This is a genomic window from Gluconobacter roseus, from assembly GCF_046058915.1.
Lineage (GTDB): Bacteria > Pseudomonadota > Alphaproteobacteria > Acetobacterales > Acetobacteraceae > Gluconobacter > Gluconobacter roseus_A.
This window is the reverse complement of the sequence record NZ_CP175538.1, coordinates 1,143,655-1,198,658: the sequence shown is the minus strand read 5'-3', so window position 1 is coordinate 1,198,658 and position 55,004 is coordinate 1,143,655. Positions and strand designations below refer to the sequence as shown.

General features: G+C 60.9%; 54 protein-coding genes and 1 tRNA gene (2 of these 55 only partly in view). 30 read left to right on the top strand and 25 right to left on the bottom strand.

Annotation, left to right across the window (positions count from 1 at the left end; all coding sequences use genetic code 11):
* On the bottom strand, nt 1-723 hold the 5' portion of the coding sequence (locus ACJ2A4_RS05600) for an SDR family oxidoreductase (protein WP_408873952.1). The gene continues 120 nt to the left of window position 1, outside the view; the window shows 723 of its 843 coding nt (coding positions 1-723); it begins with the start codon at nt 721-723; the stop codon falls past the left edge of the window.
* Between the two features lie 126 nt (nt 724-849).
* Here ACJ2A4_RS05600 and ACJ2A4_RS05595 point away from each other — a divergent pair, with 126 nt between their 5' ends.
* Complete coding sequence (locus tag ACJ2A4_RS05595; protein ID WP_408873951.1) at nt 850-1,455, top strand: CatB-related O-acetyltransferase; 606 nt, start codon at nt 850-852, stop codon at nt 1,453-1,455.
* Between the two features lie 156 nt (nt 1,456-1,611).
* A complete protein-coding gene (locus ACJ2A4_RS05590; protein ID WP_408873950.1) occupies nt 1,612-2,511 on the top strand; it encodes a fructose bisphosphate aldolase in 900 nt (299 codons plus the stop codon).
* A 20-nt stretch (nt 2,512-2,531) separates the two neighbouring features.
* Here the strand turns inward: ACJ2A4_RS05590 and ACJ2A4_RS05585 are convergent, their stop codons facing one another.
* From ACJ2A4_RS05585 to queE, 3 genes are read right to left on the bottom strand one after another with little or no spacing between them, the layout of a single operon-like run.
* Nucleotides 2,532-3,059: a 6-carboxytetrahydropterin synthase gene (locus tag ACJ2A4_RS05585; RefSeq protein ID WP_408873949.1), complete on the bottom strand. Its 528-nt coding sequence runs from the start codon at nt 3,057-3,059 to the stop codon at nt 2,532-2,534.
* Nucleotides 3,056-3,781, bottom strand: a complete 726-nt coding sequence (gene queC / locus ACJ2A4_RS05580; RefSeq protein WP_408873948.1) for a 7-cyano-7-deazaguanine synthase QueC — start codon at nt 3,779-3,781, stop codon at nt 3,056-3,058. The genes ACJ2A4_RS05585 and queC overlap by 4 nt, the downstream gene beginning before the upstream one ends.
* A gap of 2 nt (nt 3,782-3,783) precedes the next feature.
* Nucleotides 3,784-4,425: a 7-carboxy-7-deazaguanine synthase gene (queE, locus tag ACJ2A4_RS05575; protein ID WP_408873947.1), complete on the bottom strand. Its 642-nt coding sequence runs from the start codon at nt 4,423-4,425 to the stop codon at nt 3,784-3,786.
* A gap of 132 nt (nt 4,426-4,557) precedes the next feature.
* On the opposite strand from queE, the gene ACJ2A4_RS05570 reads away from it, so the two are divergent.
* Together ACJ2A4_RS05570 and ACJ2A4_RS05565 are read left to right on the top strand one after the other, a co-directional pair.
* Entirely contained in the window at nt 4,558-5,397 is an 840-nt protein-coding gene (locus tag ACJ2A4_RS05570) for an ABC transporter permease (RefSeq protein WP_408873946.1), read from the top strand.
* Nucleotides 5,398-5,401: 4 nt separating this feature from the next.
* Complete coding sequence (locus ACJ2A4_RS05565) at nt 5,402-6,172, top strand: ABC transporter ATP-binding protein (RefSeq protein ID WP_408873945.1); 771 nt, start codon at nt 5,402-5,404, stop codon at nt 6,170-6,172.
* Between the two features lie 10 nt (nt 6,173-6,182).
* Here ACJ2A4_RS05565 and ACJ2A4_RS05560 read toward each other — a convergent pair whose 3' ends face one another.
* Complete coding sequence (locus ACJ2A4_RS05560) at nt 6,183-6,533, bottom strand: DUF3147 family protein (protein ID WP_408873944.1); 351 nt, start codon at nt 6,531-6,533, stop codon at nt 6,183-6,185.
* A gap of 73 nt (nt 6,534-6,606) precedes the next feature.
* A tRNA-Asp gene (locus ACJ2A4_RS05555) sits at nt 6,607-6,683 on the bottom strand.
* Between the two features lie 199 nt (nt 6,684-6,882).
* Here ACJ2A4_RS05555 and ACJ2A4_RS05550 point away from each other — a divergent pair.
* From ACJ2A4_RS05550 to ACJ2A4_RS05505, 10 genes are all read left to right on the top strand, one after another.
* Nucleotides 6,883-7,812 carry a TIGR02281 family clan AA aspartic protease gene (locus ACJ2A4_RS05550; protein ID WP_408873943.1) on the top strand — a complete coding sequence of 310 codons (930 nt, stop codon included), beginning with the start codon at nt 6,883-6,885 and terminating at the stop codon, nt 7,810-7,812.
* A gap of 176 nt (nt 7,813-7,988) precedes the next feature.
* Nucleotides 7,989-9,404 carry a methyl-accepting chemotaxis protein gene (locus tag ACJ2A4_RS05545; protein ID WP_408873942.1) on the top strand — a complete coding sequence of 472 codons (1,416 nt, stop codon included), beginning with the start codon at nt 7,989-7,991 and terminating at the stop codon, nt 9,402-9,404.
* The gene (locus ACJ2A4_RS05540) at nt 9,404-9,673 is read left to right on the top strand and encodes an STAS domain-containing protein (RefSeq protein WP_408873941.1); all 270 of its coding nucleotides are present in this window, start codon (nt 9,404-9,406) and stop codon (nt 9,671-9,673) included. The genes ACJ2A4_RS05545 and ACJ2A4_RS05540 overlap by 1 nt, the downstream gene beginning before the upstream one ends.
* On the top strand, nt 9,670-10,029 hold the full coding sequence (locus tag ACJ2A4_RS05535) for a response regulator (protein ID WP_408873940.1): 360 nt from the start codon (nt 9,670-9,672) through the stop codon (nt 10,027-10,029). The genes ACJ2A4_RS05540 and ACJ2A4_RS05535 overlap by 4 nt, the downstream gene beginning before the upstream one ends.
* Nucleotides 10,026-12,077, top strand: a complete 2,052-nt coding sequence (locus ACJ2A4_RS05530; protein ID WP_408873939.1) for a chemotaxis protein CheA — start codon at nt 10,026-10,028, stop codon at nt 12,075-12,077. The genes ACJ2A4_RS05535 and ACJ2A4_RS05530 overlap by 4 nt, the downstream gene beginning before the upstream one ends.
* A 2-nt stretch (nt 12,078-12,079) precedes the next feature.
* Nucleotides 12,080-12,502 (top strand): chemotaxis protein CheW, encoded by a 423-nt coding sequence (locus ACJ2A4_RS05525; protein ID WP_408873938.1) that lies wholly within the window; start codon nt 12,080-12,082, stop codon nt 12,500-12,502.
* Nucleotides 12,499-13,356, top strand: coding sequence for a CheR family methyltransferase (locus ACJ2A4_RS05520; RefSeq protein WP_408873937.1), 858 nt, complete (start codon nt 12,499-12,501; stop codon nt 13,354-13,356). Before ACJ2A4_RS05525 ends, ACJ2A4_RS05520 begins: the two co-directional genes overlap by 4 nt.
* Before the next feature lie 5 nt (nt 13,357-13,361).
* On the top strand, nt 13,362-14,411 hold the full coding sequence (locus tag ACJ2A4_RS05515; protein WP_408874109.1) for a chemotaxis response regulator protein-glutamate methylesterase: 1,050 nt from the start codon (nt 13,362-13,364) through the stop codon (nt 14,409-14,411).
* Nucleotides 14,408-14,803: a response regulator gene (locus tag ACJ2A4_RS05510; protein WP_408873936.1), complete on the top strand. Its 396-nt coding sequence runs from the start codon at nt 14,408-14,410 to the stop codon at nt 14,801-14,803. The genes ACJ2A4_RS05515 and ACJ2A4_RS05510 overlap by 4 nt, the downstream gene beginning before the upstream one ends.
* Before the next feature lie 19 nt (nt 14,804-14,822).
* Nucleotides 14,823-15,134: a hypothetical protein gene (locus ACJ2A4_RS05505; protein WP_408873935.1), complete on the top strand. Its 312-nt coding sequence runs from the start codon at nt 14,823-14,825 to the stop codon at nt 15,132-15,134.
* An 18-nt stretch (nt 15,135-15,152) separates the two neighbouring features.
* Here ACJ2A4_RS05505 and ACJ2A4_RS05500 read toward each other — a convergent pair whose 3' ends face one another.
* From ACJ2A4_RS05500 to ACJ2A4_RS05490, 3 genes are read right to left on the bottom strand one after another with little or no spacing between them, the layout of a single operon-like run.
* Nucleotides 15,153-15,533, bottom strand: a complete 381-nt coding sequence (locus ACJ2A4_RS05500) for a hypothetical protein (RefSeq protein ID WP_408874108.1) — start codon at nt 15,531-15,533, stop codon at nt 15,153-15,155.
* A gap of 38 nt (nt 15,534-15,571) precedes the next feature.
* Nucleotides 15,572-16,507, bottom strand: a complete 936-nt coding sequence (locus ACJ2A4_RS05495; RefSeq protein ID WP_408873934.1) for a 4-(cytidine 5'-diphospho)-2-C-methyl-D-erythritol kinase — start codon at nt 16,505-16,507, stop codon at nt 15,572-15,574.
* Nucleotides 16,508-16,521: 14 nt separating this feature from the next.
* Nucleotides 16,522-18,297 (bottom strand): tetratricopeptide repeat protein, encoded by a 1,776-nt coding sequence (locus ACJ2A4_RS05490; RefSeq protein WP_408873933.1) that lies wholly within the window; start codon nt 18,295-18,297, stop codon nt 16,522-16,524.
* A 99-nt stretch (nt 18,298-18,396) separates the two neighbouring features.
* Here ACJ2A4_RS05490 and ACJ2A4_RS05485 point away from each other — a divergent pair, with 99 nt between their 5' ends.
* A complete protein-coding gene (locus ACJ2A4_RS05485) occupies nt 18,397-19,215 on the top strand; it encodes a uracil-DNA glycosylase (RefSeq protein WP_408873932.1) in 819 nt (272 codons plus the stop codon).
* A gap of 182 nt (nt 19,216-19,397) precedes the next feature.
* A complete protein-coding gene (locus ACJ2A4_RS05480) occupies nt 19,398-21,362 on the top strand; it encodes a transglycosylase SLT domain-containing protein (protein WP_408873931.1) in 1,965 nt (654 codons plus the stop codon).
* 65 nt (nt 21,363-21,427) lie between these two features.
* Here ACJ2A4_RS05480 and ACJ2A4_RS05475 read toward each other — a convergent pair whose 3' ends face one another.
* Nucleotides 21,428-22,006 (bottom strand): YqaA family protein, encoded by a 579-nt coding sequence (locus ACJ2A4_RS05475; protein WP_408873930.1) that lies wholly within the window; start codon nt 22,004-22,006, stop codon nt 21,428-21,430.
* Between the two features lie 145 nt (nt 22,007-22,151).
* On the opposite strand from ACJ2A4_RS05475, the gene ACJ2A4_RS05470 reads away from it, so the two are divergent.
* The gene (locus ACJ2A4_RS05470; protein WP_408873929.1) at nt 22,152-22,700 is read left to right on the top strand and encodes a cytochrome b; all 549 of its coding nucleotides are present in this window, start codon (nt 22,152-22,154) and stop codon (nt 22,698-22,700) included.
* A gap of 352 nt (nt 22,701-23,052) precedes the next feature.
* Here the strand turns inward: ACJ2A4_RS05470 and ACJ2A4_RS05465 are convergent, their stop codons facing one another.
* The 4 genes from ACJ2A4_RS05465 to ccmA form a co-directional block, all read right to left on the bottom strand.
* Nucleotides 23,053-24,993, bottom strand: coding sequence for a S41 family peptidase (locus tag ACJ2A4_RS05465; protein WP_408873928.1), 1,941 nt, complete (start codon nt 24,991-24,993; stop codon nt 23,053-23,055).
* Nucleotides 24,881-26,374, bottom strand: a complete 1,494-nt coding sequence (locus ACJ2A4_RS05460) for a hypothetical protein (RefSeq protein ID WP_408873927.1) — start codon at nt 26,372-26,374, stop codon at nt 24,881-24,883. Before ACJ2A4_RS05460 ends, ACJ2A4_RS05465 begins: the two co-directional genes overlap by 113 nt.
* Nucleotides 26,375-26,477: 103 nt before the next feature.
* Nucleotides 26,478-27,143, bottom strand: coding sequence for a heme exporter protein CcmB (gene ccmB / locus ACJ2A4_RS05455; RefSeq protein WP_011253095.1), 666 nt, complete (start codon nt 27,141-27,143; stop codon nt 26,478-26,480).
* A complete protein-coding gene (gene ccmA / locus ACJ2A4_RS05450; protein WP_408873926.1) occupies nt 27,140-27,775 on the bottom strand; it encodes a heme ABC exporter ATP-binding protein CcmA in 636 nt (211 codons plus the stop codon). The genes ccmB and ccmA overlap by 4 nt, the downstream gene beginning before the upstream one ends.
* A gap of 189 nt (nt 27,776-27,964) precedes the next feature.
* Between ccmA and ACJ2A4_RS05445 the strand changes: the two genes are divergently transcribed.
* Both ACJ2A4_RS05445 and ACJ2A4_RS05440 read left to right on the top strand, forming a co-directional pair.
* Nucleotides 27,965-28,759 (top strand): amino acid ABC transporter ATP-binding protein, encoded by a 795-nt coding sequence (locus ACJ2A4_RS05445; RefSeq protein ID WP_408873925.1) that lies wholly within the window; start codon nt 27,965-27,967, stop codon nt 28,757-28,759.
* Entirely contained in the window at nt 28,759-30,285 is a 1,527-nt protein-coding gene (locus ACJ2A4_RS05440) for an ABC transporter substrate-binding protein/permease (RefSeq protein WP_408873924.1), read from the top strand. The genes ACJ2A4_RS05445 and ACJ2A4_RS05440 overlap by 1 nt, the downstream gene beginning before the upstream one ends.
* 19 nt (nt 30,286-30,304) lie before the next feature.
* On the opposite strand, the gene ACJ2A4_RS05435 is transcribed toward ACJ2A4_RS05440, so the two are convergent.
* From ACJ2A4_RS05435 to ACJ2A4_RS05425, 3 genes are read right to left on the bottom strand one after another with little or no spacing between them, the layout of a single operon-like run.
* A complete protein-coding gene (locus ACJ2A4_RS05435) occupies nt 30,305-31,234 on the bottom strand; it encodes a hypothetical protein (protein ID WP_408873923.1) in 930 nt (309 codons plus the stop codon).
* Nucleotides 31,235-31,237: 3 nt separating this feature from the next.
* Nucleotides 31,238-32,491 (bottom strand): AAA family ATPase, encoded by a 1,254-nt coding sequence (locus ACJ2A4_RS05430; protein WP_408874107.1) that lies wholly within the window; start codon nt 32,489-32,491, stop codon nt 31,238-31,240.
* 33 nt (nt 32,492-32,524) lie between these two features.
* Nucleotides 32,525-33,136 (bottom strand): hypothetical protein, encoded by a 612-nt coding sequence (locus ACJ2A4_RS05425; protein ID WP_408873922.1) that lies wholly within the window; start codon nt 33,134-33,136, stop codon nt 32,525-32,527.
* A gap of 216 nt (nt 33,137-33,352) precedes the next feature.
* Here ACJ2A4_RS05425 and rimP point away from each other — a divergent pair, with 216 nt between their 5' ends.
* The 10 genes from rimP (at nt 33,353) to ACJ2A4_RS05375 (ending at nt 46,540) form a co-directional block, all read left to right on the top strand.
* Nucleotides 33,353-33,964, top strand: coding sequence for a ribosome maturation factor RimP (gene rimP / locus ACJ2A4_RS05420; RefSeq protein WP_408873921.1), 612 nt, complete (start codon nt 33,353-33,355; stop codon nt 33,962-33,964).
* Between the two features lie 34 nt (nt 33,965-33,998).
* Nucleotides 33,999-35,552, top strand: a complete 1,554-nt coding sequence (gene nusA / locus ACJ2A4_RS05415; RefSeq protein ID WP_408873920.1) for a transcription termination factor NusA — start codon at nt 33,999-34,001, stop codon at nt 35,550-35,552.
* Nucleotides 35,491-36,204, top strand: a complete 714-nt coding sequence (locus ACJ2A4_RS05410) for an RNA-binding protein (protein ID WP_408873919.1) — start codon at nt 35,491-35,493, stop codon at nt 36,202-36,204. Before nusA ends, ACJ2A4_RS05410 begins: the two co-directional genes overlap by 62 nt.
* The gene (gene infB, locus ACJ2A4_RS05405; protein ID WP_408873918.1) at nt 36,201-38,957 is read left to right on the top strand and encodes a translation initiation factor IF-2; all 2,757 of its coding nucleotides are present in this window, start codon (nt 36,201-36,203) and stop codon (nt 38,955-38,957) included. Before ACJ2A4_RS05410 ends, infB begins: the two co-directional genes overlap by 4 nt.
* Complete coding sequence (rbfA, locus tag ACJ2A4_RS05400) at nt 38,954-39,382, top strand: 30S ribosome-binding factor RbfA (protein WP_011253108.1); 429 nt, start codon at nt 38,954-38,956, stop codon at nt 39,380-39,382. Before infB ends, rbfA begins: the two co-directional genes overlap by 4 nt.
* Before the next feature lie 98 nt (nt 39,383-39,480).
* A complete protein-coding gene (truB, locus tag ACJ2A4_RS05395) occupies nt 39,481-40,482 on the top strand; it encodes a tRNA pseudouridine(55) synthase TruB (RefSeq protein ID WP_408873917.1) in 1,002 nt (333 codons plus the stop codon).
* Nucleotides 40,442-40,711, top strand: coding sequence for a 30S ribosomal protein S15 (rpsO, locus tag ACJ2A4_RS05390; protein WP_011253110.1), 270 nt, complete (start codon nt 40,442-40,444; stop codon nt 40,709-40,711). The genes truB and rpsO overlap by 41 nt, the downstream gene beginning before the upstream one ends.
* A 196-nt stretch (nt 40,712-40,907) precedes the next feature.
* Nucleotides 40,908-43,058, top strand: a complete 2,151-nt coding sequence (gene pnp / locus ACJ2A4_RS05385; RefSeq protein WP_408873916.1) for a polyribonucleotide nucleotidyltransferase — start codon at nt 40,908-40,910, stop codon at nt 43,056-43,058.
* Nucleotides 43,059-43,122: 64 nt separating this feature from the next.
* The gene (locus ACJ2A4_RS05380; RefSeq protein WP_408873915.1) at nt 43,123-44,541 is read left to right on the top strand and encodes an NAD(P)H-dependent flavin oxidoreductase; all 1,419 of its coding nucleotides are present in this window, start codon (nt 43,123-43,125) and stop codon (nt 44,539-44,541) included.
* A 4-nt stretch (nt 44,542-44,545) separates the two neighbouring features.
* Nucleotides 44,546-46,540, top strand: a complete 1,995-nt coding sequence (locus ACJ2A4_RS05375) for an FUSC family protein (RefSeq protein ID WP_408873914.1) — start codon at nt 44,546-44,548, stop codon at nt 46,538-46,540.
* 10 nt (nt 46,541-46,550) lie between these two features.
* On the opposite strand, the gene ACJ2A4_RS05370 is transcribed toward ACJ2A4_RS05375, so the two are convergent.
* The 3 genes from ACJ2A4_RS05370 to ACJ2A4_RS05360 form a co-directional block, all read right to left on the bottom strand.
* A protein-coding gene (locus ACJ2A4_RS05370) for an IS5 family transposase (RefSeq protein ID WP_275877879.1) occupies nt 46,551-47,307 on the bottom strand; the annotation gives its coding sequence in 2 pieces (ribosomal slippage) (nt 46,551-46,983 and nt 46,982-47,307; 759 coding nt in all).
* A gap of 138 nt (nt 47,308-47,445) precedes the next feature.
* Nucleotides 47,446-47,886: a hypothetical protein gene (locus ACJ2A4_RS05365; RefSeq protein ID WP_408873913.1), complete on the bottom strand. Its 441-nt coding sequence runs from the start codon at nt 47,884-47,886 to the stop codon at nt 47,446-47,448.
* A complete protein-coding gene (locus ACJ2A4_RS05360; protein ID WP_408874106.1) occupies nt 47,883-48,152 on the bottom strand; it encodes a VOC family protein in 270 nt (89 codons plus the stop codon). Before ACJ2A4_RS05360 ends, ACJ2A4_RS05365 begins: the two co-directional genes overlap by 4 nt.
* 101 nt (nt 48,153-48,253) lie before the next feature.
* Between ACJ2A4_RS05360 and ACJ2A4_RS05355 the strand changes: the two genes are divergently transcribed.
* Nucleotides 48,254-49,440, top strand: a protein-coding gene (locus ACJ2A4_RS05355) for an IS3 family transposase (protein ID WP_408873912.1) whose coding sequence is annotated in 2 segments (ribosomal slippage) — nt 48,254-48,512 and nt 48,512-49,440 — 1,188 coding nt in all. Because the reading frame shifts where the segments join, the coding sequence is not laid out codon by codon here.
* A 156-nt stretch (nt 49,441-49,596) separates the two neighbouring features.
* On the opposite strand, the gene ACJ2A4_RS05350 is transcribed toward ACJ2A4_RS05355, so the two are convergent.
* The 5 genes from ACJ2A4_RS05350 to ACJ2A4_RS05330 all read right to left on the bottom strand — a co-directional run.
* Entirely contained in the window at nt 49,597-50,016 is a 420-nt protein-coding gene (locus ACJ2A4_RS05350; protein ID WP_408873911.1) for a DUF1489 family protein, read from the bottom strand.
* Between the two features lie 23 nt (nt 50,017-50,039).
* On the bottom strand, nt 50,040-51,140 hold the full coding sequence (locus tag ACJ2A4_RS05345; RefSeq protein ID WP_408873910.1) for a nucleoside hydrolase: 1,101 nt from the start codon (nt 51,138-51,140) through the stop codon (nt 50,040-50,042).
* Between the two features lie 36 nt (nt 51,141-51,176).
* Complete coding sequence (gene hemW, locus ACJ2A4_RS05340; RefSeq protein WP_408873909.1) at nt 51,177-52,355, bottom strand: radical SAM family heme chaperone HemW; 1,179 nt, start codon at nt 52,353-52,355, stop codon at nt 51,177-51,179.
* Nucleotides 52,352-54,379 carry a potassium transporter Kup gene (locus tag ACJ2A4_RS05335; protein ID WP_408873908.1) on the bottom strand — a complete coding sequence of 676 codons (2,028 nt, stop codon included), beginning with the start codon at nt 54,377-54,379 and terminating at the stop codon, nt 52,352-52,354. The genes hemW and ACJ2A4_RS05335 overlap by 4 nt, the downstream gene beginning before the upstream one ends.
* Before the next feature lie 115 nt (nt 54,380-54,494).
* Nucleotides 54,495-55,004, bottom strand: the 3' portion of a protein-coding gene (locus ACJ2A4_RS05330; RefSeq protein WP_408873907.1) for a YggS family pyridoxal phosphate-dependent enzyme. It continues 171 nt past the right edge of the window; only the last 510 of its 681 coding nucleotides appear in the window; its start codon lies off the right edge, out of view; the stop codon is at nt 54,495-54,497.

Genomic DNA, 55,004 nt, shown 5'->3' with positions numbered 1-55,004 from the left:
GATCTCTTTCGGCTCCACGTTCCGGTAGGTATCGATGGCACCGGTCAGAACGCCGATCGTCGTCTCGAAGACGGGTTCCGGATCGTACTGCTCATGCGGGAAGGCAATTTTGCTGTAATCGAACAGGCGCCGGGAGGGATCGTCCTGCCAGCTCTTCCAGGTTTCGAACATGCGGTCGTTGAAGCCGGTGAGAAACGGACCCGGATTGACGGTGGCGACCTCGATTCCGAATTCCTTCACTTCCTGGCTTAGCGCGGAGGCGATGGCTTCCAGGGCGTGTTTGGACGATGAATAGGCTCCGGCGAACGGATCTGTAGTCAGACCGGCGACGGAAGACATGAAGACAACCCGGCCTTTCTTCTTCGCGACCATTTTTCGCAGTACGAGCTGCGTGAGCATGACGGGGCCAATGATGTTGACTTCGTACTGACGGCGGAGGTTTTCGGCTGGAATGTCAGCAATAGAGCCGCCTTCGGAAATACCGGCATTGTTGAGCAGGATGTCCACATCCCAGTCTGCGGCTTTCTGACGGTCACCTTCGCAGGTGACGTCGAGCTTCTCGACGCGCAGGGAGACGCCGCGCTTTTTCGCGTCTTCGGAGACGGCATGGACCTGTGCGGCGATTTCCACGCCTGCGATGACGTCAAATCCCTTTGCAGCCAGTCGCAGGGCGACTTCATGTCCGAATCCGGTGCCTGCGCCTGTGATGAGGATGGTTTTCATGCTGTTCTTTCCTGACCTGAGGAGGTTACCCTCGTCCCAACGCGCCGGTCAGTTCCGTCGTTCCGTTCCTTACTGCCCTGGCTGGCAGGTCCGGATGTCCGGCATCAGAATGAAGGAGTGATGCCCGTGTCCTTTGGAAACAATGTCTTCCAGGCTCTGACGCGCTATGCGCTGGCGGCCCAGATTGATGAATGGGGCTGGGATATTGGCCCGCACACCTATGGTGCGCCTACGGTTCTGGAAGTGGGAGAAGCCGGGCTCAGGATGGGCGATTACTGTTCGATCGGGCCGAATGTCACGATTATTCTGGGCAACCATCGCGCCGATCTGGTCAGCACCTATCCGTTTAAAACGCTTTCAAATTTCTGGCCGCCAGCTGCAGAAGGGCAGGAAGATCATTCGTCGAAAGGCGATGTGGTTATCGGCAATGATGTCTGGCTGGGTGCGCATGCCACGATCATGTCAGGGGTGACGATCGGGGACGGGGCCATCATTGCAGCACAGGCGCTCGTCACGAAACCGGTGCCGCCTTATGCGATTGTGGGTGGGAATCCTGCAAAAGTGATCCGCTACCGGTTTTCGGAATCCGTGATCTCGCGACTGCTGGCGCTGGCCTGGTGGGAGTGGCCGGAAGAGGTCGTGAAAGAGCGATCGGCGGGATTGATGAGCGACGATATCGAGGCATTTCTGGACCTGTATGAGACGCCGCAGGAGGACGAGGCAGAGCCCTGAGGGGAGTTTGCCGTACGGTTTTTTGAAGCGGGGGCGCAGGAACCATTCCGAGTGCTGGCGCGATTGGCCCCTGTCGGGAAACGTGCCGCGACATGGGGCGATCGGTCTGGTCCTTCGGAAGTGGTGACGGTTTTCCCTGTATCGAAGGGGATCTTGATGAGCACCGCGGAAACGATGATGTCGCAGATGGCGGAAAAAGGGGGCTTCATTGCTGCTCTGGACCAGAGCGGGGGCTCTACGCCCGGTGCGTTGAAGCAGTATGGCATCCCGGAAAGTGACTATTCCGGCGAAAGCGAAATGTTTGCGCTCATGCATGAAATGCGGGTGCGGATCATCACGGCGCCTGCCTTTACCGGAGACAAGGTAATCGGGGCCATCCTGTTTGAGCGCACGATGGATGGTGACGTGAATGGCGAGCCTGTTCCAGCCTATCTGTGGCGGGAGCGGGGCGTTGTTCCGTTCGTGAAGATCGACAAGGGGCTGGAGGCAGAGGCGGACGGTGTTCAGCTGATGAAGCCGATGCCGGGGTTGGATGATCTGCTGGAGCGCGCTGTGAAGCTGGGCGTCTATGGGACGAAGGAGCGGTCCACGATCCGTCTGCCGTCCGAAAGTGGGATCCGGGCCGTTGTGCAGCAGCAGTTTGCCGTGGCGGAGCAGGTTCGCAAGCATGGGCTGGTGCCCATTCTGGAGCCGGAAGTGCTGATCAAGAGTCCGGACAAGAAGGCCTGCGAGCAGCTTCTGCATGACTATGTTCTGGAGGAGCTTCAGAAGCTTCCCGAAGATGCACGGATCATGCTGAAGGTCACGATTCCGGAAATTGCAGATCTGTATGACGATATTGCCCGTGATCCGCGCATGGTCCGGGTTGTGGCGCTGTCCGGTGGGTATCCGCTGGATCAGGCCTGTGAGAAGCTGCGCCACAATCATCGGATGATTGCGAGCTTCTCCCGGGCTCTGATTGGCGATCTGCGGCATCAGATGGATGATGCGCAGTTCGATACGACGCTCGCAGAGGCGATCGACGAAATCTACGAGGCGTCGGTCAACAAGATCTGAGGCAGGCCTTTGGCCGGATGTCAGGAAATGCTGGCGTCCGGCCGGTTCCACCAGCACTGTTCGGGTGGGCGGGATACGGCGGGCAGGTAATGTTGCGGATTGCCGCCGAGGCGCACGGTGTTGGTTGGTGTTTCTTCCAGTTCGATCTCATGCACGCGCAGGATATCACCCTGATCTGCGAGGATGGCGGTCAGCTTGGCGAGCATGAGGGCGGCCATAAGCTCGGTCGTCGGGTCGCCGGGGGTGACGACGATCCGGCTGGCGCGTTCGGGTTCGTTCGCGCGGAACCATGCGAGCAGCGGATCGGTTTCTGAAAGCTGGAGCGCGTGATCGAGGCTGTTATCCACGAAATGGTGCCAGCGCGTCTTGGCTTCGGCGAAGGGCAGGATCATGTTCGCATGGCCGTCCAGCCGGGTCTGTTTCGCCGGGCGGAGGGTTACGCGGACATATTCGTTATGGCCGTGCGGGATGGCGCAGCGTTCGCTGGCGCCCGTGATAAGCCGGTGTCCCATGCAGAAGCGACGGGTGAAGACCAGTTCAGCGGTCATGCGGCGCCTCCCTCAGAGCGGCTCTGCTGATAACGGCGCCAGCCCTCGGCACGCAGATTGCAGGCCGGGCAGGTGCCGCAGCCATAGCCCCAGTCATGCCGGTGCGTGCGGTCGCCCATATAGCAGGAATGACTGTCACGATTGATGACATCTACGAGTTTCTGGCCGCCGAGGTCTTCAGTCAGCTCCCATGTCTGGGCCTTGTCGATCCACATCAGGGGTGTGTGCAGGACGAAGCGCTGGTCCATGCCGAGGTTCAGGGCGACCTGAAGTGCCTTGATCGTGTCGTCCCGGCAGTCCGGATAGCCGGAATAGTCGGTTTCGCAGACGCCGGTGACGATGTGCCGTGCGTTGCGGCGGACGGCGAGGGCCGCTGCGAAGGTCAGGAAAATGATGTTGCGGCCTGGCACAAAGGTGTTGGGCAGGCCGTTCTCGCTCAGGCCGATCTCGGCTTCACGGGTCAGGGCTGTTTCGGACAGGGCGCCGAGGGAGGTGAGGTCGATCGTGTGATCTTCGCCAAGGCGTGCTTTCCACTCCGGCGAAAAGGCGGCCATCTCGTTGCGCAAAGTCTCGCGGCACTCGAGTTCGATGGCGTGGCGCTGTCCGTAGGCGTAGCCAACGGTCTCGACACGGTCGAAGCGGGAGAGGGCCCAGGCGAGGCAGGTTGCGGAATCCTGACCGCCGGAGAACAGGACTAGAGCAGTGTTGCTGCTGATGGTCATGGTCAGGGGATTCCGATCAGCTTGTGGGTCTGGAGCGACAGGCGCCAGCGCGGATGGCGCAGGCAGTAAGCTACGGCGGCCTGTGTGTTGGCGATGCGGTCGGGACCGTCCATCGGCTGAAGCCAGAAATGGCGGAAGGAAAGCTGCTCGAACAACTCGGGCGGGAGCTCCGGCTGGGGATAGACCAGCTTGAGTTCCGCGCCTTCGGTCTGGACCAGTGCGCCACCCGGCTTGGGGCTGACGCAGACCCAGTCGATTCCTGCGGGGGCCGCGATGGTGCCGTTGGTTTCCACGGCGATTTCAAACCCGCGGACCTTTACGGCGGCAATCAGGGCATCATCGAGCTGGAGCAGGGGTTCGCCGCCCGTGAAGACGACATAGCGCCGGCCGCTGTCATCGGCTGTGCCTGTCCAGCAGGCCTCGATGGTGGAGGCCAGAGCGTCGGCGGTTTCGAAACGGCCACCGCCTTCGCCGTCCGTGCCGATGAAATCGGTATCACAGAACCTGCAGGCGGCCGTGGCGCGATCCTGCTCGCGGCCCGACCACAGGTTGCAGCCGGCGAAGCGGCAGAACACCGACGCGCGGCCTGTCTGTGCACCCTCGCCCTGGAGGGTCACGAACATTTCCTTCACAGCATATGACATGACCGCAGCATGTCGGCGAGGTTGGCGCCGGATGCAAGGGAAATCATCAACCCGGGTCGATGCAACACTGGAAGAGGGATGTTTCAGCGGCGGGGGGATGGGCAGGACGCGCTTTCATGGTAGGGAGAGCGCATGGAAGACATGAATGCCCGTTCTCCTGTTCTGACGCTTGAGCCCCTTCGGGGCTGGGGGCTTGTCCGCGCCGCCTGGAGCGATCTGAAGGCGGGTCTGCAACTGCTGCCGCTTGCCGTGACGCTCGGCTGGCTGGACATCAAGATGCGGTATCGCGGCTCCATTCTCGGGCCGCTGTGGCTGACGCTGTCCACGGCCGTGATGATCGGTGCAATGGGTGTGGTCTATGGCTATCTGTTCCATACGGATCTGAAAGCCTATCTGCCTTTCCTGTCGCTCTCGCTCGTGCTGTGGGGCTATGGCGGGACGGTCGTCAATGATGCCGGAACGGTCTTTACGCAGAATACGTCCCTGTTTCATTCGATGCGGATTCCCGTCAGCCTGCCCGTGATGCAAGTGATCGTCAGGAACCTGCTGGTCCTGCTTCACAACATGGTCGTTGTTGTTGTCGTGTTTGCGATTTTCCGCGTCTGGCCGCATGGGATCTGGAGCCTGCTGTTCAGTCTGCCGGTCTGGATCGTGGACAGTTTCTGCGTCATCCTGCTGATCGGGATGCTGGGTGCACGCTTTCGGGACATTGCGCCGATCGTGGCGTCCCTGATGCAGATCTTCTTCTTTGTCACGCCGATCATCTGGAAGCCGGAACTGATCACGACCGGGCGGAAATATCTGCTGCTCGATCCGTTCTATCCGCTTCTTGAAATCGTCCGTGCGCCTCTTCTGGGACAGGCGGTCGACCCGGTGATCTGGGAGGCCGCTCTCGGGCACAGTGCGCTTCTGTGGCTTCTGGCGGCCATCCTGTTCTGCCGGATGCGTTCGCGTATTCCTTACTGGATCTGACGTCATGCCCGGTATTGTTATTGACCGTCTCTGTATTGATTTTCCGCTGTATCACGGCCAGAGCCGTTCCCTGAAACGGCAGGCCGGCAAGACGCTGGCCCGGTTCGCACCGTCCTCGCCATCGGCCCATCTGATGCACGATATGAGGGAACGCACGATTGTCAGTGTGCTGCGGGAAATCAGTTTCACGCTGCATTCGGGCGAACGGCTGGGACTGATCGGCAGCAATGGTGCCGGCAAGACGACGCTTCTGCGGGCGCTGGCGGGAATATACGAGCCTGTCGCCGGGCAGGTGCGGCTTAAGGGCACGATGCGGACGCTGCTGGACAGCAGTCTGGGCATGAACCCGGAACTGACCGGGCGTGAGAATATCCGCCTTAAGGGACGGTATGAAGGGCTGTCCCGCCAGCAGATCGACCGGATCGAGCAGGATGTGCAGGATTTTGCCGAGCTTGGGCCGTATATGGACATGCCGGTCAAGGTTTACAGTGCGGGCATGAGCGTGCGTCTGGCATTCGGGCTGGCGACGGCGTCCTCTCCGCAGATCCTGCTGATGGATGAGTGGTTTCTGGCGGGCGACGGGGTCTTCATGAACAAGGCCAAGGCGCGGCTGGAAGAGCTTGTCGAGCAGGCTGAAATCCTGGTGCTCTCGACCCATCAGCCAAAAATCATGCGTCAGTGGTGTACACGCGTGATCTGGCTTGAGAACGGCCAGATCCGGATGGATGGCACGCCGGATGAGGTTCTGGACCTCTATCTGGAAGAAGCTGGCTGATTTTCAGGTGTCAGCCGCCTGAACCGAAACGGGTCAGGGCCCAGTTCGTGCCGAGATACAGGATGACCGTCAGGGCACAGCCCGCTGTCAGGGCAAGCCAGAAAGGCAGTCCTGCGCGGAGCAGGCGTGGGATCAGCAAAAACATCGGAAGAGATGGAAGCACGTACCAGAAGGTCGCTTCCGCATGCCGACTCATGATGAGGCGGTCAGGTTTTTCCATCCAGAGCCAGATCATACCCAGGACCGAGACCAAAGGCAGGGACGCAATCAGGGCTCCGGCTGCGGGATAGCGACGGGCAACGCCTGAAGCTGCTGCGATCAGAAGTCCGGAAATCAGACATTTGAGAATGAAGAAAACCATACGCTTACCTAGGGTAAGCAGTCGTTTTCGGAAATTGTTTTCTGGGAGAAAGTGGCCAACTCCTCAAGGGAAGTGGCGCGAGTGACGGGGCTCGAACCCGCGACCTCCGGCGTGACAGGCCGGCGCTCTAACCAACTGAGCTACACCCGCAAGGCTGCTTTTCAGCATCCTGGGGCCTTCCGTTCAGAAGCTGTTTGGCTTCCTCTCGGTCGGTGGCGGTGATGTATCAGCCTGCCCGTGGGGTGGCAATAGGGGATTTGGAAAAAAAAGCGCTGAAGGTCGAAAAAACTGTCTTGCCCGCTCTCCCGTGACCGTGTCCTTTGTAACAGAAAGATACAGGGGATCTGGTATGAGACTGGGACGATTGGGGGCACTGCTGCTCATGGGCGCGCTGCTTGCCGGGTGTGAAAGCGGGCCGCGTCAGTGCAAGCTGATCGTGAGTGGTGACATGCCTGTTCTGAATGACTGGGGAAGTCCGATCGTCCGGGCCTCGATCAATGGCCATCCTGTCGCGCTCATCATTGATACAGGCGCATTCTCCACGACAATTGGTCAGAGTTTCATCGAACCCCTTGGTCTGAATGATACAGGGAGATCTCTGTTCGTGCGCGGTGTGGGAGGCGAGGACTACGGTCGTATCGTAACGATCGACACACTGGATATGGGCAGCTCCAAGGCCCTGAATATCGCTGTGGCGGGGGTTGGAAAGTTTACCGGGCGGATTGCCGGCCTTCCGATCGTGGGATTGTTCGGACGCGATTTCCTGGGACGTTATGATACGATTGTGGACATGCCGAACCATCGGGTGCGCCTGGTCGAGACGGAAGACTGCGATACGCCGACGCCGGGATGGACAGGACGTATTCATGCGGTTCCGATTGGCCATCCCTATAATGAAGGTCACAAGACCACCGTGGATATCCGGCTGAACGGGCATGTTATAGAAGCTGATCTGGATACGGGAGCCGCGACCACCCTGATCAGTCGTGATGCCGCCCGGGCTGCGGGCGTGACGCGTGCCATGCTGGAGAAGGATCCGGTGACGATCGGTTATGGGCTGACGCGCGATCCGGTCAAGAATTACAGGCATCCCTTCGAGACCCTGCAGTTGGGCGACATCACTTTTCGGGATGTCGTGCTGAAGGTTGGTGGCGATATTCCTGATGCGGATGCCCTGCTGGGAGCGGATGTTCTGAAACACTACCGCATCTGGGTTCCACGCGAAGGCAACCGCATGTTCGTCCAGCATGATGTGGATATTCCTGCATCATCTCCCTGAGATTGTGTGAACGGGCATTAACGGAGTTTCAATCAACTGTTCTCTAGGAAGGAAAGCATCTGGCCGGCCGCATGTGGCTGCCGCGGTGTGATCTGAGTTTCTGGAGGCGGTCTGGCATGTCCGACATACGCGACGTTCCCATGCAGAGGAGTTCGTTTCTGCGCAGGCGGCTGCTGATGGCATTTGCTGTGCCTGTGCTGCTCTGTGTCTGCGGAACAGGGTGGGAGCTGGCGGCAAGCGGCATGCATGTCGAAGGCGTCCGGCATTCGGTTTTTCCTGAAATCGCGATCATGGGGCTGTTTCTTGTCGCTGTGGTCGTAGCCTATTTTCAGGTGGCGACCCGTGGAGACGATCTGATCGGCGCTGTAAGGCAACTCGCTGCCGAGGGGACACTGCCGCGCAATGTGCGGGAAGCCGGGCTCATCCGGTTGCAGGTCATGCTGGGCGAAGCGCGTACGAATTCCGAGCGAAGCGAAGTGTTGGCGTCCCAGGCACAGTCTGCTCTGGCGGCCGCCCGGATCGAGGCTGAGGAAGCGCGGCAGTCGGCGCAGGATGAAGCTGCCGAGCATGAACGGGTGATTGGCGTTCTGGGCAACGCCATGACCAGTCTTCGCGATGGCGAACTGGGTTTTCGTCTCGAAGAGGCTCTCCCGGCCCGGTATGAGCGGCTGCGGGAAGATTTCAATGACACAGCCTCAACGCTGCAGAAGGTCATGGTCTCGCTGAATGACAGCATTTCGACCATCTCTTCCGGCTCTGCCGAAATTGCGTCTGCCGCAGATGATCTGGCGCGTCGGACGGAACTTCAGGTCGCCCGGCTCGAAGAAACCACAGTCTCGGTCGGAAATGTTACGGAGACTGTTCGCAAGACTGCAGCGGCCTCCGTTCATGCGAGCGAAGTGGCAAGTCAGACGCGCGATCGGGCCGAGCGCTCGGGGGAAGTCATGATGGCTGCCACAGCAGCCATGCAGGATATCCAGCAGTCTTCGATCCATATCGCGCAGATTCTAGGACTGATTGACGACATCGCTTTCCAGACAAATCTCCTCGCGCTGAATGCTGGTGTAGAGGCCGCCCGGGCGGGGGATGCAGGCAAGGGATTCGCTGTCGTGGCCGCCGAAGTCCGCGCTCTTGCCCAGCGCTCGGCGGATGCTGCCAAGGAGATCAAGGGATTGATCACCTCAAGCACGCAGCAGGTCAGCCGTGGCAGTTCCCTGGTCGAAGAGACAGGGGTGGCGATGAAATCCATTGTGGAAAACGTCAGTGAAATCAGTGTCCTGATTGGCGAAATTGCGACGGCGGCGCGTAGTCAGGCCAATGATCTGTCGGAAATCAGTGTTGCGGTCAGCCAGATGGACCAGAACACCCAGCAGAATGCTGCGATGGTGGAGGAGGCGACGGCGGCCAGTCATAATCTGAGCGCTGAAGCCAGAGAACTCGTGGGCAGCCTGCAGCGGTTCCATCTGCAGGGAAGCCAGCATGAAAGCGATCTGTCTTTTGACAGCGAATCATCAGAGGCAGAGCTTCCGTCTTCGCAATGGGGAGACGGTTCCTTTCAGACTTCGGATGAAGGATGGGAGGAGTTTCGCTGATGAGTGTTCTGAGTTTGCCTGAAATGCTGGATACCAGTTACGCCAACACTTTTGCTGAACTCCTCAGGAATGAGGAGAAAGATTTCTGCCTGGACGGAAGTCGTGTGGTTCGAGTGGGCGGTCTCTGCTTCCAACTCCTGATTTCGGCCTACCGTACGGCACAACAGCAGGATGCCTGTTTTGAAATCAGAAATGTTTCTGATGCGATGAGAGAGAGTCTTCGGGTCATGGGAGGAGATTTTCTCCTGAGTGCAGGAGAAAAAGCATGAATATTCTGGTTGTTGATGATTCCCGAACCATGCGGGATCTCGTCAGTCGGGAGCTTCGCAGGGACGGTTATGACGTGGAAACGTCAGAGGACGGCATTGATGCTCTCGAAAAGATCAGCAGTTTTTCGCCGGCTGTCATCATAACAGATCTGAACATGCCACGTATGGACGGACTGGAGCTGACAAAGGCCCTGCGTGCGCGGCCAGAAACAAAATACGTTCCAATTATTTTCCTGACGACCGAATCAGGGGAGGAGCTTCGTCGGGCCGCACGGGAAGCCGGCGCGACTGGATGGATTGTAAAGCCATTTGATGGCCCCAAACTGCTTGCCGCGGTGAGGCGCGTCAGTTCATGAGCGAAGATTTCACCGATGATATGGATGCGATCCGGCAGATCTTTTTCGATGAATGTGATGAGCAGCTTGCCCTTCTCGAAGAAGAACTGACAACGCTTGGGGACGAACCGGAGAATGGAGAGAAGATCAATACGATCTTCCGATGTGTTCATTCCATCAAAGGCGGCGCCGCAGCTTTTGGAATGGAAGATCTGGTCAAATTTTCCCACCTTTTCGAAAGCGTGCTCGACCGGTTCAGATCCGGCGCATGTTCTGTCAATGCGGACAGCGTCACGACTTTCCTTAAATGCAAGGATGTGCTGTTCGACATTGTGGCCGCTTTCAAAAACGGTGCTTGCAGCTACGACGTTGACCCTGAGACAATTGCCGAACTTGAGCAGTATCTTTATTCGGAAGCACCCGTCGTCGAACCGAAATCCGAAGATGTCGAAATGGACGATATTTTCGGATTGTCATTCGCTCCGGTCAAAATCGAGATTGATGAGCCGAAAGAATGTCAATATTCGATCGTCATGACCGTCTCGTCGCAGCTTTATGAGCGCGGCGATGATATCCGGAATATCCTGATTGCTCTGGAAGGGGTGGGACAAAGCCAGGTTACGGTTGATATCGACAGTGTCCCTGTCATCAATGATATTTCACCCTGTCAGAGCTATCTGACATGGCAGATCCTGCTTGTAACCGCAGAACCACGCACGAGTATCGAAGAGATCTTTGAGTGGTCTGGTGATGATATTCATGCGGTTATTACCTCATCGCCCGATCATGCCGAGACCGAAGCAGTTGCAACGCCGTGTCCTGCACCGGTTGAAGAGAAACCAGGCCCGCAAGTAAAAAATCCTGTTGAACGCAGGGATTCTGCAACCGTCCGGGTTGATATTCAGCGGATCGACAAACTGGTCGATCTGATTGGAGAGCTGGTTATTAACCAGGGTGCCATTCAGTCACAGATGCGGCGCAATAAAATCCTGGGCGATTCAATTCTGGGAAATGTGGTGACGGCACAGGAGCAGCTCATTCATGAACTGCAGGAAAATGTCATCACGATGCGGGCCTATCCAATCAAGACGGTTTTCCAGAAGCTTGGTCGGGTTGTGCGGGAGACAGCCAGGCTGACGGGAAAGCAGGTCCGGCTTGTACTGGAAGGCGAAGATACTGAAGTTGATCGCTCCATTCTCGAAAAGCTGTCTGATCCTCTGACTCATATGGTTCGCAATGCCATTGACCATGGCATCGAGAACGCAGAGATCAGGTCTCAGGCTGGAAAGGACTTGGAAGGCCTGCTGAGACTTCGGGCTTTTCAGCGTTCAGGACGGATTATTGTAGAAATCCAGGACGATGGCGCCGGTCTGGACCCTGACAGAATTTACGAAAAAGCTGTTGAAAAAAAGATCATTGAAAAAGGTCAGAGGCTGGATCGTGAAGAGATTTATTCCCTGATTTTCGAACCCGGTTTTTCAACTGTTGCGGAAGTTACGGACGTCTCGGGCCGGGGCGTGGGGATGGATGTCGTCAAACAGAGTCTCCAGCAGATCAATGGACGCGTTTTCATTAGTTCCTCGAAAGGCAAAGGAACAACTTTTTCGATTTCCCTGCCTTTTACACTATCCGTCATTGAAGGGATTATTTTCAAGGCAGAGGGCCAGGACTTTGTTGTTCCGGTCAATAATGTTTCGGAAACCATAATTTACGATACCGGGAAAGCTTTCCATATCGGAGAAGGCAAGTACGGCTATCCCTATCGGGATGGCTATCTGTCCGTCATTTATGCCGCAGAAATTCTTGGCTCGGTTCCTGACGGGAAAAGTCAAAAAATTTGCTTCGTTATCGAAAATGAACACGAAGAAAAAATGGCTTTTATTGTTGATAAGATTATAGATCATTCAAGATTTGTCGTTAAAAACCTCGAAGAGAACTACAGAAAGATTTCCTGTTTTTCGACAGCAACAATTCTTGGGGACGGGAATGTGGCATTTATTCTCGATGTCGAATTTCTCTTTGGCGAGCTTCTGAAGAAAAGAGAGAGTTTCTTGGAGGAGAAAGTATAATCATGGAAAAGGCTCTGGTTTTTTCTTTGGGTGATCAGGAATTTTCCGTTCAGATTTCTGCCGTGAAAGAAATCAAGGAATGGGCGAAGGCGACGCCTTTCCCTGCAGCGCCGCCATTTGTCGAAGGCGTGGTCAATGTCCGGGGGGCAGTAATTCCACTGGTGGACATGGCACAGATGATGGGGGTTTCTGAAGAGACGCGTGAGAAGAAAGCCATTATCTTTCTGAAAAACGAAAGCAAGATTATCGGATTTTCAGTTACGAATGTAACGGATATCTCCGATGTCGATGAGGCAGAGTTCAAATCTCTGCCAGAACTGTCCAGTGATAATCTGAAATACTTTTCAAACGGAATACAGTCTCTGGGCGAGCGCATGATTTTTTCCGTAAACGTCTCTTCGCTGTTTGAAGGAAGCCTGCAGTGACGGTGATCAGCGCACCGGAGGCAGATGCGATTTCAGACAAAAACTTCCAGATCATTGTAGGAATTGCGAAGAGCTACGCCGGAATTGCCCTGTCAGAAAAGAAAAAGAGCCTGGTTTACTCACGGATTTCCCGTCGGGTCCGACAGGAGGGATTTGGCTCTTTTGACGCGTATTGTGCTTTTCTGGTGAGTGATGCGGGCGTTGACGAGCGTCAGCATCTGGTTTCGGCACTGACGACAAATGTCACCAGTTTTTATCGCGAAAAACATCATTTTGCGTATCTAGAGCGTCTGCTTCGTCAGAAATTCTATCGTCGTATTGAACGTGGCGAAGAACTCAGGATCTGGTCGGCAGCGTGTTCGAGTGGGGAAGAAGCTTATTCGATCGCCATGACCGTCATGAAATGTCTGTCCATCATTCCAGATCTACGGGCAAAGATTCTGGCGACGGATATTGATGCCGATATTCTGAATCAGGCCAGAGCGGGTCAGTATGCTTCTGGAGAAGCCGAGGCTCTGTTTGAGGAAGGAGGGCAGGCATTCTGTCGGCTTGAGGGCGACCGGGTCGTCATGTCTGAAAAGCTTCGGAACATGATCCGTTTCCGACGGCTCAATCTGGTTGAGCCCTGGCCGTTTTCCTCCCGTTTCCATGCCATTTTCTGTCGGAACGTCGCAATCTATTTCGATCGCGAAACGCAGGACAGACTCTGGCGCAATCTTGCCGAACGGATTTTCCCGGGCGGAGAGCTTTATCTGGGGCATTCAGAGCGTATCGCGCATCCCGAGCGGTTCGGGCTGGAAAGCATCGGTTACAATGCCTATCGCAAGGCCTCGTTCGGGGAGGCTGTGTCTTGAGCGAAATGACGCCTTTTACTGTCGTTGTTGTTGATGACTCGCTGACCACACGAGCCCTGATTACGGCTGCACTCAAGCGCGACGGCAGGATCAAGGTCGTGGGAACGGCCAGTACGCCTTTTGAGGCGCGGGATCTCATCGTACGGCTGAACCCGGATGTGCTCACGCTCGATTTCGAAATGCCGTCTATGAACGGGTTGCAGTTTCTTGAGAAGATCATGAGGCTGCGTCCGATGCCGGTAGTGATGGTGTCGGGTCATCTGGCCAGCCACAAGGGGTTGGTGGAGCAGGCGCTCCGGATGGGAGCGGCCGAATGGTATTCTAAAGTGGCGCCTGAGGGTGGGACGGATCCGTTTGCGGGGCTGGGAGATGCGATCGTCCGGGCTGCAGAGACGAAAACGCTGCCTCCGGTATCAACAGTAAGCCCGGCGGATAAGACGATCGCTGCTCCGAAAACGGGTGTGGTTGTCGGGATTGGGGCGTCGACCGGAGGGGTGGAGGCCCTGACGGAGGTGCTCGAGCATTTCCCCGAAGACTGTCCGGCGACGGTCATTGTGCAACATATGCCCAAACAGTTCTCGGAGAGTTTTGCCCGTCGCCTGAACCGGATCGTAAAGCCCGAAGTCAGGCTGGCCGAAGACGGGGATGTTCTGAAGCCGGGTACGGTTTATGTCGCATCAGGCGGAGAACGACATCTGCGTGTCAGGGCAGGTGTCCGGCGCGGGGAGTATGTCTGCCAGCTGATTGCCGGGCCGCCTGTCAATGGCCATCGGCCCTCGGTGGACGAACTGTTTTATTCTCTGGCCAAGGTGGTCGGAAAAAATGCTGTGGGAGTGATCCTGACCGGAATGGAATGTGATGGTGCGCAGGGGCTTCTGGCCATGCGGCATGCCGGTGCGTCCACGATCGGTCAGGACCGGGCCAGTTCGGTCATCTACGGCATGCCACGCGCTGCGTTCGAACTAGGTGCGGTCGAGACGCAGCTTCCCCTTTCCGCCATTGGCCAGGCCATTCTCAATCGTTGTGAACGCCGTTCTCTGGAGACGTATCCATGATTTCCGCATCTTCCATGTCTGTCCTTCTTGTCGATGATCAGACATCCATTCGCTCGATCCTGCGGAATACGCTTGTTCAGATTGGCTTTGCCCAGATTGCCGGGGTCCGGAACGGGGTCGAGGCTCTGGAGCATCTCAAGAGCAACTCGGTGCATCTGATCATTTCCGATTTCAACATGCCGGATATGGACGGGCTTGAACTGCTCAAGGCGGTCAGGAGCAATCCGCGTACTGCAAAAACGGGTTTCATCATGCTGACCGGACAGGCCAGCAAGGATCTGGTGCAGCAGGCAATCGCGGAAGGGGTGAATAATTTCCTTGCCAAGCCGTTCACGGCCAGCTCGCTCAAATCCCGCATTGAAGCCGTTTTCGGGCCTATCTGCAGTGCATGATGGGTCAGACACTGTTTCTTTGCGTCAGGTTCTGGACGGAATGGGCACGCAGCTTGCTGTGAGTCTTCAGGATCTGCGCCGGCTGGAGACGGCCTGTCTGGAGGCATTGCCGGCTGAGAGCGTATCAGAGCTTCAGGATTTCGACAGAATCACGCAGGTCCTTGGGCAGCTTGTGCAGTGCTGCGAGGGATTAAGTCTCGAAAACAGCCTGAAAGATGTGCAGATCGGGCGGAGTATCGTGGAGCGACTGGTACTGGGGGAGGTGCGTGAGCGTCTGCTGGCTCAGGCCTCCCGGCCCTGTATCGAACCGGGAGACGTTGAGCTGTTCTGATGGAACAGTGAAGCTCCGTCAGCTTGGCTGGCTGGCGTCGTGGGGATTGGAGCGGATCATGGTGCGCTGTTTCTGCAGACCGCCAATGATCTGTTCGACATCCTGCGGGCCGAACACAACGCCGACTGGTCCATAGGCCGGATGCTGGAAGGCCAGCATGGAGCCTTCGGTCAGGGCGTCGATCTGCAGGGCCCAGTTCGTCGTATAGACGGGGGTGAAGCGTGCGCCCTCAATCGGCGGAGGCGGGCGCTTTTCGACGAGGCTGGCATGGGCCAGGCCAAGACTGGTGATCAGCTGGGACAGCTGGGCTTCATCAAGCGAAATGCTGCCCGAGACGCCACTGCCTTCGAGAAAGGTCAGGGCAACTGTCTTTCCGTCTTCTGCGCGTGTGACCTGCATGCGTGGAGCTGCCATGGTGTTTGACTCCCTGCGGCGTTTCATTGTGACCAGGTGGAAGTTCCAGTGTGGTAGAAACCGCCCGCCCATGTCCACCAACCCAGACGTGCGCTCTGGTCGTTCAGGATACGGGCAGCGTCAACGGCGCTTTCCGGGTTCGGGAAGATCCCGAAGCACGTGGCGCCGGAACCGCTCATGCGACTGAGCAGACAATCGGGCAGGCTTGCGATCGAAGCTAGGACTGTGCCGATCACGGGGCACTGGGATAACGCCGGAGCCTGGAGATCGTTCGTGGTGGCGTTCAGATCGGCGACCATGTCCTGCGCGGTGGTCCAGCGTTCCGGGAGAAACGCTTCGGGACGTTCGACGATGCCCCCGCCTGCGGCAAAGGCCCGGAAGACGTCCGGGGTCGAGACCCCGACGCCGGGATTGACCAGCAGAAGGCCGGCGTCAGGCAGGATCGGAGCGGGGGCGAGGATTTCGCCGATACCCTGCATGCGGGTTGCGCGCTGGGCGACGCAGACGGGAACATCGGCACCTAGCTTTTCGGCAATCGGGAAAAGTGTCGCCTGATCGACATTCCATTCCCGGGCCAGCAGGCGCAGTGTCGCAGCAGCGTCGGCTGAACCGCCGCCGATCCCGGAAGAGACGGGAAGGTTTTTCTCCAGTTCCAGCCGGAAGTTTTCTGTCAGGCCGTTGGCTGAAGTGCCGGCCTGGGCCTGAAGAGCGCGTGCGGCGCGGAGAACGAGGTTCTGGTCGTCTGCTTCCAGACCCTGTCCGAATGGTCCGTTGATCGTAAGCGACATCGTGTCGCTGGGGCCGGCCAGCGTGACGCGGTCGGCTGCGCCTGCGAAGACGGCGAGGCTGTCGAGCAGATGGTAGCCATCGTCACGGCGGCCGGTGATGTGCAGGAACAGATTGATCTTGGCGTGGGCTGTGGCCTGTGCCGTGGTCTGTGTGGGAGCAGTGCTGGGCATCGTCTCTGAAAAGGTCATTGTTTCTGTTCGAAAGCTGCGAGATGGGGGCCGCCGTTCTGGAGCGCCTGCATCAGAAGGGCGCGATCCTGCGGCTGGGGACTGTCATCGAGAGCCTGGTTCCACTGGTCCTGTGCTTCGGTATGCCGTCCGAGATACCAGTAGGCAACGCCAAGATGGTAGCCGATCTCGGCATCGGTAGGAGCATGTTCGGCGGCCTGCACGAGGATGGGCAGTGCGGTCTTGAGGTCTGCGCAGTATTTCAGCAGGGCCCAGGCGTAGCTGTCCTGAATGGAGGCATCAGCGGGCTGGAGATCGACGGCCTTTTTGAGCATGGCAAGGGCGTTCGCCTGATCGGCATCATGCTCGATATTGGCATAGCCGACGAAATTGAGAACTTCAGGCTGATCCGGAGCAAGCTCGAGCGCATGCTTCATGTCATCCTGTACCATCGCCCAGTTGCCGCTCTCTTCCGCAGCCATCGCACGGCCCAGCAGGATGGGCCACAGGACTTCCTTGCGGGGTGGGGAGGCCTTGAGCGCGCGGGTATAGAGGTCGATGGCCTCGGCATGTCTGCCGCGCTGGTCTTCGACCTCGGCGAGCTGAATCAGGAATTCGGGATTGTCCGGGCGCAGGGTCAGGGCGCGGTGCAGGGCGTCGGCTTCTCGCTCCAGATCGCCTGAGCGCAGGGCGAGGTTGATCCGTTCCTGCGCGGCCAGGGCAGCGAGGGGATCGGAGGCCGTGATGCCGTCCAGTTCCTTGAGGCCGCTATCGATCTGGTTGGCTTCGCGAAAGGTGTCGGCCAGGAAGATGCGCGCGATTGTCAGGCCGGGGTCAAGAAAAATGGCCTGTTGCAGGGCGATGATGGCCGGGTCCCGGGGGATGCCGTCCTGCTGGATGGCGTCGGTGACCATCAGGGCGATCTGGAGGTTAAGGATGGCGCCCCCGAGAGCGGGCGTGGGCGCTTTAAAGTGCGGTAGCGCCTGCTGGAGCGGGCCGATGACGAGGGATGCCAGCGGGGACGTCACGCCAAGAGCCGCGATGGTGTCACTGGCCTCCTTGTGGTGGCCGTGTCGCTCAAGCCAGCCGCCATAGAGCTGCGCGTACAGGATCTGGAGCGTCAGTGGGTCGCCGGACGCGTTTCCCGTGCGGTGATAGAGCTGTCCCGCGAGCTGGGGCGTGGGGAGGCGCTCGGCGACCATGGCGGCGTGCAGAAGATAGAGTCTGCGGGTCGCGGGCTGGGCGGCGGCCTGTGCCAGCAGGTTCAGGGCCTTGTCGGTATGCCCTTCGGCCGCGAGGCTCCAGGCCATGAGAGCGGGGGCCGAGATCGCGACGAGGGGGCCATGATGGGGGTTGCGGTTCAGAATGCGGCGCATTTCGGCCCAGTCCTGCCGGGAGAAGGCGTCCTGCGCGAGAATGAGCGTGCCGATGTCGCTGCCGGAGTCGTGGTCCGGGAGTGCGTTGGCAAGTTTGACGGCTTCGGTCTGCTGACCGGCCATGGCAGCGTAACGCAATGCGTCCTGCTGCAACCGAAGATTGTGCGGGGCGAGCGGCAGAGCGTGGGAGAGGGCTAGGTTGGCGGCCGTGATGTCGCCGCGCTCCATCATGACGGTGGCGGCCATCATCCAGCCGGTCAGGGAATGTTCCGGATTGACGGCTGGCAGCAGGGCAGGCGGAACGGCGGCCATCGCGGCTCCCGTCAGGCAACTGCCCAGCGCAAGAGCGGGAAGCGCCAGACGGAGCGGACGGGAAAAATCCTCGAATGATCTGGGCCAGCCGCGTGTGATCTGCATAATGGACGAAACTCTAGCCCTCTTGGTCCCTCACGCCAACTGGCATCCCTTTCGGGGACCTGCGGTGGAGGGGCGGGAGGCAACCAGAACGGATAGACCATGACGCCCCAGCCAGTCGTGAGCCGGGCCGAACTGCTGGCCGCGCTCCAGCTACAGTATGAATGGGGAGCCGACGAGGCTCTGTGCGAGCTGCCGGTGGACCGCCTTTCCGAGGCGCCGCCGCAGTTGCCTCCACGCATGGAGAGTGCGCAGGATGTGTCTACGGGGCACGATGCCGGGCGTCCGGCCGTGGCGAGAATGGGAGGAACGCCAACAGCGGCGGCCAGTCTGCGTGCGGTGGAGGAAGCGCCTGATCTTCCGACGCTGATGCGACTGACCGCGGCACCTGACGATCTGTTTCTGGCCCGGACCGCGACGCATCGGCTGGAGCCGGTTTTTGTGGAGAACGCGCCTTTCATGCTGATCGGTGAGGCTCCGGACGCGGATGAAGACCGCTCGGGGACGCTTTTTGCAGGGGAAGCGGGCACGCTGCTGGAAAAGATGCTGCGTTCGGTCGGGATGGACCGGGAGCAGATTTCGATGGCGCCAGCCCTGCCATGGCGTCCTCCAGGTGGGCGCACGCCGAGTGATGCGGAGATGCAGGCCTGTCATCCGCTGCTGCTGCGGACAATTGCCCTGTGTCGACCGCGCTATCTGGTAACGATGGGAGTCACGCCGCTCAAGATGCTGCTGGGGCCCGATGCGGCTGTCGGACGGCTGCGGGGGAAGTGGACCGAGGTTCCGGTTCCCAGTCTTGCGACTCCGGTGCCGCTTCTGCCGATGCGGCATCCGCTTCAACTGCGGGCAAGTGCGGCTGCACGGCGGAATGCCTGGCAGGATCTCCTGATTTTGATGGAGAAACTGTATCCGGGAGAATGAGGACCGGACGGGTACAAATCTTGGCGTTAAAAAACTTCGGGAAAACGTAAAAAAACGCGCGAAGACAGGTGTTTGCCACTGGATTGTTTTGGGGTTGGGTTATATCATTGCCCAGTCCAAGGATGTGGGGAACTTAACAAGTTCTTGCCAACAGCAGGCAAAGCGGGTAGCAACCCGCTGCTATGCGAAGGATACCCCCTTTCATTTCAGGCAGTACCGCACGGGCTCTGCTCGTCAGTGTGCTGATTCTGGCCGGTGGCTCGCTGTCGCCGGCGCGTGCGGAAAGCACACGAAACCTCCCTCCCCAGCCGGAGCGGGTGGGGGATGAAACTGCTTTTGCCGAAGCCCGTCCCGCCCTTGGTGGCGATGGCATCGTCTCGCTGCCCCATCCGCTTACTGCGGCCATGGCCAGCCGCTACCGGCTGATCTTCCAGGCCCAGCGGGAAGGCAATGCCCGTATCGTTCAGGACCAGATGCGTCTGGTGACGGATCATGTCCTGCTGCCGGATGTGCTGGCCGAGCGTTATCTGGCGCCGGGTGCCCATCCGGCAGCAGAACAGCTCCGCGAATGGCTTCATGATTATGCTTCGCAGCCTGATGCTGCGAATATTCAGGCGCTGCTTTTGAAGATTGCGCTTCCCGGGACCGTTCAGCCGCAATCCTTCATTCGCCCGCTCGCACCCGATGCGCGGGCCGATGATGTGAAGGGAACGTCTGCACCGGCCGATCCGCTGATGCATGCCTTTGCACGCAATCCGCTGCTGGACCGGACAGTTCAGGAGCGGGTGCTGACAGGTGTGCGCGGCGCGGAAAGTGCGCTGCATCTTGTGGACATCACGCCAGGAATGACAGCGCCTTATGCGGCCCAGCTTTACGGTGAGGTCGCGCTGGGCCTGCTGTCACAGGGGGAGACCCTTCTGGCTCTGCGGCAGGGCAGCGCGGGGTTTGGCCGTGGCAACAGCCAGGTCGGGCTGCCAGCTTACGTGGCCGGGCTTGCGGCCTGGCGCGAGGGCCATATCGAAGCGGCCTATGATCTGTTCCAGTCTGCGGCGAATGCTCCTGTTACGGTGGTTGAGGTCCGTGCTGCGGCTGCCTTCTGGGCGGCGCGTGCCGAAGGTCGGCGTCATGACATGACGGGCTATGTGAAGTGGCTGCATCGCGCTGCCATTCATCACGAGACATTCTACGGCATTCTGGCATCCCAGACGCTCGAGCTTGGACGGCACGGTCATGCGCGTCTGCCGGACGGGGGCGTGGAAGTCACGCTGCATGACCCAGTGCCCGTTCTTGCGGAAATCGATGTCGAGGCTGTGAGCGCCCTTCCGCAGGGCCGTCAGCTCTTTGCGCTGCTGCAGGTCGGTGAGCGGATGCGGGCCGAGAACCTGATCCGGCGCATGTGGATGGATGTTGCGGCAGATAGTGCACAGTCGCGTTCGCTACAGCTCGTGGCTCAGGCGGCGGGTTATGAGGATCTGTCCGAACAACTCGCCTCTCTCATCATGCATCAGGAAGCACAGGTGACGAAGCCATCGCCGCTTCCCCTGCCATCCCTGAAGCCCAGCCATGGCTTTCGGATGAACCCGGCGCTGGTCTATGCCCTGACGCGGGTTGAATCCAATTTCGACCCGTCGGCGACGTCAGGTGCGGGCGCGCATGGTCTGATGCAGATCCGTCCCGTCACGGCCAGCTTCGTGACCACGTCGCACATGACCTATGACGCGCATGGTGTGGCAGTGATTCCGGTTGCACCGGATATGGTCAGTCGGCTGCACAATCCGTCCTCCAATCTGGAGATCGGGCAGCTTTACGTGCTGTATCTGGCGAACCAGTCGAGCCGAATTGCAACGGTTGCCCCACCCGAAGGCGGAGATCTGGTTCGGGTTCTGGCGTCCTATAATGCCGGACCGGGCGCGATTGCGCGTTGGGAAGGCGCGCAGAAAGCGGATATGCATGATCCGCTGTTCTTCATGGAAACGCTCCCCAGTAGTGAGACGCGCGATTATGTCCACCGTGCCCTGACCTATACCTGGCTTTATGCACATCGCATGGGTCTGCCTTCGCCGTCGCTGAAGGCGCTGACACGCTCCGAATGGCCGTCCTTTGGGGAAGAACAGGCCATGGCGCATGAGCGGATGGCACTGAACTGAGTGCTTCGACCTGATTGCATAAAAAAGTCCGGCACTTACGCCGGGCTTTTTTATGTGCTGGCCTCTCAGAGGAATTCGATCAGGGCGATGCCGCCTGCGATCAGGAGGAGGGCGCCCAGAAGGACCAGGGCCAGGCGCTTCTCGATGAAATCGCGGATGGGTTCGCCGAACGTGCGGAGCAGGGCGGCTTCAAGGAAAAAGCGGGCGCCACGGGTGACGATGCTGGCGGCGATGAAGGGCAGCAGGGAGAAATGGGCGGCCCCGGCGGCCAGCGTGACGAATTTGTAGGGGAGCGGGGTCAGGCCCTTGGCGAGAATGATCCACACGCCGTAATGGCGGAACATGGCCTCAAGGTTCAGGATGCGCTGATCGGCATGATAGAAATGCGCGATCGGCATGCCGATATGCTCCATGAGGAAAGCGCCAAGGACCCAGCCGATCAGGCCGCCCGCGACGCTGGCCAGCGTACACACGAACGCCAGAAACCAGGCCCGTTCGCGGTTGGCGAGCAACATGGGCACGAGCATCAGGTCCACTGGCAGCGGAAAGACCGAGGCCTCCGCCATCGCGACAATGACCAGCCACCAGACGGCGCGCGGAGACGCGGCGAGTTCGGTAATGCGCGTGTACAGCAGTGTCAGCATGGCGGTCGGGTATTCCTGTGAGGGCGTACAGGCTGTCCTAGCCGTCCTGTTCACGCTTGAAAATCCGTAACTCGGCGCAACGTGTGTTCGGGCCAGGGAACGGGTTATAGAAAGCGGAACCGTTCTTCCGGAGTGCTGCCGTTTCATGGACAAGACCCTTCCGCCGTTCCAGCGTTATTCCCTTGTGGCCAGGATGTTTCACTGGAGCATGGCGGCGATCATCATTCCGCTGTGGCTTCTCGGATTTTATGTGGGGCGGATCATGCCGCATGCGGCGACGCCGCAGAAGGCGCTCCTGCTGCTGATCCACAAGGAGATCGGACCGTTCATCATCGTCCTCACGGTCCTGCGCCTTGTCTGGCGCGCGACGCATCGTCCCCCCGCCATGTCGGCGGAGATCCCTGAAGAGGAGCGTCTGGCGGTTCAGGTCGGGCATTTCGGGTTGTATGCGATGATGCTGGTCGTGCCACTGACGGGATGGGTACGGAGTTCGGTTCACGGCCTGCCGATCCCGATGATGTGGGTCGTCAATCTGCCGCCCCTGGCGCACAAAGCACCGGTTTTCGTGCCGCTGGTGAATGTACTGCACCAGTTCTCGTCATGGGTTCTGGGGGTGCTGATCGCCGGGCATGTGATCGCCGCGCTGCTTCATCGCTATGGTCGCAAGGACAGCATCATGGACCGGATGCTCTGAATCCTGATCCATAGAATGTGCCGTTATTTGATTATGTTCTATTGGATTATGAAAATGAGCAGGTAAATTATATAAAAAGCATAAAATATGATTATAAATAGAAGAATTATAAATAATAAGAGAATTACATTCCTTAATATATTTTTGCAAATAAAAATATTTCTATGATTAAATATAATATATACAAATAAAAGAACTGAAACCGCAGCCAGAACCGCTAACGAAAATTCCATCATCGGGTTTGACCTGATTTTGTTGGGTCATCGACAGATCTGGTGACCTCTTTAACAGCTCGCATGTCTTCGTATCCTGATGGATCAGCACTCTGCCGATCTATCAGAACCTTTCAGAATTAGCGAGGGGCAGCAGGCTGCTGCACCGGAAAGGCCTCCGGCTTGAGGTCCATGCGCGGATGGTCGGCCATGTCCTTGCGGAGCCAGGCGATGGCGGCGTCGAGCTGCTGGTCCTGCCCGTTGAAGGTGGCGACCGGCATGTTCTCGACTTCGATGTCCGGAGAGACGCCCTTGTTCTCGACCAGCCAGTGTCCGTTCAGGTCGAAATACGGGTTCTCGGCCGTGCGGGCATTGCCGTTGTCGATCAGACGATCCCCGTCAGACAGCCAGACGCCGGCACCTGCCGTACGCTCACCAAGCAGCGGCGCGATATGCAGGGATTTGATGCCTTGGGAGAAAGTCTCGCCGTCCGAATAGGTCATCTCATCGGACAGGACGATCAGACGGCCCTGGAAGGACTGCTGCATGTCCACCGAAGGCGCATTGCCGTAGCGGCCCCAGAACATCCACGGGCGACGCATGAGCTGCGTCAGGACCCAGCTGTCAATATTGCCGCCCGTATTGCCACGGACGTCCACGATCAGGCCGTCCTTGTCGATATTGGCATAGAACTCGCGGGCGAAGGCTTCCATGTCGTCCCCGACCATGGACTGCAGATGCAGATAGCCGATGCGTCCGTGGCTGGCGCGATCGACGACATCCGCACGGCCGACTTCCCAGTCGCGCGCACGCAGGTCACGCTCCTTCATATAAGGAACAGGGGTTACGATGACCTTGTGCTCCTTTCCTGCGCGCGAGAGCGTCAGGAGAACCTGCTTTCCGGCCTGATCGGCAAGGAGCGAACCCAGATCGGGCTGTCCGGCCGTGGGCTGTCCGTTGACGGCAACAATAAGGTCTCCGTCACGGGCATCCACGCCCGGAGCCGCCAGCGGGGACTGCTGGTCCGGGAGATCGCGGTCGCCCTGATAGATATGGTCGATGCGGAAGCCATTGTCTTCATGCGTCAGATGCGCGCCAAGACCTGCGATGAGGCTGGACGCGGGCTGATCGACGGTCGTGGGCGCGTGGAGCTGCGAGTGCATGGCGCCGATTTCCGCCACCATCTGTCCGAGCAGATCGTCGAGATCCGCGCGGTCCCCGAGGCGGTCCACGAAGGGCGCGAAATGGGCGCGCACGGCTTTCCAGTCCACGCCGTGCAGATCGCGGTCATAGTAATGATCGCGGTGCAGACGCCAGGCATCCACGAATTCGTCCGACCACTCCTGTCCGGGATCGATCCGCAGGCGCAGATGGTCGAGTTCGATCTTCTTGCCGGCCAGTTCCTTGGGCTGCTTTTCACCCGCAGGTGTCAGGAGCAGGTCGGGGGCGTTCTTGCCCTTACGGCTGATGGTCAGCAGGGTCTTGCCGTCGGGCGTGATGTCGAAATCCGAAATCTTGGCGGCGTAGGTTTCGATCTTGTGTTCGTTATTGTCGATATGGATCGACTTCAGATCGCCCGGACCATCGCCTGAACCGGAGCTGTCGATGGTGAACAGATAGTCGTCAGAGACGCCGAGGCCACTATAGTCCCCGGCCGGGACGGGCGCCTGATACAGACGTGTTGCAAGACCGGCCCATTCGATGGCGGAAAGGGGCTTCTTTTTGTCTATATCCTTCTTCTTGGCATCCTTTTTGTCGGCGTCAGGCTTCTTGTCCGCCGGGTCCAGCTCGGTGGCAGGCTGGAACGGGAAGCGTTCGCCAGCCTGAAGGGCCAGGGCATAAATACCGGTCCGTTTCGGGAAGGCCGGGCCGATATTGCGGTCACCCCAGGGCGAACCATTGGACAGTGAGAAGGTGCGGTCCGAAAGGAACCACAGCCATTTCCCGTCTGGCGAGAAGCTCGGCGTATCAGGATTCGTAGCGCCCGTCCGTGACCCAGTTCGTCTGGCCGGTGGCGGGGACGTAGAGCGCGATCTGACGACGCAGGTTCGCACCACGGGTGCGCACGAAAGCCAGAACATGGCCGTCCGAGGACCATGACAGGGAGTCAAAGACGTTGGTGCCGTCCTGTGTGGCGTTATCGACGAGCTTGTCGGCCTTCGTGGACAGATCCGTCAGCCACAGCCGGCCCAGAAGATCGGTATGGGCGGCGTATTTTCCGTCTGGCGAAAGCGAGAGGATCACGGGTTCAGTCGGTGACGGCTGGCTGATGGCCTCGCCTTTGCCGCTGCCGTCTGCTGCAAAGCGCCACAGGGCGGAATCACCGTTGACGTCGCTGAAGGCGATAACGGATTTGCCGTCCGGCGTAATCTGGGCGAGACGCAGGCGCACATTGTCAGGGGTGGCGAGGACAACGACGCGGCGCGGCGAAGCCCCTGCGACGACGACATGGCCGCGCATGGTAAAGGCCGCGGTTTCACCCTTGGGAGAAATGGCCGATGCGGTCAGGAAGCGTGTGGGCTTTTCCAGCCAGTACGGGCTGCGGGGCAGGTTGTCGGAGGTCAGGTCCACTTTGATGGGGGTGGTCTCGCCGCTCGCCAGATTGAAATCGAACAGGTCAGCGCCTTTGCGCATCACGATATGGTCGCCGGAAATGGAGGCTTCGAGGACGCTGTAATCCGTGAAATGGGTAAGCTGCTTTGCGTCCGTGCCATCCGTGGCGAGGCTCCACAGATTGTAGCGGCCGTTCTCGTCGGAAATGACGATCAGTCGGTCGCGCCAAGGCATCGGGCGAATGAGGTTGGCGTCATGCGTGCCGATGCGCTCGGCTTCCTTGCCGTTCTGAAGGTCGAAGCGCCAGAGCTGGGACAGTGCGCCGCCGCGATAGGCGCGCATGTGATCGCCGGTCGTGGCGAGGCCGAAGCGGACGGCATAGAGCCAGCGTCCGTCCGGGCTGAGGGCGGCATCATTGACGCCGGAGAGCGGGAAGACGTGCTTTGCGCTGGTCTTTGGATCAATGGCGGTGACGGTCTGGGTGTAATAGGGTCCCGTGGCGGCGGGGGCGGCGTAGAGGATGCCGGCATGGGCGTCCCAGCCGATGATCTTCAGGCGGGCGACGTTCTCGAAAGTCAGGCGCCGGGGCGTGCCGCCGCTGCGGGGCATGACATAGATTTCGGTCGGACCGTCGAAATTGGCGGCAAACGCGATCTGGGTGCCATCCGGGGAAATGACGGGGTGCGGATCAATGGCGTTTGCACCCTGCGGCACGGTCGTCAGACGCTGGGCCTGACCGCCAGCGAGGGGGACGCTCCACACGGACTGCTCGGCATTGAACAGGACGGTCTGGCCGGAAATCGAGGGTTCACGCAGATAGCCCGGCTCGGCCTGAGCAATGCCGAAACCCAGCCCCATCAGGGCTGCGCAGGACAAAAGGGAGCTTCTGAGCGACGGGCGTTGGGGCATGGTGATGATCTCGATGTGAAACGAATATGGTCCAGTCGTTTCACAAAGGCGTCATGTCGTCAAAGGCCCGCGGATGACATCCTGTTAAGGTATGACACGGCCTTCAGCCCACGGCGGCTTTCAGGCCCTGTCCGGCGGCGAGGGGGCAGAGCGGCAGGCAGGCGAAGAGGCACGCTCCCAGCAGATCCAGACTGGCGGCAGGCGATGTTGCAAGCTGTCCGGCATAGGAGGAGGCTGCGCCAAAGATCAGCACCGGCGTTGCGAGTGGCAGGACCAGAAGCGGCAGCAGCACGCCACCCCGCCGCGCGCCAAGCACGATCGAAGCCGCCATGCCACCGAGGAGCGAGAGGGACATCGTGCCCATCGCAAGGCCGAGCAGCAGGAGCGGAAGTTCCGAGCCTTTGACGCCGAGCATGATGCCGAGCGGGATACTGGCGATCAGCAGCGGCAGGCCGGTCGTCAGCCAGTGGGCCGCCATCTTGGCAAAGGCTACAGCGGCCGGGGCCGGGCCGGTCAGCATCAGCAGGTCGAGGGAGCCGTCTTCGAGTTCTGCTCCGAACAACCGGTCCAGCGGGAGCAGGCAGGCGAGCAGGGCACAGACCCAGATGATACCCGGTCCCATGTGCCGCAGCAGATCCGGCGACGGCCCGAGCGCCAGCGGGAACAGGCTGCCGCATAGGATGAAAAACAGCAGCGAGGCCAGCGTGTCGGCGCCGAAGCGGAAGGCCAGACGGAGGTCACGGTCGATCAGGGCAAGAAAAGCGGTCATGACAGCCAGAAGGACTCTACATGTGCGAGCGAGGGCAGCTCGTGCGAACGGGTGTTGTCGAGGGGAAGCGGGACATGCGTCGTGACGATCATGGCCCCCCCATTGGCGCGATGGGCCGCCATGACGGCGCCGAGACGTTCGATACTGGCGACATCCAGCCCGACCGTCGGTTCGTCAAGCAGCCAGAGCGGGGCCCCCGAGAGCATGACGCGGGCAAAGGCGGCGCGGCGCTTCTGCCCGGAGGAGAGGAGGCGCGCTGGAAGGTCTATCAGATGGGTGAGGTCCAGGGCCTCAAGTGCGTCGGGCAGGCTGTTCGTGCCAAGCTTTTCAGCCAGAGTCAGGTTCTGTGCCAGCGTCAGTCCGGGCTTGAGCGCATCCTGATGGCCGAGCCAGGCCAGGTCGCCATAGCGGATGACTTCCCCTGAATCGGGACGGCGCAGACCCGAAATCGTGCGCAGAAGGGTGGATTTCCCGGCCCCGTTCGGCCCCGTCAGGATCATGGCATCCCCGGCATCCAGCGTCAGCGATACGCCATCGAGCACCAGCCGGTCTCCGCGGAACACCGTGACGTCCTCGACGTCGAGCAGGCGTCCGGGAGCAGGGGGCGTGGGGAAGTCAGACGGGCTGGTCATCAAAGGGTCTCATGCGCGGGTTCGGCTCTGTCCCGGTGTGTGTCTTTCTGTTTTAGAGACCCTGCGGACGTGCTTCGCAAGGGCCGCGGGTGCGGTGCGGCGAATATGATGATCGTATGAATTATGTCGCGCACTGTATTAAGGTCTCGATACACTGGCGCAGGTCCGTTATGAGGGCTGCGCGGTCATGTGATCGTGCATCTCTTTTTTCGAGGGTTTCCGGAACTGGCTGATCTGGTGCTGCAGGCGAGTGGTATCGCCAAGTCCTTTGGTGGGAACGAGGTTCTGAAGGGCCTGTCGCTCGACGTGGAGCGCGGAGAACTGATCTCGATGATCGGGCCTTCGGGATGTGGCAAGTCCACGTTCCTGCGCTGCCTCAATTTTCTGGAACATCCGGATGCGGGCTCTGTCCGGATCGAGGATGTGACGGTCGCGTGTACGGGAAAGCACTGGAGCCGCGCCAACGAAGCCGAAGCCCATAAGCTGCGGTCGCATGTCGGTATGGTGTTTCAGGCCTTTAATCTGTTCCCCCATCGCACGGTGCTGGACAACGTCATGATGGCGCCGATCCAGGTCAAGAAGATGTCGCGCGACGAAGCGCAGTCCATCGCCTGCGAACTTCTGGCGAAGGTCGGGCTTGCAGGTGTGAAGGACCGGTATCCGGACAGTCTTTCGGGCGGTCAGAAGCAGCGCGCGGCCATTGCGCGCGCTCTGGCGATGAAGCCGTCCGTGATGCTGTACGACGAGCCGACCTCGGCGCTGGACCCTGAACTTTCCGAGGAAGTGCTGTCCGTCATGCGGGCGCTGGATGACGAGGGCATGACGCAGTTAGTCGTGACGCATGACATGCGTTTTGCGCGCGCGGCCTCGGACCGTGTTCTGTTTGTCGAGGGCGGGGAAATCGTCGAGAGCGGTGATCCGGACCTGATGTTCGCCAACCCCCAGGAGGGACGGACACGCCGGTTCCTGCGGACGCTGCTGTGATGAAAAAACTTTTCGCACTCCTGCTGGCGCTTGCCGTCAGCCCCGTTTCCGTCGCGCTGGCGGATGCACCTGCGGTATCACAGGAGCTGCTCTGGGCATCGGATGGTGAGGCGAATGTGCCTTACGTCTTCCACGATCCTGCCCATGAATCCCAAATGACCGGCTTCGAGTACGAACTGGTCAATGAGATCGCCGCACGGATGCACCGGAAGGCGAAATTCATCCAGAATGACTGGGACGGCCTGATCCCCGGCCTGTCCCGCGGGTTGTACGGGATGGTGCTGGACGGCATCGAGATGACGCCGGAGCACAAGGCGGCCGTCCTGTTCTCGCGTCCGTATTATGTGACGAGCGAGCGGATCATCGTCCGGCACGACCAGAACGGTCTGGATACGATGGACGCCCTCAAGGGCCATACTGTCGGGACGATCAAGGACACCACGGCCGAGCGGATGCTGCGCCGGCAGGGTGGCTCGAACGTGCGATCCTATGAAGAAGAGACGAATGCGTTCTCGGATCTGCGGAACGGGCGTCTGGATGCGATCCTGCTCGATGCGCCGATTGCGCTGTATTACGGCAGCATTTCCCCGGACATGAAGCTCGTAGGCGAGCCGATCGGCAGCATGGAATACGGGATCGCGTTTTCGCCTGAGAACCGCACGTTGCGCGATCAGGTGGATGCGGCGCTGGGCGAGATCATTCAGGACGGGACGCTGCACCGTATTCTGGCGCGCTGGAACCTGTGGACGCCTCTGATGGCGAACTACACGGGCGATAACAGCCAGCCGGACATCGCGCCAACGGAATGGGACCATTACCGGCAGGCCATGGCGAACACGACTGGCAGCGGTTGGCATGTTCTGGTCCGGCGTTATGTGAGTTTCCTGCCGCTGATCGGGCAGGCGGCGCTCATGACGCTGGCGGTGTCGGCGCTGGCTATGGTTCTGGCCGTGGCACTCGGGCTTCTGCTGGCGCTGTCCCGGCATTACGGCGCGGCGCCGCTGCGTTTCGTGGCGGGCGTGTATGTCGAAGTCGTGCGCGGAACGCCGCTGCTGATCCAGGTGCTGTTCATTTTCTATGGACTGCCGGCTTTCGGCATCCGTCTGTCGCCGTTCATGGCGGGTGTGCTGTCGCTGGGCCTGAATTACGCGGCCTATGAAGCGGAGAACTACCGCGCCGGTCTGCTCTCCGTGCCGCGCGGGCAGATGGAAGCGGCGATTGCGCTGAACATGACGCACTGGCAGGCGCTGCGTGTCGTGATTGTGCCGCAGGCGTTCCGCACCGTCGTGCCGGTTATGACCAACGACTTTATTTCGTTGCTCAAGGACAGTTCGCTGGTCTCCGTCATTACGCTGACGGAGCTCAGCCAGACCTATGTGCGGCTGTCCTCCACCTATTACGATTATTTCGGAACGGGGATCATGGTCGGCCTGGCCTATCTGCTGCTTGGACTGCCGTTTGTGCGGTTGGCGCGGATGGCAGAGCGGCGGCTGGGTCGCGGATTTTCAGGAACCGGGCACCACTGAACAGGGTGCCCGGCCCGGTTTAGGCTGGACGGGGAGCAGACGGATCGTTGATCAGGGGCGGGACGAGCGTTGCCGTGTCCAGCGTGCCGTCAAATCCCTGACGCAGGACGCGGGACCAGCCGATCATCCAGCGGTCCAGAGTGTCGATAAACTGGGCGGCGTCCGGGTTCTTATGAACCGAAGCCTTGTTCCAGTATTGCGGCGGGGCGAGCAACTGGCGTGAGCCATGTTCGATCGGGGCGACGAGGGTTTCCACCGTTTCGATATGGGCAGTGTTCTTGCCGGCCACGGCTGCATGATACCAGCCGACATTGATCATCAGGCTCGGGATCGGGAAGCCGAGCGTGCGCATCCGGGAAAATGCGGCCGTGATGAACGGATCGGTGCTGACGCTCTGGTTTTCGAGGACGGCATTGCTGGTGTAGCTGCATTCCTGCGAAACACCAGGCTGTTCGGAAATATGGGCCGCATAGTCGCGGTCATCATGGCATGGCGTTTCGAGCTGTTCGGCGAGTTCGGCCGGGACGGGCTGCTGCGTGGCACGCACGACGATGACGCCGGAGACAACACCGCGATCGGTGCGGGCCAGGATCTGCTGGGACAGTTCACCATGCGCGCCGCTCCTGGCGGTCAGGATCGGGTGCCAGTCACCGGCCGGAAGCGGCAGAGTGCGGCCGGCGATCATGATGCTTCCATGCTGCGCGATGCCGGGATCAGGGACGCCAATCTGGTCGCCTGCTCCGGGCGCGCCGCCGGGGCCTGCGGCAGTCTGGTCGGCCTGTTGTCCGGCTGACGGTGCTGCACCGGGTAGGTGCCCTGGAAGCCACGGCATGGCTTTCTTGAGCGCCGGAGTGGGATAGAAGGCGGCCATGCCAAGGGCGCCTACCGTTACGATCACGCTTGTGCGCCACAGGGGCGCGCGCCGCCAGAGCCGTCCGAATGCCGTCATGGGTCAGTGGCTCATCCGGCCGAGCTGGGTTTCGGTATCGTTTGCGATCTCGGTGATAACGGTGCCGTCCTCCTGCGTGACGAGACGGACGCGCTTGGCGCCCTGCTGACGGGCGACGATGAGGCTTTCGCTGACCATGTCCTCGATGGAGCGGACAAGGTCACGCGCGCTGGCGCCGGTGCCGAGGTTCTTCTGCTTGATCATGACCTGGAACAGGACGCCGGCATCGATGCCACCGGTTTCGACATGCAGGCCGTAGCCTTCGATCATGGCTTCGATTTCGAGAGCCGCAACGCGGGCGAGGTCCAGTCCGCGCAGGGGACGGAAGATGAAGATGCGGTCCAGACGGTTCAGGACCTCGGGAGCGAAGCCGGACTTGCGCAGGGCTTCGACCGACTCGGCGCGCATTTTTTCGGGCTCGTTGGCGAGGCGGTCTGCGATTTCCGTCAGGGCTTCGGTGGCGACATTGGATGTTAGCATGAAGATCGCGCGGGTCGTGGAGACCTGCTCACCCGTGGAGGCTTCCGTGACGTGGCCATCGTTCCAGGCCGTGAGGAACTTCTTGAAGACGTCCGGATGGGCCTTCTCGATTTCGTCGAGCAGGACCACGGCGTCCGGCTTATCCTTGAGGCCACCGGTCAGTTTGCCGAACGTGTCGGACCCCACATAACCCTTCGGAGAGCCGAAAAGCTGCGTCGCGGCGTGGGCGCTGGACATCTGCGTCATGTCGAAATGGAGCAGCGGGCGTTCCATCTGCTTGGCCATCTGCTTGGCCAGATAGGTCTTGCCGGTGCCCGGAGGACCGGCGAGCAGGAAGATGCCGACGGGTTTGCCGCGGACCTGAAGCGCTAGGCGGCGGCGCATCTGCTGGGCGATGTCTTCGCAGACCTGATCCTGTCCGATGACGCGCGCGCGCAGCGAGGCGGCCAGTTCGTCGGCGTCAATGACAGTTTCGCGCTGTTCGCGGGCCATGAGCTCTTCAAGGGCTCCGCGGTTTGTCAGACGGCTGAGAACATCCATGATGAGACCTTTCCTGCGGCGCAGTCCGCGACGCGCCAGTTTTTCGGCTGACGTTTCATACGCCAGTCCCGTGACTGCCAGAAGGGCGCTGATGCCTGCCAGCGGAAGATAGAAACGCCGTCCCCATTCGATGGCGGCCCACAGCCCGTTCAGCGACAGGTGTAGCATGACCGCGACCTGAATCACTGCCAGAATGAGGAAGGCCGCCATCATCAGCGGCATGGCCCGGTTGAGCATGGGAACGAGGGACTTGAACACCGGGGCGGTTCCTTACTGGACGATCACGTTGAGCAGGACGCGCTGGTCAAGCGTCGTCAGGGCGGGCAGGGCCTGCGGACCAAGTGCCGTCAGTGCGCCAATGGTCAGGGCCGGTGCATGAGGCATGCTGACGGGAGCGATGAGGATCTGTCCGGCTTCGACAATGGGGATGACCAGATGCTGGAACTTGCCCGTCAGGACGACGCGCTGTGTCAGGCCCGAGACCGTGACATCGATCGTCTGTCCCACGGCGCCGGAAGCATCCAGCACCGGCATTTCCACCAGGCGCATCTTGCCGTCCTTGACCGCCGCGAGGATGCGGGCGCGGTCGGCAGGGCTGAAGCCGCTTTTGGCAAGGGCGGAAGGGGCTTTTGCGGGGGAGAGCATGGACAGTTGGACGGCGGCGGTCTGCGCGGCGGGGACGGCCGGAGTGTTCTGGGCCGGGGGGGCAATTGCCGGGGCAGGTGGTGTGGTCGTGTTGTGGGTATAGAAAAAGGCACCGGCCCCGACCGTCAGGGCCGCGATCAGCCCGCCTCCGCCCCACAGCGCCCTGCCTCTGGACGCGGGTTCGGATGGCAGGGGCTGCGGGCGCGGTTCTGGACGGGGCTCTGGCTGGACAGTCATTTCGAAACCATCTCACTCCCGACGGCGTCCAAAGACAAGGGCTTTCGCGGCATGGGAATGTAAACAAATCTTTCGACTCGCCCAATGAATAAGAGCTTCGGGATCAAAGGGATTTGCGTTCCTCTTGCGTCTGGTGGGGAGGTGACTTACATAGGGCATATTCCATTCATCTTCCGCTCATTTGGGGGGTGGCCCTGACGGGCCGCCTTTTTTGTCTTGTCTCAGCAGAACGCCTCTTCCGACATCGAACTGCCCCATCTCACGGGGCTGGAAGCCCGCATTGCGGAGCGGATTACGCCGACGCTCGCCGATCTGGGCTATGAGCTCGTGCGTCTGTCCGTGCTGGGACGTGATACCCCGACGATCCAGATCATGGCGGACCGTGCGAACGGCTCCCTGATCTCGGTGGAAGACTGCGAACAGATCAGCCACGCCGTGGGTGCCATTCTGGACGTTGATGATCCGATCCCCGGTGCGTGGATGCTGGAGGTCTCGTCCGCTGGGATCGACCGGCCGCTGACGCGCGCCAAGGACTGGGAACGATTCGCCGGCCATCTGGCAAAGGCCGAGCTGGATGTTCCGCTCAATGGCCGTCGCCGTTTCTCGGGCACCGTTATGGGTTCGCGGGACGGCAATGCCATCATCCGGCTGGATGATGGAACCGAGGCGGTTCTGCCGCTGGTGGATATCCGCAAGGCCCGTCTGGTCCTGACGGATGCGCTGATCGAGGCGAGTGCGGCCCTTGCAGGGCTGGACTCCGAAGGGGAAGATGGCGGGGAAGCGCGCCAGGCGCCCAAACTGAATCCGAAGAAGCCGGGAAAGAAGTGATGACCCGTCTCATGCTGGCTGGAGGTCCGATCTGATGGACACGTCTGTTACACGTCCCGAACTGCTGCTGGTTGCAGATGCAGTTTCCCGCGAGAAGAACATCGACCGCGAGGAAGTGCTCGAAGCCATGGAGCAGGCCATCCAGAAGGCTGGCCGTGCAAAGTACGGGCATGAAAAGGACATCCGCGCGACGATCGACCGCAAGAGCGGCGAAGTCCGTCTGAGCCGCTGGACCGAAGCGGTCGAGCATGTGGAGAACGAGGACACCCAGATCCCGCTGCATATCGCCCGCAAGTTCCAGCCGGAAATCCAGGCCGGCGAGCATCTGGTCGATCCACTGCCGCCGATCGATTTCGGTCGTATCGCAGCGCAGACGGCCAAGCAGGTCATCGTGCAGCGCGTGCGCGAATACGAGCGCAAGCGCCAGTACAACGAGTTCAAGGACCGCGTGGGCGAGATCGTCAACGGCACGGTCAAGCGCACCGAGTACGGCAACCTCATGGTCGAGATCGGCCATACGGAAGCCCTGTTGCGTCGTGACGAGCTGATCCCCCGCGAATCCTTCCGCAATTCCGACCGTGTCCGCGCCTATATCTATGATGTGCGTGACGAGCCGCGCGGCCCGCAGATCTTCCTGTCCCGCACGCATCCGGCCTTCCTGGCCAAGCTGTTTGCGCAGGAAGTGCCGGAAATCTACGACGGCATTATCGAGATTAAGGCCGTGTCCCGTGATCCGGGCTCGCGCGCCAAGATGGCCGTGATTTCCCGCGATGCGGCGATCGATCCGGTTGGTGCCTGCGTCGGTATGCGCGGCTCCCGCGTTCAGGCCGTCGTGGCCGAACTGCAGGGCGAGAAGATCGACATCATCCCCTGGAGCCCGCAGGCTGCGACGTTCGTCGTCAATGCGCTGGCCCCGGCTGAAGTCAGCAAGGTGGTGATGGATGAGGAAGCTGGCCGCGTCGAGGTCGTGGTGCCGGATGAGCAGCTTTCGCTCGCCATCGGTCGCCGTGGTCAGAACGTGCGTCTGGCCAGCCAGCTGACGCGCTGGGACATCGACATCCTGACGGAGGCCGAGGAATTGGAACGTCGTCAGGAAGAGTTCCGCAAGCGCTCCTCGCAGTTCGTCGAGGCGCTGGACGTCGATGACGTGATTGCGGGCCTACTGGTGACGGAAGGCTTCCACACGATCGAGGAACTGGCCTACACCGATCCGGGCGAACTGAACGATATCGAAGGCTTTGACGAGAGCGTGGCCGAAGAGCTCATGCATCGCGCCAACGACTATCTGGCCAGCAAGGAGCAGGCCCTGGACGATCAGCGCAAGGCGCTGGGTGTCACGGATGATGTGGCCGAGCTGGGAACCTTCACGAACCAGATGCTGGTGACGCTGGGTGAGAAGGGCGTGAAGACGCTTGATGATCTGGCGGATCTGGCTGGTGACGAACTGGTGGAAATCCTCGGTGAGGATGCCATCGACGAGGATGCCGCCAACGAGATCATCATGGCAGCCCGTGCACACTGGTTCGATGGTGAGGAAGCCAACTCGGCAAAGCCCGAAAATGGTGATGAGGAGTCGACCGACGTCTGATATTTCTGATACTGATAATGGTCCCGTTCGTGGTGCTCTAGGGCGTCGCGGCTCGGAGCGGCGATGCATCGTTACACGAGAGCAGAAGCCGCCTGAAGGCATGATCCGTTTCGTGGTCAGCCCGGATAACCGGGTTGTGCCCGACCTCGCTGGAAAACTTCCGGGCCGGGGAATGTGGTTGAGTGCCAGCCGGGATGTGTTAGATAGCGCCCGCACACGACAGGCTTTTGCCAGAGCGGCAAAAGCCCAGGTGATCGTACCGGAAGGCCTGGCCGATCTGGTCGAGGCCGCGCTGGTGCAGCGGATGCTGGACGCAGTCAGCCTGGCCCGGAGAGCGGGTCAGACGGTCTGCGGGTTTCAGAAATGCCGGGAGTGGCTCACTTCAGGCAGGGTAGGGGTGGTGATCCGTTCGGAAAGTGCAAGCCCGGACGAGTTCTCCAGACTGGTGTCGGGCCGGCGTTCTCTGCCGGTGGTGACAGTTCCCGATCGGGTCCTGGAATCGGCGTTCAGCCGGGACCGGGCGGTCTATGCGGTGATGGCGCCAGGAGCGCTGGCACAGCGCCTGATCGCCGAACATGAGAGATTTTCGGGAGTGGCAGGACGTCCGCTCCCAGACCCCGCAGGGGTCAGTAAGGAACAGGCGGAACTATGAGCGACGGCAACGAGCGCAACCAGGACGGAAACAACACCCCATCACAGGGCGGCGAACAGACCAGAAGCAGCCGCCTGTCGCTTCGCCCTGCTGGACGTCAGGAGGTCGGGCGTACTGTGGATGCCGGATCCGTACGTCAGAGCTTCAGCCATGGCCGTTCCAAGGTCGTGCAGGTTGAGGTCCGCAAGCCCAAGCGCAATGCGTCCGGCCCGGGTGCCGGTGCGGCGGCCCGCGGTGGCCGTGCGGGTGGACGTGCCCTGACGGCAGCCGAACTGGCAGCCCGCCAGCGCGCCCTTGAGGGGCAGCGCAAGGCCGCGGCTGAAGAGGCTGCGCGGCGCGAGGAAGAAAAGATCCAGATCATGTCGGCTGCCGAAGCTGCGCGTCGCGCTGCCGAGGAAGAGCGTCTGATCAGCGAACAGAAGGCTGCGGAAATCGCCGTCTTGAAGGAAAGCGAGCAGCAGGCTGCGCGCGAACAGGCTGCTGCTGAAGCTGCGGCACGCGCTGCCGAACAGGCTGCTGCCGAAGCTGCGGCCCGCGAGGCCGAGGAAGCTGCGCGAGCGGCTCCGCTCGATCCGCGCAGCCACTCGACCGGCGGTGTTCAGCTGGCGGCTCCGGTGCAGCGTCTGCGTCCTCTGGCCGAGCGTGCGATCATGCCGCCGCGCCCGGTCCAGCCGTCGCGTCCGGCAGCATCTGCTTCTGCGCCTGCCCGTAACAACGAAACGCTTCATCTGCGTTCCGGTGCCGCTGGTGGTGATGACGAGCGTCGTCCCGCACCCCGCCGCAGTGGTCCGGGGGCTGCCGCTGCACCGCAGCGCCGTCCGTCCGCGCCGTCCCGTAAGGGTGGCGGCAGCGATCGCCGTGCAGGCCGTATTGACGTCCGCGCTGCGATTGAAGGTGATGACGACAAGACGCGTTCGCTGGCATCGGTCCGCCGTCAGCGCGACCGTGAGCGTCGCCAGGCCGAACTGGAGCGTCTGCGTTCCGATCAGGTCCGCGTCGTGCGTGACGTCATCGTGCCGGAAACCATCACGGTCGCCGAACTGGCCAACCGTATGGCCGCCCGTCAGGGTGAAGTCATCAAGGCGCTCATGAAGATGGGCGTCATGGCGACGGCCGCACAGAGCATTGACGGCGATACCGCTGAACTCGTGGTCGAGGAATTCGGTCACCGCATCAAGCGTGTTTCCGAGAGCGATGTTGAAATTGGTATCGAGGGTGTCGAGGACAGCGAAACCGATCTGAAGCCGCGTGCTCCGGTCGTCACGGTCATGGGGCATGTCGATCACGGCAAGACCTCCCTGCTCGATGCACTGCGCACCACGGATGTGGCCGCCAGCGAAGCCGGTGGCATCACCCAGCATATCGGCGCGTATCAGATCACGGCGCCGTCCGGGAAGAAGATCACCTTCATCGATACCCCGGGTCATGAGGCCTTCACGTCCATGCGTGCCCGTGGCGCGTCCGTGACGGATATCGTCGTGCTGGTCGTGGCTGCCGATGACGGCGTGATGCCGCAGACGATCGAAGCCATCAAGCACGCCAAGGCGGCCAATGCTCCGATCATTGTGGCAATCAACAAGATCGACAAGCCGGGCGCCAATCCGAACCGCGTGCGTCAGGAACTGCTGAGCCACGAGATCGTGGTCGAGGAAATGGGTGGTGACACCCAGGACGTCGAGGTTTCGGCCCTCAAGCGTACCGGTCTGGACAAGCTTGAAGAATGCATCCTGCTTCAGGCAGAGCTGCTGGATCTCAAGGCCAATCCGGACCGTGTGGCCGAAGGTGTCGTGATCGAAAGCCGTCTGGATCGTGGACGTGGCCCTGTTGCTGCCGTTCTCGTCCAGAAGGGTACGCTGCGTCGTGGCGATATCGTGGTGGCCGGTGCCGAATGGGGCCGTATCCGTGCGCTGCTCGACGACCGTGGCCGTCAGGTCAAGGAAGCCGGTCCGTCCCTGCCGGTCGAGATTCTCGGCCTGACGGGTGTGCCGGGTGCGGGCGAGCCGTTCGTTGTCGTCGAGAACGATGCGCGGGCCCGTGAGATCAGTGAGTTCCGTCAGCGGAAGATCAAGGAGAAGGAAGCGGCGTCGCAGGTTGCAGCCCGTGGAACGCTCGATCAGATGCTGGCCCGGATCCAGGCCGGTGTGCAGAAGGAAGTTGCCCTTCTCATCAAGGCTGACGTGCAGGGTTCGGCGGAAGCGATTTCTACGACCGTGCAGAAGCTGGCCCATGAGGAAGTGGCTGTCCGCGTCCTGAACGCCAGTGTCGGTCAGATCACGGAAAGCGACATCCAGCTTGCCAAGGCTTCTGATGCCATCATCGTGGCCTTCAATGTCCGTGCAACCACGCAGGCCCGTGAACTGGCCCAGCGCGAGGGTGTGGACATCCGCTACTACTCGATCATCTACCAGGTGGCGGATGACGTGGAGCAGCTGGTCAAGGGCAAGGTTGCGCCGAAGCATCGTGAGAAGTTCCTCGGTTACGCAGAGGTCCGTCAGGTGTTCAACATCACCAAGACCGGCAAGGTCGCGGGTTGCTATGTCACCGAAGGTCTCGTCAAGCGCGGCTGTGGCGTGCGTCTGCTGCGTGACAACGTGGTTATCCATGAGGGCGAGCTGAGCCAGCTCAAGCGCTTCAAGGATGACGTCAAGGAAGTGGCACGCGGTTACGAGTGTGGTCTGTCGTTTGCGGGTTACAACGACCTGCGCGAAGGCGACATGGTCGAGTGCTACGAAATGGAAGTGATCCCGGCTTGAGTTCCCGTTCCAGACATGACGTGAAAGGTCCCGCGGGCGTCTCCGCTCACGGGCCCAGCACCCGCCAGCTCCGGGTGGCCGAAGAGGTCCGCCGGGTTCTGGCGGAACTGTTCGCCCGGACCGAATTCCGCGATCCGGAACTGCTGGATGTGCGGATTACGGTGACGGAAGTTCGCATCTCTCCGGATTTCAGACATGCCACGGCTTTCGTGACACGTCTGGGACGGAGCGATGTAGAGGTTCTCCTGCCAGCCCTGAAGCGGGTGGCACCTTTCCTGAGAACGGGCCTTTCCAAGGCTCTCAATCTCCGGACGGTACCAGAGATCCACTTCCAGCCCGATACGGCGCTGGATAACGCCATGGAACTCGACGAGATTATGCGGTCTCCGGAAGTCCAGCGGGATCTGAACTCCAAGCCCGAGTGACTTTTTTTAAAAACGCCTCTCACTTTCGGTGAGGGGCGTTTTTGCATTCCGGCCCCCTGCTGGTCTATCAGCGGCCTTCAAAAGCAAGGACGGGATGTATGGGCAGAAAACGTGGACGCGATATCGACGGGTGGCTGATTCTCGACAAGCCGCTGGGGCCGACCTCCACGGATATGGTCAACAAGCTGCGATGGGCTTTTGATGCGAAAAAGGCCGGTCATGGCGGGACGCTCGATCCGCTGGCTTCCGGCGTGCTGCCGATCGCGTTCGGCAAGGCGACGCGGACCATTCCATACATCATGGACGCGACAAAGCGTTACCGTTTCACCCTGACTTTCGGGGAAAGCCGGACGACGGATGATCTTGAAGGCGAGGTTCTGGCGACATCTCCGAACCGCCCGACCGATGACCAGATCCGTGCCGTTCTGCCCGCGCTCACCGGAAATGTCATGCAGGTGCCACCCGTCTTTTCAGCGCTGCGGGTCGGGGGTGAGCGGGCCTATGACATGGCGCGGGCCGGCCGTCCGCCTGAGCTTCCGCCACGTCCGGCGCGGATCGATTCGATAACGCTGGTGGAACGTCCGGATGCGGATACGGCCGTCTTCGACGTCCAGTCTGGCAAGGGCGTCTATATGCGTTCCCTGGCACGGGACATCGCGCTGGCCTGCGGAACGGTGGGTCATATTTCGGTGCTGCGGCGGACGAAGTGCGGGCCGTTCGATCTGAGCCACGCACTGACGATCGATCAGATATCACTGGACAAATCGACTCAAACTGTGGACAAGGCCGATGCTCTTCCGGCTCCTCTGCTGGATGCGGCGACCGCGCTGGTCGACATCCCGGCGCTGGCCGTCACCGATGCGGAGGGAAGGATGCTTGTCTGGGGGCAGTCGATAGACCCCGCGGACCTCGTGCATCCTCTGCCGGCATCGTCGCAGGGGGAAGACCATCTGTGGCGCGCGATGATCGGAGAGCACGTGCTGGGTCTGTGTCATGTCCGTCATGGGCGGCTCAAAGCAGCGCGTATGCTGGAAAACCACGAGTTTTTTGGAGAACACGATGTCGATTACCGCAGAACGCCGCACGGCACTGATTTCTGAGTACAAGCAGAGCGAGACGGATACGGGTTCGCCGGAAGTACAGGTTGCAATCCTGTCCGAGCGTATCGTCAACCTGACCGAGCACCTGAAGACCCACAAGAAGGACTTCCACTCCCGTCGTGGTCTTCTGATGATGGTCGGTCAGCGTCGTAGCCTGCTGGACTACCTGAAGCGCAAGGACCAGGCCCGTTACCAGAGCCTGATCGAGCGTCTCGGCCTGCGTCGCTGAGCTAGATCTGTCCGGGAGCCTGCTCCCGGACATCCCGCCATCGCCTGTCCGGCGGTGCGGGTGCGCGACCGGCGTTTCAGGCCACATGGTGTCATGTCGGGGGCTTCCCGTCATCACCGCCATGCCGTCCGAAACGCTGCTCCGCCACCTGCCGGACGCCCGGGGATGGTTTCATCCTTAATTTGGGAAAACATGCATGTTTGATTATTTCCGCAAGGAAATCGAATGGGCCGGACGCCCCCTGATCCTGGAGACCGGCAAGGTCGCACGCCAGGCAGACGGCGCGGTCATGATCACGTATGGCGACACGGTCGTGCTCTGCACCGCCGTTGGTGCCAAGACCGTCAAGCCGGGACAGGACTTCTTCCCGCTGACGGTCAACTACCAGGAAAAGGCTTACGCCGCCGGCAAAATCCCGGGTGGGTTCTTCAAGCGTGAAGGCCGTCCGTCCGAAGCCGAAGTCCTGAACGCCCGTCTGATCGACCGTCCGATCCGTCCGCTGTTCCCGGAAAACTTCCGCAACGAAGTCCAGATCACCGCAACGGTTCTGAGCTACGACAACGAGAACGATCCGGCCCTCGTGTCGCTGATCGGCTGCTCGGCTGCGCTGACGCTTTCCGGTATTCCGTTCTTCGGCCCGGTCGCCTGTGCGCGCATCGGTCGCATCGACGGCAAGCTGGTCGTGAACCCAACGCATGACGAGATCAAGGACAGCACGCTCGACCTGATGGTCGCCGGTACGGCCGAAGGCGTGCTGATGGTTGAATCCGAAGCCAGCGAGCTTTCGGAAGAGACGATGCTTGAAGCCGTGACGCTGGGTCACACGTCCTTCCAGCCGGTCATCGATGCCATCATCGCGCTTGCCGAGCACGCTGCGAAAGCACCGTGGGATCTGCCGTCGCTGACGAAGGAAGAAATCGCCCTTCGCAAGCGCGTCGAGAAGGTCGGCAACAAGCTGATGGCGGACGCCTACAAGGAGCGTCAGAAGCAGGCCCGTTACAAGAAGGTCGCCGAAGCCAAGGACCGGATCAACGAGATCCTGGCCGAGGAAGGTCTGGACGTCGAACTGGCCAAGCCGATGCTCAAGGAGCTTGAGGCACAGGTCGTTCGTGGCTCCATCCTCAAGACGGGCATCCGTATCGATGGCCGTGACCTGAAGACGGTTCGCCCGATCCTGGCCGAAGTCGGTATCCTGCCGCGCGCCCATGGGTCGTCCCTGTTCACACGTGGCGAGACGCAGGCCCTCGTGGTCGCAACGCTCGGCACGGGTCAGGACGAGCAGATCATCGACGCGCTGGAAGGTGAATACCGTTCCAACTTCATGCTGCACTACAACTTCCCGCCGTATTCGGTCGGTGAGTGTGGCCGCATGGGCTCCCCGGGCCGTCGTGAAATCGGTCACGGCAAGCTGGCATGGCGCGCAATCCATCCGCTGCTGCCGAGCAAGGAAGCCTTCCCGTACACGATGCGTGTGGTTTCCGAGATCACGGAAAGCAACGGCTCGTCTTCCATGGCAACCGTCTGCGGTTCCTCGCTCGCTCTGATGGATGCCGGCGTTCCGCTGCCGCGTCCCGTTGCAGGCATTGCCATGGGCCTGATCAAGGAAGACCGTGGCTACGCCGTGCTGTCCGACATCCTGGGTGATGAAGATCACCTCGGCGACATGGACTTCAAGGTGGCCGGTACGGCTGACGGCGTGACCGCGCTGCAGATGGACATCAAGATCACGTCCATCACGCCGGAAATCATGAAGATCGCCCTGGAGCAGGCCCGTGAAGGCCGTATCCACATCCTTGGCGAAATGGCCAAGGCCCTGACGGAAGGTCGTTCGGACGTTTCGGGCAATGCACCGAAGATCACCACGATCTCCGTGCCGAAGGAAAAGATCCGTGATGTGATCGGTTCCGGTGGCAAGGTGATCCGCGAAATCGTCGAATATTCGGGTGCGAAGGTCGATATCGGTGACGATGGCACCGTGACGATTGCTGCTTCCAACGACGAGCAGGCCCAGAAGGCCATTGCCCGCATCGAAGGCATCGTCGCCGAGCCGGAAATCGGCCGCATCTATGACGGCAAGGTCGTCAAGACCGCCGATTTCGGTGCGTTCGTGAACTTCCTTGGTCCGCGTGATGGCCTGGTTCACATTTCCGAACTGGCAGAAGGCCGCGTTGCGAAGACGACCGATGTCGTCAAGCAGGGTGATGCCGTGAAGGTCAAGGTCATCGGTTTTGACGACCGCGGCAAGGTCAAGCTCTCCATGAGGGTTGTCGATCAGGCCACGGGCGCCGATATTACGGAGAGCGTGGGGGCCAAGCCGGGCCGTCCGCCCCGTCGCGACGCCGAATGAGTGTTGGGGCGGGGCTCGCAAGGCCCCGCCTTTTTTTTCTGAGTATCGGAGACAGCCAGTCCCCATGAAATCTATTGATACCCTCCGTTTTGGTGGTCAGGATGTGCTGCCTCTGATCGAAGGGGGCAAAGGTGTTTCCGTCTCCACGGGCGTTTCGGCCGGACACTGGGCTGCCGCTGGCGGGATCGGAACCATCTCGGCCGTCAATGCGGACAGCTACGATCAGGACGGCAAGCCCGTTCCGCAGATCTATCATGGCCGGACCCGTCGTGAGCGTCAGCAGGAACTGATCCGCTACGCCATTGATGGTGGCATCGCCCAGGCGAAGATCGCCCACGACATTTCGGGCGGCAAAGGCCGGATCAACGTCAATATCCTGTGGGAAATGGGCGGGGCCGAGGAAGTCATCACGGGCATCCTTGAAGGTGCTCCGGGCCTTGTGCATGGTCTGACCTGTGGTGCAGGTATGCCGTATCGCCTGTCGGACATCGCGGTCCGTTTCGGGATTCCGTATTACCCGATCATTTCCTCGGGACGCGCGTTCAATGCCCTGTGGCGCCGTGCGTACAGCAAGGCTCCCGAACTGCTGGGCGGCGTGGTTTATGAGGATCCGTGGCGTGCGGGCGGTCATAACGGCCTGTCCAACACGGAAAATCCGCTGTCTCCGGAAGATCCGTATCCGCGCGTTCTCGAACTGCGCCGCGTCATGCGCAATTATGGTCTGGATGAGACGCCGATCATCATGGCCGGTGGCGTCTGGCATCTTGAGGAATGGCAGGACTGGATCGGCAATCCGGAACTGGGGCCGATCGCGTTCCAGTTCGGAACCCGTCCGCTGCTGACGCAGGAAAGCCCGATCCCCGATGCCTGGAAGCGCCGTCTCCTGACGCTGAAGAAGGGGGATGTGTATCTCAACCGCTTCTCTCCGACAGGGTTCTATTCCTCGGCGGTCAAGAACAGCTTCCTGAACGATCTGCGCGCACGGTCCGAGCGTCAGGTGCCCTACAGTCAGGAAGCCGGCGACGGGTATGAAGCGTCCTATGGCGTTGGTGCCCGTAAGCGCGAGGTGTTCGTGCCGGCAGCTGATCGTCCGCGCATTGCGGAGTGGGAAGCTGCCGGCTTTACGGAAGCACTCCGGACCCCGGATGATACGCTGGTGTTTGTGACGCCGGAAAGCAGTCGCGAAATCCTGGCGGATCAGACGGCCTGCATGGGCTGTCTGTCGCAGTGCCGCTTCTCAAACTGGATGCAGCGCGAGCCGTACACGACGGGTCAGAAGGCGGATCCGCGGTCTTTCTGCATCCAAAAGACGCTCCAGACCATTTCCCATATTCCGCCCGGTGCGGATGAGGATGTGGTCATGGACCATAATCTGATGTTTGGCGGCACGAATGCGTGGCGCTTCGGCACGGATCCGTTCTATGCGAACGGTTTTGTCCCGACGGTCGGCCAGCTCGTGGAGCGTATCCTGACCGGTCGCTGAGGACATGGTCCGCGATCCTCTTTTGACTGGTCCGTCGTCCCGGCCTGCCCCCAACAGGGGCAGGCCGTTCGACTTTCTGACGCAGTTTCTGGCCCGGCATTCCGTTCCCGTCAGTCCGGAGCAGATCGCTCCGGCCGAGGGGAGCCGGGCTGCGGTGGCGACCGTCATGGCGCTGCTTCCCGCACTTTACGAACAGCAGGCCGTGCTGGCCTGGGCTGCCTTTGCGGCGTTCTGGAGCTGCCTGATTGAGCCGGGCGGGACGGCGCGGGAACAGTTCCGCATTCTCGGGCTTTTCACGGTGGGTGGCGCAATCCTGGGGGGCGTGACCTCTCTTGTCGCGGATTATCCGCTGTGGGGCGTGCTGCCCTGGCTGGTGCTGACGGGTCTGCTGACAGGCATGGCGCGGGCGCTGACACCGTCCATGGCGCTGCTTTGCGCGCTTCTGGGATGCGTCATGCTGGCAGGGACGGGGTTCCCGGCACATGGATTGCAGGACGCGTTCGTCATTGCTCTGGCGTTTGGCGGAGGTGGCGTCTGGGCCATGCTCCTGTGCCTCGTCATCTGGCCGCTGCATCCCTATGCGCCAGCCAGACGAGCCGTGGGGAGCTGTTACCGGCTGCTTTCAGTCATGGCGGGCGAGATTGCGGCGGGGCGACTTCAGGAAACGGTCCATCGGCAGAATGTACGCACCGCCATCGAGCGGGCGCGCGGTCTGGCGCTTCAGATTGATGCCGGGCATGCCAGTTATGGCATGCGCGGACGCCTGATTGCGTCTCTGGCCGGGGCGGAACGCCTGTTTACGGCCATGCTGGCGGTGGAGCATCTGGTCGAGACGCGCGGACTGGATTTCGAGGCGCGGGGCACGCTCGCGGCTTTTTCCGCGCTGTGTCAGCATGCCAGCGATGCAGCACTGGAGCCCACGCCGGATCTTGAACATCTGGCAGCGGAAGGGCTTGCGCTGGCGGAGAGCATTCCCGCGACGGCTGGTCCGATCGGGGAGCTGGTGGCGACCAGTGCGCGGACGCTGGGAACGCTGGCCGAAGGTCTGGCACAGAAGGCACGGCTGCCGCTTGATGCCGAACTGCCCCGGCATGTGGCGCGCCTGACGCCGGCGATCTGGCAGCATACGCTCCGGCTCGTGGTGGGGCTGCTGGCCACTTACATGACGAGCTGGTGGCTCGGGCTGGATTACGGGTTCTGGGCGCTGGTGGCGGTGCTGCTGGTGATCCAGCCCTCCGGACAGACGACGTTGGTGCGGGCGCTGGAGCGTGTGCTCGGGACAGTGGGCGGTGGCGTGCTGGCGTTGTTGCTGACACCGTTTCTGCCGGGCTCGGCGCAGATGCTGGCGGCGGTGGCGGTGTTCGTGATCGGGGCGATCGCGATGCGGGCCGTGAATTACACCATGCTCGTCGTGTTCATCAGTGCGCAGTTCATTGTCGTGACGGAAATGATCATGCCCTCACAGGGCGTAGCCTGGGTGCGGATGCTCGACAACACGCTTGGCAGCGTGATCGGGCTGCTCTGTGCTTTCATGGTCTGTCCGCAGCGGCGGGGGCAGGACATGGACGGTCTGCTGCAGACGGCGGTGGTTGGAAATTTGCGTTATCTGGCAGCCGTGCTGAACCGCGATGATCCGGTTGTCACGGACAGGATCCAGCGCCAGGCCGGGATCGACACGACACGGGCGGAGTTTGCTCGGGGCTCGCTGCCCATCCTGGGTGGTGTTTCGGCTGTCGGGGAGCGTGCGACGCAGGCTCATGCGCTGTTGCGGGCCCTGCGGCGTCTGAGCGGAGAGGCCACACTGCTGCGGTTCGATATTTCGGCTGGGTTGTGTGAAGGCGATGCTGAGGCCGGGGAGCGGTGGCGTGTCACAGCGGCGTCGCTTGAGAGCGGGGCGTCACTGTCGGATGTCGCCAAGAAGATCGAGAATGGCGAGGTAATGGCCGAGATTGCGGCGCTGGAGCGGGCGGGGCGTAACTCGGCTCCGTCAGGCAGCTAGGCTCAGGAACTCATAGCCAGAACAAGACGGTTGCGGCGAGGCAGACTGCCGAGAAGAAGACGGTCGGGCATCTGTCATAGCGTGTTGCGACCCGTCTCCAGTCCTTGAGCCTGCCGAACATGATCTCGATACGGTGGCGTCTTTTGTATTTCCGTTTGTCGTATTTGACCGGTTTTGCACGAGATTTTCGACCAGGAATACAGGGTTTGATCCCTTTCTCCTCCAGGGCCTCTCTGAACCAGTCAGCGTCATAGCCCCGGTCTGCCAGCATCCATTCGGCTGGTGGCAGACTGTCCAGAAGGGCAGCGGCACCAGTATAATCACTGATCTGACCTGCTGTCATGAAGAAGTCGAGCGGACGTCCGTTCCGGTCGGTGACAGCATGCAGCTTCGTATTCATCCCGCCTTTGGTCCGCCCGATCAAACGGCCTGAGCCCCCTTTTTAACCGCAGGCTCGAAGCCGTGCGATGTGCCTTGAGATAGGTCGCATCAATCATGATTGTCTGAGGCTCTGCCTTGCCAGTAGCCAGTCCCTCCATCATGCGGATGAATACCCCCATAGCGCTCCAGCGCTTCCAGCGGTTGTAGAGCGTCTTGTGTGGACCGTATTCCCGGGGCGCATCACGCCAGCGCAGACCATTTCTGTTCACGAAAATGATCCCGCTCAACACACGACGATCATCAACGCGAGGTTTGCCATGGCTCTTCGGGAAAAAGGGCCGCAGACGATCCATCTGCTCCTCCGTCAACCAATACAGGTCACTCATCTTCAGTCTCCTCACAGAGGCTGAATTAGATTTCCGCAATCATATCAATGGGTCCTGAGCCTAGGGCCTGAAAAATAGAAAAAGCCGGAGACGGGGTGTCGTCTCCGGCTTTTTTATGTGGATTGGTCGCGAAGAGCGTCAGTGATGGCCGCCGCCACCTTGACCGCCACCTCCGCCATGGCCACCCCCACCCGGTCCGCCACCGTGGCCGCCCATTCCGCCCGGACCGCCATGGCCTCCACCGGGCCCGCCGCCCGGTCCACCATGACCGCCCATGCCTCCGGGGCCACCATGACCACCGGGTCCACCGCCGAAGCCGTGTCCTCCCGGTCCGCGTCCACCGGGCCCGCGACCGCCGGGGCCACGTCCACGATAGGGGCCGACGCCGTAGCCGCCGCCCCAACCGCCGCCCCAGCCACCACCCCAGCCGGTGTCGTAACCGCCGTAATAGCCACCGCCGCCATAGCCGCCGTAACCATCATACCCGTATCCGTCATAGCCGACGCAGCCGGACAGCATGCCGAGCAGGCAGAGCGCGCCGCCGATGCGGGCGAAGGTCTTTGTTGTCCGACGGGTCATTTCGCGTCTCCTGCCGCGATGGGATCATGCCATTCCATAACGCCGAAAGCGGCGCCTGCCGGATCGGCGAGGATGGCAATCATGCTGTTCTGGTGATCGAGATGCGGCTCGACCAGAACGCGGCCGCCAAGCTGCACGGCTTTTTCGGCGGCACTGCCAACGCTGTCCACCTGCACGAAGCTGAGCCAGCGGGCCCGTGCGTTGGGTGGCAGGCGCGGAGGCAGGGGATTGACGGTTGCGCGTGCTACGGACTGGGATTCAAGGATGTAGCGCTGGTTGGTATCGGGGGCCGGTGCGGCCTAGAGGTGGTCCCCATTTTTCGGACAGGGCGATAAGCTATCATCTGGCCTGAACGAGGACGGGTTTTATGGGCAAGGTTACGCGGAAACGGTATGCGGCAGAGTTCAAGTCACGGGTTGCGCTGGAGGCGATCCGTGGGGAACTGACGCTGGCGGAACTGGCTTCGAAACATGGAGTGCATCAGACGATGATCGCACAGTGGAAACGGCAGGCGATCGAGGGGATGGCGGCGACCTTTTCCGGGAAGACGGTGGCTGAGCCGCCGGTCAGCCCTGCTGATGTGGAGAAACTGCACGCGAAGATAGGCGAACTTCTCGTGGAACGGGATTTTTTACGCGATGCCTCTGCTCGGTTGGGCGTGATCAGAGGCGGCAGATGATTGACCCGAAGCGAGCGCGTCTGCCGATAATCCGGCAATGCACGCTGCTGCAACTCAACCGGTCGGGCGTTTACTATCGGCCTGTGCCACAGAGCGAGGCCAATCTGGAGCTGATGCGGCTGATCGACGCCCAGTTCCTGGAAACGCCGTATTATGGCTCACGGCAGATGACATGGCATCTGCGCCGCCAGGGACATGAAGTGGGCCGCAAGCGGGTCCGGCGGATCATGGCGATCATGGGCCTGCGGGCGGTCTACCAGAAGCCGCGCACGAGTGTGCCTCATCCGGAGCATCGGAAATATCCGTATCTGCTACGGGATCTGGTCATCAATCGGCCTGACCAGGTCTGGTGTTCCGATATCACATATATTCCCATGAAACGGGGATTTCTCTATCTCGTGACGATCATGGACTGGTTCACGCGCAAGGTCCTGTCCTGGCGTCTGTCGAACACGATGGACGTGGAGTTCTGTATCGAGGCGCTACAGGATGCCCTCATGCGCTATGGCGCCCCGGACATTTTCAATACTGACCAGGGGTCGCAATTTACGACACCCCGTTTCAGCGGGATACTGGAAGAGCGTCAGATCCGCATCAGTATGGACGGGCGTGGGCGATGGCTGGATAACGTGTTCATCGAGCGCCTGTGGCGGTCGCTGAAATACGAATGCGTCTACCTGTACGCGTTCGAGACCGGATCAGAGCTGAGGGCCGGGCTTGGCAGATGGATCGCCCATTATAACGAAAGGCGTCCGCATACGGCGCTGGCTGGACGAACGCCCGATGAGGCGTATCATAACGTGCCGACGCCATCTGGTCCGGGGTTAACCCCGGACCAGAGGGCCAACAGCAACGCCGTCAGAAGGGCGGCATAACAACAACCGGGTATAGCTTATCAAGCCCGCAAAACTGTCCGAACGGACGGGACCACCTCTAACGTCATGTGGTTCCCCGGAATAGGAGCATGACGTTTCATGTCCCATACCGTTCCCGGAATGCAGCGAAAATGAGGCCTGTTGGGTCCGGAAGGCTCAGATCAGGGCGAGTTCGGCCAGCTCGCGACGAAGCTGTGGTGGAAGCTCGGCGATACCGTCGTCACCGAGACTGTTGCCGAAATCGGGCGGGGCGTCTTTAGGTTCCAGATAGCGCCAGCCCTGAAACGGGCGCATGGGGCGTGGCTGGACCGGGATGATTTCGTCAGACACGACGATCAGCGTGCCTGTGCTGCCATCCATGCGCTGGCAGCTTTCCAGCCCGATGATCGGCTGGCGGCATAGGATCATGCCATCCATCACGCGGTACAGCGAGCCACCGTCCAGCACCTCTTCGGCCCGTTTGGGCATGGTGCGGGTCTGGACGGTGGCGTGGCCGTTGACGCGGTAGTGGTTCAGCCGCTCGCGCAGGACTTCAAGACTCGGGCAGCCGACGGCCAGCTTGATGATGTTCAGCATGTGTGTCGGGTGCCCTCCTTGGGTTAGTGCGTGCCCAGAGCCTTCTGGGACTGCGAGACGAAATCGTTGATGAAGCGCGTCTTGTCGATCGACTGCACGATCTTCACCTTGCGTAGGCCCATGGCTTTCGGCGCCGTGGAATCCGGCCAGATATGGGCGTGGCCGTAATCCATGCCGTGTTCGATGTTGATGTCCATGACGGCCGTGACGGACTTCGTGACCAGTGTGGGATCAACGGCGATGGCGGAGGTCAGTTCATCCCACAGCGGCAGAGGGGCCTGATACTTTTTCAGGTAATCCGTGACGGCGTTGTGCTTTTCATCGATGCGGTTCGCGAGTTCAGGCGTCATCATGATGTCGTTCGAGACATTGCCGACACAGGTGATGGAGGCCCAGGGTGCGGTCAGAGTGATGCGGGCGGCTTCGGGGTCCATGATCATGTTGAAGTCGGACGCGAAGTCGGCATTGCCGGTGACGGACATCATGCTGGCATCAAGCAGACCGCCCATGAAGACAAGCTGTTTCGCGGTCGCGGCAAAAGTCGGGTCAATGCGGATGGCGAGGGCGAGGTTTGTCAACGGACCGGCGGCAATGACCGTGACCTGATGCGGGTGAGCGTGAACCTCGCGGATCAGGAACATGGCGGCCGGAAGCGGATCGGCCGCGATATGTGGCGTACCTTCCGGCAGCTTGCCGACGGGGGGCTGCGTAGCCGGGACGTGCTCGATGGAGCCGAGACCGCCCCAGGCGCCCTTCCAGGGAATGACGCCGAACTGCTGTTCGCGCAGCTTCGTCTCGGCCACCGTGTTGACCAGCGGCGTGGTGGCACCGTCGGCGACGGGGATCTGCGTCTGGCGGGCGATTTCCAGAAAGCGGAGGGCATGCGCCGTGCCCGCGTTTTCCCAGTCATCGCCAATGACGGAGGTCAGGCCCAGCAGTGTCACGTCGGGGCGGTTGAGCAGCGGGATGATGGACTGGATGTTGGAGCCGCCCGGGCCGAGGAAGTCGTTGTCGAGTACGACATAGTTCGGAGCGGGGTTCGAGGCAGGAGCAGCGCTTGCTGTGGCAAGCGGGGCCAGCACGGTGCAGGCGGCCAGAAGGGCAGAGAGAATGGGTCGGCGCATGGTCTCTTCCAGATGGATTAAGACCGGATCATGCCTTCAAGTGACCAGTCGCGCCAGTATTGCTTCAAGCCGGAGCCGTCCTTCGCCTGTCGCGCGCAGGATGCTGTGGGCTCGCTCAAGGTAGTTTTCCTCGATGCAGGCTTCAAGCATGGCAGGGTCCACGCAGTCCATGAGTGCCCGGCCCGTGCGGGTGGCAAAGGAGGCTTCATTGATGCCTTCGGACAGGCGCAGGCCCATCAGCAGGGCTTCGCGGCCCTTTTCTTCGGGGGTGAGGAGCGTTTCCTCGGTGCTACCAGAGCCTGTTTTTTCGACACGCTCCGCCCAAGGCTCCGGTGCACGATGGCGGCGGGTGGCGTAGAGTTGGCCGTCCAGTGTGAGACGGCCATGAGCGCCAGGGCCGATGCCGATATAATCCGCATAGCGCCAGTAGGTCAGATTGTGCCGGCTTTCCGCGCCGGGGCGGGCATAGTTTGAGACTTCATAGGGCAGCAGGCCGTGACGGGCGGCGATTTCGCCGGTCAGATCATACAGGCGGGCAGCCGTGTCCTCGTCGGGCAGGGTCAGTTCGCCGCGGCGGCGCATGGCTTCGAACTTCGTGCCGGGCTCGATGGTGAGCTGATACAGCGAAAGGTGATCGGCCACGAGGTCGAGTGCGGTGGTGAGTTCGTCCGTCCAGTCGGCATCGCTCTGGCCGGGGCGGGCGTAGATCAGGTCAAAGGAAATGCGCGGGAACAGGGTTCGGGCGGTTTCGAGCGCACGGATGGCCTGTGTGGCGGAATGTTCGCGGCCGAGCTTGTGCAGGGCATCGTCGCGCAGGCTCTGCACGCCGAGTGAGACGCGGTTGACGCCCGCCTGACGGAAGGCCGCGAATTTCCCGGCCTCGACGCTGGTTGGATTGGCTTCGAGCGTGATTTCGAGATTGTCTTCCGCATCGAACAGGCGATGCGCATCCTCGATCAGGGCGGCGACGGTTTCGGGCGCCATGAGCGACGGCGTACCCCCACCGAAGAAGATTGATCGCAGGGGGCGTTTGACGCCGTCGCGGGTCAGACGGGCGGCGTCATGGGCCAGTTCGCGGCGCAGGGCCTCGGCGAAGCGCTGCTGCGGGATCACCTCCCGGACATGGGAGTTGAAATCGCAGTAGGGGCACTTCGCCAGACAGAACGGCCAGTGGATGTAGAGGGAGAGCGGGCCGGGTTGTGATGTGGTTGTCAAATGGCGATCCGGACGCCGAACTCCACAACGCGGTCAGGCGGGATACGCAGGAACTCTGTTGTGGAGGCGGCATTGCGCAGGAGGAGAAGGAAGATCCACATCCGCCAGAGCTGCATCTTCGGCACACGGGAGCGCACGACCAGCTCATGCGACGTGAAGTACGACGCCTGGATGGCATCGAACGCCACGCCCAGCGCATTCAGCTCCAGCAGCGCACGCGGAAGGTTCGGCATCTCCATGAAGCCGTAGCGGACGATGACGCGATGGATGTTCGGCGCCAGTTCCTGAACGATGGCGCGATGCCCGCGCTCGGCTTCCGGCTGGTCAAGGTTTTCGACCGTCACGAACAGGATGTGATCGTGCAGGACCTTGTTGTGCTTGAGGTTATGCAGCAGCGAATTCGGCACGATGTCCGGATTGGCGGTCAGGAAGACCGCCAGGCCGGGGACACGGATCGTGCGGGACTGCGGCAGTCGGGCGAGGAAGGAGCCCATCGGCATGGAATCCGCCTGCTGACGGGCTGCAATGAGGCTGCGTCCGCGCTTCCAGGTGGTCATGATGATGGTGCTGATGATGCCGATCGCCAGCGGGACCCAGCCGCCATCGGGGATTTTGAGTACGTTCGCCGAGAAGAAAATGCTGTCCACGATGAAGAAGAAGCCGAAGACGATCGCAACCGTCGCGGACTTCCATTTGAAGACGCGGCGGAACACCACCATCGCCAGCACGCAGGTGCACAGGAACGTGCCCGTCACGGCGATGCCGTAAGCCGCGGCGAGGGCCGAGGACGTGCGGAACGCCAGAACCAGAACCAGCGCGCCAAAGGCCAGGATCCAGTTGAGGGACGGCAGATAGATCTGTGCTTCCTCGGAGGCATTGGTGTGCATGATGCGGGTGCGCGGCAGATAGCCGAGCTGGATGAGCTGGCGGCACAGGGAGAAGCTGCCCGAGATGCCGGCCTGCGAGGCGATCACGGTCGCAAACGTCGCAAGGACCAGCATCGGGATCTGCGCCCAGTGCGGCACCAGAAGATAGAACGGGTTGGACAGGGCATGCGGATCGCGGATCAGCAGGGCGGCCTGCCCGAAATAGTTCAGCGTCAGCGACGGCAGGACGAAGAACAGCCAGGCCTTGCGGATCGGCGCGCGGCCGAAATGGCCCATATCGGCGTAAAGCGCTTCCGCACCTGTCACGGAGAGCACGACCGAACCCAGTGCGATGAACGACAGATAGCCGTGAAGAACGATGAATTCGAGCGCGAAAGTCGGGGACAGGGCAAGCAGGATATGCGGGTAGAGGAAGATGCCCTTGATGCCGAGAATGGCGAGCACGCTGAACCAGCAGACCATGATCGGCCCGAAAGCCTTGCCGATCTTGCCCGTACCCAGCACCTGCACCGAAAACAGGGCGACCAGCACGACCATCGCCAGTGGAATGATGATGTGGCTGGCCGAGGGAACGGAAGTCTCAATACCCTCCACGGCCGAAAGCACGGAAATGGCCGGGGTAATGATGCTGTCACCAAAGAACAGACAGGTGCCCGCAATACCCACGAGGCCGAAAAGCCATCGGAAATGCTGCGACTTGCACACGCGCTGGGCCAGGGACATCAGCGCGATGATGCCGCCTTCGCCATCATGGTCGGCCCTCATGATGAGGATGACGTATTTGATGGTGACGATGAGCATCAGCGCCCAGAAGGTCAGGCTGGCGAGCCCCATGATTTCCCAGGGCTGGGCCGGCGCCTTCGGCGAACTGACGATGCTGACCGAGGATTGCAGGGCATAGAGCGGGCTTGTGCCGATATCGCCATAGACCACACCCAGCACCGCGAGCAGGGCACCCATGCCGGCGGGACGCTTATGGCCGGAGCCCTCTTCTCCACCGCCGATTTCGTGGGTGTGTCCCTCCGAGCGGGCCTGCTCGATCGTCTGCACGATTCCGGCGGAGTCGTTGGGAATTCCTACGCCATGAGGAGGGTTGGAGGCGTGGTCACCGTCATGTTCAGGCATTGCTGGTTCCATTTACGGGCGTCAATAGAGTGCCGCTGTCTACTGTCACAGCGCTTCTCGAGCGCGGCTCCGCATCAGGGCAACTGTCCCTCATGACAAGATTTCTGCGGCGGACGCAAGCCGCGTGTCAGGATTGTGGCGCGGGGCGGGCTCCGAAAATGGCGGTCCCGACCCGGACCAGCGTCGCATTTTCGGCAATGGCGGTTTCAAAATCAGCGGACATTCCCATCGAGAGCACCGGCAGGCCATGTCGCTGGCTCATGTCGCGCAGCAGACGGAAATGGGGCGCAGGATCTTCGCCTTCGGGGGGGATGCACATCAGGCCGCGGATCTTTGGTCCGAATCTTTTGAGCGAGGCTTCGATGAAAGCATCGGCCTCTTCGCGTGGAACACCGGATTTCTGCGGTTCGTCGCCCGTATTGACCTGCACGAGAAGCTCGGGGAGGCGACCGACTTTCTGTGCGCCCTTCTCGATGGCGTCGGACAGGGACGGGCGGTCGAGGCTTTCGATCATGTCGGCGATCTGGCATGCCTCGGCCGCCTTGTTGGTCTGCAGGCCACCGATGATGTGCAAACGCAGGTCCGGGAAGGTCTTGCGGAGTTCCGGAAACTTGGAGGCCGCTTCCTGCACGCGGTT

What these genes read in the sequence shown, in the direction of transcription:
- ACJ2A4_RS05590 (WP_408873950.1), top strand. Translation starts at nt 1,612, where the DNA reads ATGAGCACCGCGGAAACGATGATGTCGCAGATGGCGGAAAAAGGGGGC.
- ACJ2A4_RS05585 (WP_408873949.1), bottom strand. Translation starts at nt 3,059, where the DNA reads ATGACCGCTGAACTGGTCTTCACCCGTCGCTTCTGCATGGGACACCGG.
- queC (WP_408873948.1), bottom strand. Translation starts at nt 3,781, where the DNA reads ATGACCATCAGCAGCAACACTGCTCTAGTCCTGTTCTCCGGCGGTCAG.
- queE (WP_408873947.1), bottom strand. Translation starts at nt 4,425, where the DNA reads ATGTCATATGCTGTGAAGGAAATGTTCGTGACCCTCCAGGGCGAGGGT.
- ACJ2A4_RS05570 (WP_408873946.1), top strand. Translation starts at nt 4,558, where the DNA reads ATGGAAGACATGAATGCCCGTTCTCCTGTTCTGACGCTTGAGCCCCTT.
- ACJ2A4_RS05565 (WP_408873945.1), top strand. Translation starts at nt 5,402, where the DNA reads ATGCCCGGTATTGTTATTGACCGTCTCTGTATTGATTTTCCGCTGTAT.
- ACJ2A4_RS05560 (WP_408873944.1), bottom strand. Translation starts at nt 6,533, where the DNA reads ATGGTTTTCTTCATTCTCAAATGTCTGATTTCCGGACTTCTGATCGCA.
- ACJ2A4_RS05550 (WP_408873943.1), top strand. Translation starts at nt 6,883, where the DNA reads ATGAGACTGGGACGATTGGGGGCACTGCTGCTCATGGGCGCGCTGCTT.
- ACJ2A4_RS05545 (WP_408873942.1), top strand. Translation starts at nt 7,989, where the DNA reads ATGGCATTTGCTGTGCCTGTGCTGCTCTGTGTCTGCGGAACAGGGTGG.
- ACJ2A4_RS05540 (WP_408873941.1), top strand. Translation starts at nt 9,404, where the DNA reads ATGAGTGTTCTGAGTTTGCCTGAAATGCTGGATACCAGTTACGCCAAC.
- ACJ2A4_RS05535 (WP_408873940.1), top strand. Translation starts at nt 9,670, where the DNA reads ATGAATATTCTGGTTGTTGATGATTCCCGAACCATGCGGGATCTCGTC.
- ACJ2A4_RS05530 (WP_408873939.1), top strand. Translation starts at nt 10,026, where the DNA reads ATGAGCGAAGATTTCACCGATGATATGGATGCGATCCGGCAGATCTTT.
- ACJ2A4_RS05525 (WP_408873938.1), top strand. Translation starts at nt 12,080, where the DNA reads ATGGAAAAGGCTCTGGTTTTTTCTTTGGGTGATCAGGAATTTTCCGTT.
- ACJ2A4_RS05515 (WP_408874109.1), top strand. Translation starts at nt 13,362, where the DNA reads ATGACGCCTTTTACTGTCGTTGTTGTTGATGACTCGCTGACCACACGA.
- ACJ2A4_RS05510 (WP_408873936.1), top strand. Translation starts at nt 14,408, where the DNA reads ATGATTTCCGCATCTTCCATGTCTGTCCTTCTTGTCGATGATCAGACA.
- ACJ2A4_RS05500 (WP_408874108.1), bottom strand. Translation starts at nt 15,533, where the DNA reads ATGCAGGTCACACGCGCAGAAGACGGAAAGACAGTTGCCCTGACCTTT.
- ACJ2A4_RS05495 (WP_408873934.1), bottom strand. Translation starts at nt 16,507, where the DNA reads ATGCCCAGCACTGCTCCCACACAGACCACGGCACAGGCCACAGCCCAC.
- ACJ2A4_RS05490 (WP_408873933.1), bottom strand. Translation starts at nt 18,297, where the DNA reads ATGCAGATCACACGCGGCTGGCCCAGATCATTCGAGGATTTTTCCCGT.
- ACJ2A4_RS05485 (WP_408873932.1), top strand. Translation starts at nt 18,397, where the DNA reads ATGACGCCCCAGCCAGTCGTGAGCCGGGCCGAACTGCTGGCCGCGCTC.
- ACJ2A4_RS05480 (WP_408873931.1), top strand. Translation starts at nt 19,398, where the DNA reads ATGCGAAGGATACCCCCTTTCATTTCAGGCAGTACCGCACGGGCTCTG.
- ACJ2A4_RS05475 (WP_408873930.1), bottom strand. Translation starts at nt 22,006, where the DNA reads ATGCTGACACTGCTGTACACGCGCATTACCGAACTCGCCGCGTCTCCG.
- ACJ2A4_RS05470 (WP_408873929.1), top strand. Translation starts at nt 22,152, where the DNA reads ATGGACAAGACCCTTCCGCCGTTCCAGCGTTATTCCCTTGTGGCCAGG.
- ACJ2A4_RS05465 (WP_408873928.1), bottom strand. Translation starts at nt 24,993, where the DNA reads ATGTTCTGGCTTTCGTGCGCACCCGTGGTGCGAACCTGCGTCGTCAGA.
- ACJ2A4_RS05460 (WP_408873927.1), bottom strand. Translation starts at nt 26,374, where the DNA reads ATGCCCCAACGCCCGTCGCTCAGAAGCTCCCTTTTGTCCTGCGCAGCC.
- ccmB (WP_011253095.1), bottom strand. Translation starts at nt 27,143, where the DNA reads ATGACCGCTTTTCTTGCCCTGATCGACCGTGACCTCCGTCTGGCCTTC.
- ccmA (WP_408873926.1), bottom strand. Translation starts at nt 27,775, where the DNA reads ATGACCAGCCCGTCTGACTTCCCCACGCCCCCTGCTCCCGGACGCCTG.
- ACJ2A4_RS05440 (WP_408873924.1), top strand. Translation starts at nt 28,759, where the DNA reads ATGAAAAAACTTTTCGCACTCCTGCTGGCGCTTGCCGTCAGCCCCGTT.
- ACJ2A4_RS05435 (WP_408873923.1), bottom strand. Translation starts at nt 31,234, where the DNA reads ATGACGGCATTCGGACGGCTCTGGCGGCGCGCGCCCCTGTGGCGCACA.
- ACJ2A4_RS05430 (WP_408874107.1), bottom strand. Translation starts at nt 32,491, where the DNA reads ATGCTCAACCGGGCCATGCCGCTGATGATGGCGGCCTTCCTCATTCTG.
- ACJ2A4_RS05425 (WP_408873922.1), bottom strand. Translation starts at nt 33,136, where the DNA reads ATGACTGTCCAGCCAGAGCCCCGTCCAGAACCGCGCCCGCAGCCCCTG.
- nusA (WP_408873920.1), top strand. Translation starts at nt 33,999, where the DNA reads ATGGACACGTCTGTTACACGTCCCGAACTGCTGCTGGTTGCAGATGCA.
- ACJ2A4_RS05410 (WP_408873919.1), top strand. Translation starts at nt 35,491, where the DNA reads ATGGTGAGGAAGCCAACTCGGCAAAGCCCGAAAATGGTGATGAGGAGT.
- infB (WP_408873918.1), top strand. Translation starts at nt 36,201, where the DNA reads ATGAGCGACGGCAACGAGCGCAACCAGGACGGAAACAACACCCCATCA.
- truB (WP_408873917.1), top strand. Translation starts at nt 39,481, where the DNA reads ATGGGCAGAAAACGTGGACGCGATATCGACGGGTGGCTGATTCTCGAC.
- rpsO (WP_011253110.1), top strand. Translation starts at nt 40,442, where the DNA reads ATGTCGATTACCGCAGAACGCCGCACGGCACTGATTTCTGAGTACAAG.
- pnp (WP_408873916.1), top strand. Translation starts at nt 40,908, where the DNA reads ATGTTTGATTATTTCCGCAAGGAAATCGAATGGGCCGGACGCCCCCTG.
- ACJ2A4_RS05380 (WP_408873915.1), top strand. Translation starts at nt 43,123, where the DNA reads ATGAAATCTATTGATACCCTCCGTTTTGGTGGTCAGGATGTGCTGCCT.
- ACJ2A4_RS05375 (WP_408873914.1), top strand. Translation starts at nt 44,546, where the DNA reads ATGGTCCGCGATCCTCTTTTGACTGGTCCGTCGTCCCGGCCTGCCCCC.
- ACJ2A4_RS05365 (WP_408873913.1), bottom strand. Translation starts at nt 47,886, where the DNA reads ATGACCCGTCGGACAACAAAGACCTTCGCCCGCATCGGCGGCGCGCTC.
- ACJ2A4_RS05350 (WP_408873911.1), bottom strand. Translation starts at nt 50,016, where the DNA reads ATGCTGAACATCATCAAGCTGGCCGTCGGCTGCCCGAGTCTTGAAGTC.
- ACJ2A4_RS05345 (WP_408873910.1), bottom strand. Translation starts at nt 51,140, where the DNA reads ATGCGCCGACCCATTCTCTCTGCCCTTCTGGCCGCCTGCACCGTGCTG.
- ACJ2A4_RS05335 (WP_408873908.1), bottom strand. Translation starts at nt 54,379, where the DNA reads ATGGAACCAGCAATGCCTGAACATGACGGTGACCACGCCTCCAACCCT.